The organism is Amnibacterium endophyticum, assembly GCF_042680685.1.
In the GTDB taxonomy this organism is placed as follows: Bacteria; Actinomycetota; Actinomycetes; order Actinomycetales; family Microbacteriaceae; genus Amnibacterium; species Amnibacterium endophyticum.
The window spans coordinates 114,926-158,307 of record NZ_JBHUEA010000005.1 but is presented as its reverse complement, the minus strand read 5'-3'; the positions used below and the strand labels follow the sequence as shown (position 1 = coordinate 158,307).

The window sequence follows — 43,382 nt, the reverse complement described above, 5'->3', positions numbered from 1 at the left end:
CCAAGACCGGTCCCACGATCCGCTGGGCCGACGACGGCACCGCCATCGACGAGGAGGACGACAACACCCCGTTCTGATGCCGGATGCCGCTCGAGGACGGGGCGCGAAGAGTGACAGACGCCGCCGAGAACGGTGTCAGCCGCGAAAACAGTGCACCGCCGCTCTCTCATGCGACGCCTCGACGGCGGCGGCAAGCGCGATCACGGCTCGGCGAGGACGGCTGGCTGAACTCGATGCTAAAGATGCCGGTCGCCCTGGCGAGTCGGCGAAATCGCATGAAGCGGTCTGGTCGGGGTGGCGGGATTCGAACCCGCTGAGGGCGTGTCAGGCCGCATCTGCTTCCTGTATGCGGCCCTCCAAGTATCCAAACGGCTACTCGTGTCGTTGAGAACGTGGCTGCGTACCACACTTCACGGCGCGGCTGACGGGTCTCGGTCGGATGGTCCGTACCGTTCGCCGGGTGCGAGCGACCCTCACCACGGCCACGAGCTACAGCAGGCCGTTCGACCATTTCCAGCGGACCCGCTACTTCCCGGCCCTCGACGGGCTTCGAGCGATCAGCATCCTGCTCGTCATCGGACTGCACTCGCAGGACGGCTTGTGGATGAAGCTGCACGGCACCATCGGTGTGACGGTCTTCTTCGTTATCAGTGGATGGCTCATCACCACCCTGCTGCTCCGCGAGGAGACCCGCGCCGGCCGCGTGCACCTCGGCAGGTTCTACCTGCGCCGCGGCTTCCGACTGCTGCCGGTCTACTTCGCCGTGCTCGCCATCTTCGTGCTGCTGATCGTGGTGCTGAACCTGCAGTGGGGCCATGACGCATTCATCGGCAGCCTGCCCTACTACCTGACCTACCAGAACGACTGGGCCCCGACCTCGCTCTTCGGCCACACCTGGTCGCTGGCGATCGAGGAAAAGTTCTACGTCGTTTGGCCGCTGCTTGCATTCGCGGTCGCTGCGGTCCGACGCGTCCGAATCCCGATGCTGATCGCGCTGCTCGCCTTCACGCTCGCCGCCGAGCAGTCGCAGGCCGTGCCGGTCTACTACCTCGCGACGTACACGCCCCTCGTGCTCGGCTGCCTGCTCGCGGTGCTCATGCACGACCGCCGCACCTACCGCTGGATCGCCGCGCTGACGCACCCGGCCTTCACCGGCACGGTCGTCACAGCCGCCGTAGTGCAGGCGCTGCTCTTCGAGGGCATCCACGGGCACGTGCACACGCTCTTCTCCTTCTTGACCGTGCTCGCTCTGCCCGGCGTACTCGTCGGAGCACAGCCCTTCGGCCGCGTGCTGAGCGTCCGACCGCTGGTCTACGTCGGTACGCGCTCCTACGCGCTGTACCTCGTGCACCCGCTCGTCGTCACCGTCGTCGGCTATGTCATCCCTGCCGGATCCTCGAACAAGCTCGTCGAAATGGCCCACCTCGCCGCCATCGTCGGTATCTCGCTGGCGATCGCCGAGGTCCTGTACCGGCTGGTGGAGCAGCCGCTGATCCGCGCCGGGCGCCGGCTGATGGCTCCACGCCAGGTCGCGCCCTCGATTGCGCCGACCGAGAGCGGCCGGCTCGTCAACGCCTGATCTGCGACGAGCAGCGGCCGCAGTGCGTTCGCACAGCGGCCGCTGCGTGGTCAGGCGGCGATGCCGAGGCGGCCGAACTGCTGCGCGATGCGCGTCAGGTCCGCCTCTGGCATGTCCCGGACGGTGGCACGGTCGCCGGCGCGGTGACGCGCACCTTCACTACGACCCGAGAGTGCGGCAGGGGGACAGGGGACTGGCCCCTCGGATCCCGCTACCCCTGCACGATCAGGGGGTTTCCGGCCGAACTGTTGTCGGGATAGCGGGATTCGAACCCACGACCTCCTCGTCCCGAACGAGGCGCGCTACCAAGCTGCGCTATATCCCGGTCGCCCGCGAACGGGCATGACAAGGATAGCGGACGCGCGGGCCGACTGCCGTTGGTCGGTGTTCGTGCTGCTCAGACGCGCTCGGAGCAGCACGAACGCCGACCGACGAGATCAGGAGGCGGCGGTGAGGGTGAGGAGGGACGCCTCGGGTCGGCAGGCGAAGCGCACCGGCGCCCAGATCGACGTGCCGAGGCCCGCGGAGACGTTGAGGCGGGCGGAGCGGCCGTCGTGCTCCCACGTCGACGGGCCTTTCACCTGCTCGCGCGGGATGTCGCAGTTCGTGACGAGCGCCCCGTAGCCGGGCACGCACACCTGCCCGCCGTGGGTGTGACCGGCGAGGACGACGTCGGCGCCCTGGTCGACGAGCGCGTCGAGCGTCCGTCGGTACGGCGCATGCGCGACCCCGATGGTCACGGCGGCCTTCTGCTTGCGGCGGCGCAGTCCGCGCAGGCCCGGCAGCGCCTGCTCCAGGCGGTCGTACTCCCGGTGCGGGTCGTCGACCCCGACGAGGTCGATCGGCACGTCGCGCACGACGATCCGCGCCGCGCGGTTGTTCAGGTCCGTCCAGCCGAGGTCGATCAGGTGCCGCCCGAGGGCGTCGGTGTCGAGCCGCTTCGGCTGCCGCTCGCCGCCGCCGCCCGAAGGCCCCTCGAAGTACTGGAACGGGTTCTTCGCCTGCGGCGCCCAGTAGTCGTTCGAGCCCCACACGAACGCGCCGGGGACGCCCCGCAGCGGCTCGAACGCGGCCCGCAGGCCGAGCAGCCCCAGCTCGTGGCCGAGGTTGTCGCCCGTGTCGATCACGAGGTCGGGCCGCAGGTCCGCGAGGCTCCGCACCCACTGCTGCTTGCGGTGCTGCCACGGCGCCATGTGCAGGTCGGACACGTGGAGCACCCGCAGGTCCGGGCTGCCCGCCGGCAGCACCGGGAAGGTCGTCCGCCGCAGCGTGAACAGGTTCCGCTCGACGAGGACGCCCCACGCCGCGGTCGCCGCGCCGGCGGCGAGGACGCCGCCGGCGACGCCGCGCACTACGGGCACTGCTGCGGGGTCCCGTCGACGGCCAGGCGCAGCTGGGTGGCCGCGGGGTCGACCTGCGTCGCGCCGTCCGCCGCCGGGTCCTGCAGCCCCACCTTGCACGACCCCGTGGTGCCGCCCGGCGGGTAGAACACGGTCGGCGACTGGAAGCCCTGTGTCGCCAGCGTGCTCCGAGCGTCCTGCAGCGTCATCCCGACCACGTTCGGCACGGTAGCCGCAGTCGGCTGGGCCTGCGGCTGCTCCTGCTCGGGGCCGGAGCTGAGCGTCAGCGTGACCAGCGTGCCCGCGGACGCCATGGTCCCGCTGCCCGGGTCGCTCGAGATCACCGCGCCCTCCGCGATGTCGTTCGAGGGGGTCTTCCCGCCCTTCTTCACGCGGAAGCCGGCCGCCTGCAGCGTCGTCTTCGCGTCCTCGTAGGAGCGGCCCGCGACGTCGGGCAGCGCGGTCCGCTGACCGTAGAGGTACTGGGCCTCGGGCTGCGGCCAGCTGGTGTCGCCCGGGTACTTCGCCTGCGCCGCGCGCATGACCCCGCTCCAGACGCAGTGCCGCGCGTCGGCGGCCGTCCTCTGGCACGGGGACCAGCCGAACACCTGGCGGAGATTCGTCGTCTGGGCGTTCACGTTCCCGACCCACACCGCGTTCACGACCTTGGTCGTGCCGCCGACGACCCAGGTCGACTTCGCGTCGTTCGTCGTCCCGGTCTTCGCGAAGCCCCAGGCGCCGCCCGTCGACGGCGCGTCGGCGGCAGCGGTGCCGCCGGTGAGCACGCCGTGCAGGGCGTACCCGGCGGCGACCGCGACCCCGGAGGGGATGGCCTGGTGGCAGTCCGCCTTCGGCAGGTCCACCTTCGAGCCGTCCGACGTCTCGATGCGGTCGATCGCGATCGGCGAGCAGACCTCGCCCTTGTTCGCGATGCCCGAGTACGCCGTCGCCATGGTGAGCGGGGCGACCTCGTTGGTGCCGAGGATCGACGACGGGTTGACCTGCAGCTCCTTCAGGTTCGCGCGGTGCACGAGCAGCTTCTGCGCCTGCGAGCGGATGTCGCAGAGGTTCAGCTTGGACGCCATCGAGGCGAAGACGCCGTTCACCGAGCGCGCCGTGCCGAGCATGACCGTCTGGTAGCCGCCCTCGCCGGCGGTGTCGTTCCCCGCGGGGAAGGGGCCGTCCGGGCTCGCGCAGGGGAAGGATCCCGCCGGCCACGTCTTGCCCGTGCCGTCGACGATCTCGTTCAACCCGTGGCCGTGCTCCAGCCAGTCGATCAGGGTGAAGGCCTTGTAGGTCGAGCCGGGCTGGAAGCCGTTGGACCCGCCGTAGTTCACGTCGGTGTTCCAGTTCACGGCGGTCGCCGTGTACCCGGCGCCCTTCGTGTCCTTGCCCTGCGACTCGTCGAACCGCTTGCTCTGGACCATCGAGAGGATGCGGCCGGTGCCGACCTGGACGCTCACCGCGGCGCCGCCGAGGTCGGTGCCCGCGGGCGACTTGGCCGGTACCGAGGCCGTCATCGCGTCCTTCGCCTCGGACTGCAGCCCGAGGTCGAGTGTCGTGTGGATCTTCCAGCCCGCGCTCTGCAGCTTCTGGTCCCGGACCGCCGGGGTGTCGCCGAAGATCTTGTTGTTCCGGATCGTGTTGACGACGTAGGAGCAGAAGTACGCGGCCGACTTCGCCTGCGCGCAGCCCGTCTGCGTCGGCGTGATCTTCGGCTTCACCTTGGAGGCGACCGCCTCCTGGTAGTCGGCCTTCGAGATCATCCCGTGCTCGAGCTCGGTCTTCAGGATGTAGTCCCGACGCACCGTGTTCTGCGCGATGTTCGCCTTCTCGTCGATGCGCAGAGAGTTCGGGGAGTTGACGATGGCCATGAGGCTCGCGGCCTGCGCCGCCGTCAGGTCCTCGACGTGGGTGCCGTAGTAGTACTGGGCCGCCGACTCGATGCCGTAGATGCGACCGCCGAAGCCGGCGATGTTCAGGTAGCCGAGCAGGATGTCGTTCTTGCTGTACTGCTTCTCCAGGTCGATCGCGAGGCGGGCCTCGCGCAGCTTGCGCTTGATGCCGCCGGTGCACTCCGCGTAGGCCGCGGACACCTGCTCCTGCGTGGGCAGCAGCTCCGCCTCCTGCACGCAGACGTTCTTCACGTACTGCTGCGTGATCGTCGAGGCGCCCTGCGAGCCGCCGCGCACCAGGTTCGCGCCGATCGCGCGGAGGATGCCCATCGGGTCGACGGCGCCGTGCTCGTAGAAGCGCGCGTCCTCGGCGGCGAGCGTCGCGTTCTTCACCGTGTCCGGGATCTTGTCCCAGGTGACGACCTCGCGGTCCTGGTTGAAGAAGCTCGCGAGCAGCACCTCCTTCTTGCCGCGCTTCGCGTAGATCTCCGTCTTCTGCTGCATCGCGGCGATCTTGTAGTCGTCGGGCAGCGAGTCGAACAGGCCGAGGCCGGAGGACTTGCCGCTGCCGGTCATCGCGACGGCGGGGGCGACGCCGGCGGTGATCATGAGGGCCGCGACGACGGCGATCCCGAGGACGCCGGCGAGCGCGGCCGCCGGACGGGGGCGTCGAGGGGTCTGAGACATAGGCTCGAGGGTAGGAACGGGCCGGGCGAACGCCTCGGCGCCCCGCCGCAACCCCCAGAAAGGAGGTCGCCGCGATGCCGAAGTGGGAGTACGCGACGACGCCGCTCTTGATCCACAACACCACCGCGATCCTCAACACCTGGGGCGCGCAGGGGTGGGAGCTGGTGCAGATCGTGACCGGCCCCGAGGGCGGGCTCGTCGCCTACCTGAAGCGCCCCGCGGGCGAGGGCTGATGGCCGTCGCGGACCGGCTCGCCGAGCTGGGCCTCGTGCTGCCGCAGGTCGCCGCGCCCGCCGGGTCGTACGTGCCCGCGCTCGCGACCGGGGAGCTCGTCTTCACCGCCGGCCAGCTGCCGTTCGTCGACGGGGCACTCGCCCGCACCGGGCTCGTGGGCGACGACGTGACCGTGGAGGAGGCCGCGGATCTCGCGGCCACCGCGGCCCTGAACGCGCTCGCCGCGGTGTCCGACCTGCTGCACGGTCTCGACCGCGTGGTGCGGATCGTCAAGGTGACGGGCTTCGTCGCCTCTGCCGCGGGGTTCACGCAGCAGCCCGCCGTGATCAACGGCGCCTCGGACCTGCTGACGGACGTCTTCGGCGAGCACGGGCGCCATGCCCGGTCGGCGGTCGGGGTCGCGGCGCTGCCGCTCGGGTCCCCGGTCGAGGTGGAGCTGATCGCGCAGTTCCGCTGACCGTCGGGCGGTGCGGCGATCGGCATGGGGGCGCGCGACACGCCGACGCGCTCGAGGCCGAGAACGCTTGCGCGACACCCCGAACTGGGTACACTCGCAGACGTCGAGTGAAGAGCTTGGCTTGCGGCGCTGTCCGATTCCCCCCAATCGAGCGCTGCTGAGGCGGCACCTGTTCCCCCCAATAGGTGCCGCCCCTTCTTTTTGTGCCGCCCGCTCCGCCTCCGCTCCTCCCCAGGGACTCGTGGGGCGTCGACTCGACGTCCGGCGTCGATCCGGACGACGCGCGTGCGGCCGCGCTCCTACCGTCCCGGCGTGCCTCCGTCCTTCGTCCCCGTCCGGCCCGGCCGACCCGCACCCCCGACGCTCGTCGAGACGCAGCGGGCGGTCGAGGAGACGCCGCCTCCGGCCGGCGTGCGGCTGCCCGCGCTCGGCGCCCTCGCGGAGTTCGCCGTCGACCCGGCGGTGACGGACCTGCTGCTCGACGGGCACGGGGTGCTCTGGCGCGACGCCGGCGGCGGGGTGCAGCCGGTGGCGGACCTGCCGCCGCTCGCGCCCGACGAGGCGAGGCGCCTCGCGGTCGCCCTGATCGCTGCGGGCGACCGGCACCTCGACGACGCGACGCCGTGCGCAGACGTGCGCCTGCCGGGCGGGATCCGGGTGCACGCCGTCCTGCCGCCCGTCAGCACGGGCGGCCCGCTCGTGTCGGTGCGGATCGCGGCCGCCGAGCCCTGGCGTGTCGACCGGCTGGTCGCCGCCGGGATGCTCGACGAGGCGGAGCGTGCGCTGCTCACCGCCGCGGTGCACGAGCGCCGCAACCTGCTGATCTGCGGACCCGCCGGCAGCGGCAAGACGTCCCTGCTCGCCGCGCTGCTCGCGGAGGCGCCCGGTCACGAGCGGATCGTGACGGTCGAGGACGTCGCCGAGCTGCGGATCGACCACCCGCACGTCGTCGGCCTCGAGACCCGCCAGCCCAACGCGGACGGGGCAGGCGGGATCGGGCTCGCGGCGCTGGTCCGCGAGACGCTGCGGATGCGACCCGACCGCGTGGTGGTGGGGGAGTGCCGGGGTGCGGAGGTCGTCGAGCTGCTGAGCGCGATGAACACGGGCCACGACGGCGGCGCGGGGACGATCCACTGCGCCGATCCCGCCGGGCTCGGCGCGCGGCTGGAGGCGCTGGGCGCCCTCGGCGGCCTGAGCCCGCACGCGCTGCGCGCCCAGGCGCTCGCCGCGATCGACCTCGTCGTGCAGCTCGAGCGCCGCGACGGGAAGCGGCGGGTCGCGGCGGTCGGGCGGCTCGCAGCCGGGTCGGACGGGTCGCTGTGCGTCGTCCCCGCCTGAGGGGGCGGCGTCGGAGGCCCGACCTCGACCTCGTCGCCGGCGAGGCCGACCGGCTGGCCGCGCTCGTGGGCGCAGGGGCGGTGCCCGCGGCGGCGTTCCGCCACCTCGCGCGCGCCGCGGAGGGGGAGCATCGTGCGCTCGTGCTGCGAGCGGCCGCTGCCGCAGGACGCGGTGAGCCGCTCGCGCCGGTGTTCGCCGAGGCGCACCCGCTCTGGCGGCGCATCGGCGCGACCGCAGGGCTCGCGACGTCGGTCGGTGCGCCGCTCGCGCCGGTGCTGCGGTCCGCGGCAGCCGGTGCACGAGCGGCGGTCGCGCTGGAGCGCGCGGTCGCAGAGTCGGTGGCCGGGCCCGCGGCGAGCGCTCGCCTCGTCCTGCTGCTGCCGCCCGCCGCACTGCTGCTCGGGGGCGCGTTCGGCTTCGACGTCGCGGGCGTGCTGCTCGGCGACCCGCTCGGGCTCCTCCTCCTCGCGGCCGGCGGCGCCCTGCTCGGCGCCGCGGCCCTATGGAGCCGGCGGCTGATCCGCGCCGCGTCGGCGATGTCGTGGACGGTCGGGCTGCGGCTCGAGCTCGTGGCGACCGGCGTGCGGGCCGGGCTCCCCGTGACCCGCGCGACGGGGCTCGCCGACCGCGCCGCTGCGGCCGCCGGGCTCGACTCGACAGCCGGCGACGAGGTCGAGGACGTCGTCGCCTTCGCCGCGGAGGCCGGCGTGCCCGTCGTCGCGCTGCTCGAGGCGGAGGCGGACCGCGTGCGGCTCGCCGCCGTCGCCGAGGCACGGCTGCGCGCGACGGTGCTCGCCGCGCGGCTCCTGCTGCCGCTCGGGCTGCTCGTGCTGCCGGCGTTCCTCGTGCTCGGAGCGGTGCCGATCGGCCTCGCCGTGCTGCGCGCGTCCCACCTCGCGTTCTGATCGCGGCATCCGCTCCTCCCCAGCCGGCGATCTCGACGATCCGGGGTCCGCCGCCAGAGGCGACCCGGGGGACCGTGCTCGCCGGCGCCACACTGGGCCTGCCCGTGCCGGGGAGGGAAGAGGGACCCATGGCATCGGTGAGCCGCCCGGCGGAGGGGCTGCGCCTGTCCGCGACGCTGGTGGAGGACGACGAGGGGGCGGTGACGGCGGAGTACGCGATCGCCACCATCGCTGCCGTTGCGCCCGAAAGGCGTACAAGCGATGCTCCTATACATGGCGCATCCGCGAGCCGCGATTTACGCAAGGCAGAGCATCGAGGAGGAGGCCGGCATCGACCGCCAGCTGCGCCAGTGTTCAGCGGAGATCAAGCGGCGCGGCTGGGGGACGCCGGTCGAGCGATACAAGGACAACAACACCTCGGCATCGCAGCAGCGCGGAGCCAGGACCGCGTGGTCTCAGATGCTCGCAGACCACGCAGAGGGTCGCTTCGACGTTCTCGTCGCGGTCAACGTCGACCGTGTGCTCCGGCGTATCGAGGACGTGATTTTGTTGAAGGAGCGCGGCGTTCGAGTCGTGACCGTGGACGGGGATCTCGACCTGTCGACCGAGTCGGGCGAGTTTTTCGCCACGATGCTTGCCGCGCTGGCCAGATTCGAGGTGCGCCGCAAGGCAGCCCGAGCCGCTCGTGCGGGCGCTGAGCGTCGCGCCGCCGGGCATCCCAAGAGCGGGCGCCCTCCGTACGGCTACGAGTGGGTCCCGGCGCACACCCGATCCAGCCGAGTCCGGGACGGCCTACCTTTCGGGGACGCGCGCTACGAGGTCGTCGAGGACGAAGCGGCGCACGTCCGATGGGCGTTCGAGCAGCTGACGAGCGGGGTCGTGACGATCGGAGCGATCCAGCGTGGACTTGCCGATCGCGGAGCTCGGACTCGACCATCGACGCAGCACCAGGACGGCACGGTGATCGGGGCGTCGACCGTGCGACGACTCCTACTCAATCCTGTCTATGCAGCATTGCTGCCGCCTTCGCAGGGGACAGCTGCTGGCGCATTCCGGCCCGAGAGAGTGAACGTCGAGCGCGTCACGCCTGGTGCGTGGCCGGCCATCGTGAGCGCAGACCAGTGGCGAGCCGCGCGATCGATCCTTCTCGCACCTGGCCGCAGGACCAATGGCGGCTTGACAGCTCGGAAGCACCTACTCAGCGGGATCGCGGTGTGCGCCGAATGTGGCGAGCCTGTTCGGTCGGCGGCTACCAGGCTGGGCGACCGCGCCTACAGGTGCCGATCAGAGCGCCACTTCAGCCGGAAGGCCCAATGGGTGGACCAGTGGGTCAACGACGTGGTCGTCGACCGTCTTCGTCATCCCGAACTCGTGCGCGCTCTAGTCAAGCCTTCGGATCACGCGAGCGTGCAGTCACTGGTCCAGGAGCGCGCGGCCCTGACCTCGAGTGTCAGTCGACTTGTGGAAGCAGTGGCAGCCGACGTCTTCACCGTTGCCGAGGCCAAGAACCAGAGGCAGCAGCTCGACGCTCGACTGAAGAGGGTCGACGAAGACATAGCGCAGGCGTCAAGGACCGACCCCTTGGCGAAGTTCGTCGGTGACAACCTGGCCAAGGAGAGCTCCGTGCTCGAGCGGTGGGAGCAGCTTGGGCTGCACCAGAAACGCGCGATCGTGACAGCTCTATTTGAGAAGATCGAGTTGAGATCTATCGGCCCCGGAGCCCGCGTCAGATCGGCCCGTGAGGCTGGCGAGACCATCATTCTGCGATGGCGCGACAAGGACATCATGCAGGGACGGGTCCGGCGCGCTGACGACCATCAACTTGTCGGCGCACCCACTCACGAGCAGATCGCGGTCATCACGGCCGCGAGCTGCTGAACGTCGGCGGCGCGGCTCGACCTCACAACGCCAGCCAATCTCCGTCCGAACGGGGCCTACCTCCTCTGTAGGGGTGCCCACGGCAGACCGCGCAGAGGGACCTGCTCACGGCCGGCACACAAGCCCTACGTGACCTTTGGCTGCGGCTGAGGGGGTGCTGGCGCTCCGTGAGTCACGTGTAGGGCGGAGACGCATCAGATCGTCTCCGGGGCGAGGCCGCCGCAGGCCGACGCCTCCGCCGTGCGCATTGCGTCCCCCGAAGTAGGGGCGAGAACGGATGGCCACCTCGTGCATGTCCCCCGTACCACCAGGCATGAGGGCAAGTTGCTCTCTGGTGAGGCTTCGGCCACACCCAGTGGAGGCGAGGCAGGCCAATGTCCACCATCAGTGAGCACCGTCGTGAACGACGAGTAGATCTCCTCGGAGAACGGGACAGTCTTGAATACAGGGAGAAGGACACTCCACACCACATGCGAGCCTCGGCAGCCTGTCCTGCAACGAACACGATCCGAGCGGCCCAGGATCTGATCTCAGTGGGAGACCTGGGGCTTCCGTACCGCTCTCCTTCTGCTCATCCCGGAGATCAAGCCTCATTCCAGAGGAAGTTCTCGCTCATCCCCGGTCGAGCACTCTGTGTGCCGTACTGGCTGGCTCCGACCAGTGGGCGTCGGCCGTGCAACGGTCGGCTCTGCACCTCGTGCGGACCTCGCATGTCCTACAACTGGCAGAAGCCCGTGCTGGACGGGTTGCGGAACAAGAAGTTGATCTTGTCCTTCACGGGGACCATCCAGAAGATGCCAGGGCGACCTCTCGAGGGGCAGCTCGACGACATCGAGCACATCAAGAGGATGTTCGTTGGCAGCAACTGGGCAGGACGCCATTTCGACGGGACGGCGTGGTTCCGTGAGGTGAAGGTGAGCAACCGCACGGACTGGCATCCGCACATCAACTTCGTGTTTGTGCCGAAGGCAGCCGTGGAGCGGGACGAGGCCGTGGGCCTGGGGCAGCGAGTCCTCGATCGGTGGAGCGAGAAAGCAGATCTGGCGGGTGCGATGTCCGTGCAGACCCAGAACGCGGAGGATCTTGTCCTTGAGGGACAGAGCGCCATCAGGGCAATTGTGCGCTACGCCTCGAAGACACCAGCGTGGGACCACTCGGGATTGAAGGCCAGTCAGTCGTGGACGTACGCGGACCTTCTGAACCACGCGCTGGCAGGCCATCAACTCGGGGTGCCCGACGCGCTGTGGGCGCTCGACTGCATGCACGAGATCGAGAGCGCCACTACCCGCCGGCCGGGCAGACCCTCGCCGTGGTGTGGGCGATCAGGAGTCCTTACCAAGAGAAAGAAGTGATGCATTAGCTGGGGCGGCGGGCGGCATCGGTAGCGCTCACACCCAGGCGGTTGTCATTTCAGTCTGCGATCGCAATACCGATAGTCCAGGGCAGGGGCCCCTTGGCGAAAGGCTGCAATCAGATGGTCAATACGGCGTCCAGTGCCCTCAACATTGGGCCGCGTGGGAAAATTACGAGCCTTGCGTTCACGCTTGCGTTGCAGAACCTCGAGGAGGTGTGCCAGCAGATCGCAGACCTGGACCTGCTCTACGCTCAGCGCAGGAGAGAACTACTAGATGAGCGGAATGAGATGATCCGCGACGCCGCCAACAACCGGGTTGCGATTCGTCACCTCCAACATGTTTCCGGACTTTCTCGAAACAGGATCTACCAGTTGAGAGCGGAGGGCTCCGATGAGTGACAGGACAATCTCAACACTGCTTCAGCGGATGCAGCGGGCCGCCGAGCGCGTGCGTATCGTCGATGGTGACTACAGGGTTCAACTCATGCGCGCGATGCGCCAGCGGGACGAGGCAATTGTTGCTGCTGCCCGAGCAGGCGTCCCAATCTCGGAGATCGCCGAAGCTGTGCAACTCTCCCGCCCCAGAACAAAGCAGATCATCATCGAGGACAAATGGAGATGATTCGTCAGGGGCGCGAGCCGATCGGCACCGACCAGTCACGTCTCGGACCTAATTAGCACTCTCGGCTGATCAGATCCATGACGAGGCCCCTAATTGCCTTCCGCCCATCGACACCGAACCCGACCGGAAGTCGTTCGACTCGGTCTGTCTGATGCAGCACGCCCGACTCGAAGTCGACGACGGCTACGTGCTTTCCGAAGTACGTCACGAGCCACCACCGATCAAGCGCGACATGGTCGCCGAAGTTGACGGAACTCCGAACCTGATCTCGCACTGCGTTTCGCAGTGATGGAAAGTCGGGAAGCGGAGCGAGGTAGGGGCGGGTGGGATCGTCCGTGTGCATGTAGCGGTTGTATACCTGCACGTTCTCACCCCAAAGGCTGGTGACGTTCAGGATTTCTCGGATGGCTATGGCGCCCGCTGCCTGTGCTGAAGTTGAGATTGGGATTGACGCCTGCGCCCATATCGCCGCGTCCATCACCGCCGCACAGAACGGCAATGGATCGGAGGTGACCACGTGAGCCCACGACCAGGTAGTCGTCACGCCTTCGCGTACCAGCCGCACGCCTCGGCGAGTAGTAAGGAAGAGCTCCGTTCTGGATTTGCCCGGCTTCCTCAGCACGACGCCCAGGTCGTTTGGCGCCGTTGAAGCCAACCTCACAACTACGTCGGGATCTGTAGCGGCGATCTCGGCCACTGCGCGCCAAATCTCGAGTTGAACTCGAGACGACGACAAGCGCGACGAGACGCGGCCGGCTGCTGGCCAGGTTGACACGTCATCTAGTATCGCTGACTCTCGGCACCTACGCAATCCGGAAGAACATTTGTGAGCGAGGGAAAGGCGAGCTCAACTCACTCTAAGGCTGGAACAGACGAACGCACGCCAGCCTTAGAGCCGCAAATATGAACGTCAACCCGGACGGGCCGTTTCAGCGATGGAGCACAATTCCTACGGAACCGGCCGCAGTTCAAGTGGCTGCTCGATCGTGCCGATCAACCAGTGGTGAGCCTTCAGCAGGGCAGCGACGCGAGCACTTTCAGTTGGCCGGGTAAGGCCGTACATGCCGTCGACCAATCGATCGGCTGCGAGATGTGCGGAGCGCAAGGTTTGTGGCATCGCCAGCGGGTTGTAGAGCGTGGCCAGGTTTTCCGCCGGGAACTCAGCTCGCGCCTCAAGAATCCTCTTTCCAGCCTGCTCGAATCGGGCTCTCTTGCTTCCCGGCTCCAGGAACGGGAAAACGCAGTAGGTCAAATCTGGGCTGATGCTGGGATCGGCCTTCAATCGGCCAGCGAAAGCCTTGACCCATGCCGTGAACGCTGCCGACTGAAGGTATGTGAATAGCCACAGTGGGCACTCGGGTACGAGGATCAGCTTGTTACCAGCGATCACGTCCGGCTCGAAATAGCGCATGGGGATGTAGTCGCGGCTCTCGCCGCTAACCTCGGGAAGTGCAAGATACGCTGTGTGCGGCTGACGGTCTTGAGTGAATCGGGCCGGCGAGGACGCGGCGGACCTGACCGATGCCGTCGGACTAGCAGCACGGGCCTCTCTAACGCCATTCAACCGCGACCGCAGCACTGGGGATGCCACCAGGTCGGACGGGGCGGCATCATCCAGCCACAGGCACCAGCGATCCAGCGCATAGAGCATCTCTTTTGACTGGCGGAACGGTCGGAGGTACTTCGTGGCGATGCTGTCGGCCGCCACCTCGTCATAGTTGTTGGGTGCGACTATGAGATGGCCGCCGTCCGTCGGCTGGCTACCCTTGGACATATCGGGTAACCCGGCCAGCAGTGGCTTTGATCGCTTGGCTGGTCCGGGCAGGTCTGAGTCAACGAGATAGAAGTTGATGTTGACGGCCTTAGTCTCGAGGGGCTGACCCGCGATGTCGGGGTAGTCGAAGAGCCGCTTGATGGCCGTTGTGCCCGTCCGTGAGAAGCCGATGATCACGCAGTACACGGCAGCGGCGTTCGTTGCCCCCGACGACCACTTGAAGGTGCGGTGGCCGAAGTCAATCGTCATTCCAGCCCGACGAAAGATGGGATCGAGCGCGCGTGCTTGGTCTCCCTGGCTGAGACTGTTCGTGGACACGAAGGCAAACCGCACGCGGCGGCCGCAAGCGTATCTTAGGGCTTTCGCATACCAGCACGCGACATAGTCCAATCGACCAGTACGCTCGCCGCGCGCCTCTTCCAGTCCTGCGAAAGCCAGTCGGTTGTCTTCCTGCTGACTCTCGCTCATCCATGCCATGCCGACGAAGGGAGGATTCCCGAAGACAAACGTCGTGTCAGTCGGAGCAACGACGGAGGACCAGTCCAGTCGGATTGCATTGCCGATGACAATCGTGGCCGCGTCTCTGATCGGTAGCCGATCGGGAGCCTCACCGAACTCCTGCGCCAACTCCATGTTGGCCTGATGGTCCACGAGAAACAGCGCAGTTCGCGCGATTGCAGCGGGCCATTCCTCGATCTCGATCCCGTAGAACTGATCGGGTCGAACCTGCAGTTCGTCCGCAACGTGATACCCGCCGAGCACCTCCGTGTTGGTCAACTGGCGTATACGGCGCATGATCTCAAGCTCAAATGCCCGCATCTCGCGGTACGCCACTACGAGAAAGTTGCCGCACCCACAAGCGGGATCAAGAAAGCGGTACAACCCAAGCGACTTCTGCAGCGCCCTCAACCGCGTTACTGAGGCGCCGGCCGCGCTGAGTTGCGAGCGAAGTCCGTCCATGAAGAGAGGGTCGATTGTTTTGGCGATGTTCTCGGGCGTCGTGTAGTGCTCGCCGTGGGCTCGCCTGTCCTCTTTCGACTTCACCGCCTGGAACATGCTGCCGAAGACGTCCGGACTGATTGATCCCCAGTCAAATCGGCAGCAGTCGAGGAGTGCCTCGCGCATGGCTGAATCGAACGGTGGCACTTCGATGTGCTCGTTGAACAACCCGCCATTCACGTAGGGGAAAGGAGCGATCGACGCGCTGAGCCGGCTCGACCGCTGATCCTCTGGACGATCGAGGGCGCGGAAGAGGCTCTCGAGTACTCCTGCGAGCGACTCACCATCCTCCGGCGTTCGATCCACAAGATCGTGAAATAGACCGCGTGCCCACAATCCGGTGTCGTCCCCGAACAGCAGGAACAAAACTCGCGTGATGAATACGGATGCCTCGTGGTCGGTGAAGTGATCGGCCACCACGGCGCGGTACAGCACGCTCAGCAGCTCGACAGCTCGGGCGTTGACTGCTTCCTCGTGCGCCGCAGAGAAATCGCGCTGGACGTAACCCGCGAGGAACGTGAAGCGGTCGATTTCCTTGGCAAGGTCTCGAGTCTCGAACAAAGTGGTCTCGGGCCCGTTCTCCCCAAAGCGCGTCAGGCGAATCCGGGCGAAATCTGAAACGACGACGGCGATCGGAAAATCCCTAGGTGACAGCCGGTCGAGGTAGTCGAATGCCTGCGCATCTGCGACCTCGAGGTCTTTTCCAAGACTCTTTTGCTCGACGAGCAGCATCCCTGGCCAAAAGAGGTCGATGAACCCTCCTCGGCCCGTGGAGAAGCGGTCGGCCCGCTTCTCGAAGTAGGCGACACGCTTGCGGTCAATTCCAAAGATGGCCAAGAACTCGTTCCAGAACGACTGAGACTCGCCCCTCTCATAGTGATCCCCTGACCACCGGGCCGCGAATGCTCCGGCCCGATTTCGGATCTCGCGCATGGAAAGGTTCGGCGCCACCACACGGGGACCGTACCCGCCGCGCCTCCTGACGGGCCGCGACGACATGGCCAAGTCCAGCCGTGTCAGGAGCATCAACCGCGCCCTTCACTCACGAAGTTGAGATCCCTTCTCGTTGCCGCGCCTCGTGCGCGGTGATGGCTGGCTGGATCGCGGCGCAGCTGAAGCAGATGACCGCTTCGACGCCCGCGTGCCCCGGAATCAGAGCGGCCGCGAGCATCCTCTCTTCACAATCGTCACGTGGCGTGGGTCGTGGGTCCGTCTGGACCACGGTCCCTGACCACACCCGGACCTCGTGACGCTGATCCTGGGAGTCGACCCACAGCACCAGGACCGCCTTCTGTGGCCAGGCGAGCGCATGCCCCATGACCTGCACAGGGATGTTCCCGAAGCCGAATCAGTCCCTGACTGGACCCGGCTGGCCACGTGAACGGCATCATCGCCGAGCCCGATGTCGGACAGGGATTTTGGCGTGAGCGCGACGGCTTCGGCCTCGCGGTCGAAGCGTCTACGCGCCGCGCGGAGCCGAGGACGCCTGTCGTGCGCAGCCTAGGTATCGCTCCTTCTGGGACTACTCGGGTTGTCACGCTCGTCCTTAGATTCGGAGCATGGCCGATTCGGCCACCATCGTGGCTCTCGCTGGGGTACCCGCCGCAATCCTGGCAGCGGCTGGCCCAATCGCGCGCGAGAAATCCCGCCTTCGAACTCTCGAGCGTCTCGTGAAAGTAGTGCGCAGCGCAACAAGTCCTTCCGCCGAAGCGCCCGCCGCATCCTTCTCAACGGCCACGGACTCCTCACTGGATCGGCTGGTTCGATTCGCGGCCGACGAGCTCTACTACCGCGAGCGGTTCCCGTTCCCGCTTGTCCTATTGAGTGCGGGAGTTGTTCTGTTCTTGCTCGGAGCCGCAGCCGCCGTCGCCAGTGTCCCGCTCGCTTACCCCCTGCTCGCCACGACCGGGCTGTGGGCCTACCTGCTCGCACTGGCCGTCTTCGTCGTCACGGTGGCCACGGGCGTCGTTCAACTTGTTCAAGCCTCACGCCAGCGTCGGTCGGACGCCGGCGTCAAGACAAGTTCGGGCGACAACCGGGGGCGAGTCGCGGTCGCGCTCTGGCTCTACGCGAGAGTTGCTGGCCGCCCCAAGGTCACCGAGAAGCCCGAGCCCGCTCCGGAGCTTCTGACCACCGAGCAACAAGACGCGGCGGAGGAGGAGAGGGCTGCGGGTGAACTGTCCGCAGCCAACTAGCAGAATCGCAAGCACTCGTCCGTGAGGCTGAGTGCGCCCGCTCGAGGGGGAGTCGGAGAACTCAAGCGATTCGTCCCGCCCTGCCTCGTCAGACTCGACCTCAAGAGAGTCGACCGAGCGAGCCGGGGAACTCAACCTCACTTGGCCTGGCAGGCACAATCCATGCCGATCGGTGGTCTGTCTGACAGTCCATGCATCGACGGACGAAGTGCGTGTCGTCGTGGCCGACGTACTTGGCCTCGGTCTGGGTTTCGCAGATTGGGCAGTACTCGATGGCGAATGGGTGAGCGGGGTGAACCATGGGATCTCCTTCGGGTGGCGGAGTGCGATGCCGTTCGTTGGGGTCGGTCATCTAAAAACCGGAGAACGCGCTTCGGCGCTACGCAAGGTGCCGCAGTGCGCGGGCAGCGGGCGCTCAGTCCTCCCCCTGCTCCCAGTCGTGTTCATCCTCGAGGTCTTCATCCGCCCCGGATCGGAGGAGGCCGTACGCCGCCGCGAAGACGGCTCGGAGTTCTATTGGCATTTCAAACCCGAGTGCGACCTTGGACCGCACGCCGTCACGCTCATAGACGGGCGCCATGGGGTCGGCGGCATCGTCCGCTATGGCGCCATCAATCTTGAGTGACTTCACGGTGTTGTTGAGCGCGCGGGTGAAACCGCGTAGTTGCCGCTCTGGGTTGTAGCTGCCGAGCTGGTAGACGAGGTCGCGGCTGACGAAGCCGTCATCCGCGAGCGTCTCGGCGTGGAGGACCGCCTCCTGCACGGTCTTACCGTTGGCCCGCAGGTCGAGGATCGCGCTCGCGGCGGCTGTGCGGGTCCATCCGTGTACCGACTCCTCGTCCTCCTGCGTCGGTATGACGAAGAGAGTGCTGATGAAGTGCTTCAGCGCCTCGACCTGAGCTGGCGACATGCGTGTGATGTCGACTACCAGTTGCTGGCGGAATCTGACCACGGCGCGTCCGATCATTCGTTTGAGATGTAGAGATTGTTAGGTCGGGCCAAGCGTGCCGCTTGCACCCCCCAGTTGTCAACAACCGTTCAAAATTGTTGATTGCTCCTCTGGCGAGGCACGGCTGGCGCCGGACTGCGGCGAGCGCAGCTCTCCTGACTTGGGTGTCACAAACGATCGGATGACGGAGCACCTGCCCTACGGCCAGGATGTTGTTCCAGAACTCACGTGTCTATTGGTGTAGTATTGAAACATGGCGATTGGGACATCATCACCTCCGGGCCGCCGGTTCGGGTATGTGCGCGTGAGCAAGGCATCCCAAGACGAGGCCGGACAGATCAAGGTCCTGATGGAGCGGGGATCGGTGCAGCGCAAGGGGGATCTCTTCATCGACAGAGGCGTGAGCGGCGCGAAGGCCAGCCGGCCAGAGCTGGACCGAATGCTTGCCACGGTCGAGCCCAACGACACGGTCGTGTTGTTCAAGCTCGATCGTCTTGGCCGAAGTTCCGGGCACACGATCCTTCTGATCGAGGATCTCGTGAAGCGCAACATCCACGTCGAGTCCGTCGTGGACGGTCTGAACACGCGCACCACAACCGGGATGGCGATGCTGTCGCTGCTAGCGATCTTCGCTTCTATGGAGCGGTCGTTCCTGATCGAGCGAACACGCGCCGGTCTCGACGCCGCCGCGCAGAGCGGAAGGCGCGGGGGGCGCCCCGCCGCACTGACTGCCGAGCAGATCGATCACGCCCAGGAGATGCACGACAAAGGCAAGTCCGCCTCTGCCATCGCGTCCTACTTCAAGGTGAGCCGCTCCAGCGTGTACCGCGCACTGGGACGGAGCAGCGCGTGAACCGCGCCCTCTACCGACGAGCAGGGTCACTCCTACAGGGCGCAGCGCGCCACCTGGTCACCCCGATACCCTCATCCTCGTGACGGAGTGGTACAACCGCGACGCTCAGCCGCAGTTCGAGCGCCCACCAGTCGCCGAAGCGGCACTGAGCCTCGAGTACCCCCCCGTTCCGAGCCTCGGGTCCTACCAGTTGAGCCGTCTGCAGGCCAAGTGGGAGCAGGACTACTCCCACATCCAGGACGTGCCAGCCGTCCCGCCCTCTCAGCTCGTGCAGCTCCAACTTGAGCCGAGCTTCCAGTTTCAGCTCAACGCCAGCCAGCCCGTCCGGATCTGGGCAGTCAACCCGAGCAACGGAATGCTCATCCAGACGCAGGCTGATCGCCTGGTGTTGAACTGGCGCGATGAGGGTGTCGGTCGCAAGTACCCCGGATACGACGCCCTCCGCACCGAATACGTTCGCCTGTGGGGCCTGCTCGTCGAGTTCCTGACCGAGTTCAACTTGCCCGTTCCGGCGCCTGTGTTCGGCGAGTACACCTACGTCAACTTTGTGCCGCTCGAGCCGTCGGACACGATGGCGGACGTCGTCTCGATCGTGCGTGCCCCGGCTCCCGAGCGAGCCCTGCCCGGCCGTGAGCTGCTGACCAGGTTTCAGTTCGTCCGCGACATCGAGAAGAGCGACGAGCACCCTATGGCTGCGCAGGTCGTCGTCACTGGCGAGCCGCAGGGCGGCGGAGATGCACGGCGCGTGCTTCTGAATGTGGATACCCGAGCGATCTTCGATGGCACCCAGACCGACGTGTTCGAGGGGTTGGACGTTGCGCACGCCCTCTCCTCGTTTACGTTCGACCGCATCATCGCGGACAAGAAGCGCGAGGCGTGGGGGCAGGAGTCAGGGAGCGCAAAGTGACCAATGCCACCTGGGCGCTCGAACCGTCGCTGGTCTTCGCGGGGATTGGGATCTTCAAGAAAGATCCTGTGAATGCTGCCGTCCGCGACTTCGAGAAGCAGTTGACGAAGCAGGTCGCTAGACGATCTGCCTCAATCAGCACGATGCCGGCTCTGTACACGGCCTACTCGGAGTCCTCAGCCGTTGGCGCGCCTCTGATCGACAGTTGGATCAGTGCATTTGACCTGCAGCTGCAGGCGCAGTTCGTCGTCTCCCGACTCGGTTCCGAGTTCGGGCGTCCCACGCCGTCAGCGATGGCTCGCTTTGGGGCGATCCTCAACACGCTTGTCACTGACGGCGGACCGACCCCTCAGCCCACCCTGACGCTCGACGGTGGCATCGAGGTGCGTTGGCGCGTGAACGACGCGAAGGTGGTGGCCGTGGCCGAGTCGGACGGCTCGGCCTACCTCTCAGGGGTCGAGGCCGACGGCCACGAGGCATTCGACATTGAACTCGCATCTAACGAGGTGCTCTCGGTGGAGGTCGTCGAGGCAGCGCGGGCGATGCTGTCCGCGATGAGTGGCGGAATCAGCAGCCGCGTGGCCGCTCGCTCCTAGCGATGGAGAGCGGCGATCCGGTCGAGGACGAGCACCTTCTGCTCCGTCGTTTCGACCCCGAGCACGCCATCGAGAGTTACCGCGACGAGGGCACTGGGGTCTCGTACCCGACCGCCAATGCTTTCACCTTCGACACAGAAGTAGACGCGAGACGCGGGGTGTCGGTCTACGACGATGCCCTTCTCGGACAGAGCGGACTAGAGCGTCGTGCGATCCTGGACCAGAGATGGTCGGCGGTAGCGGGCGCAGCGGCTGCGACTCTGCGCGCGATTGTCCGGCCAGGGGATGCCACCGACGAGCCCGGGCCGTACGACCCACGCCACGATCCCTTTCCAGACGGGGACACGAGGCCGGTCCAAGAGGCGCACTGCCTCGTGTGGCGACCGGAACCGATTGGAGCCAATCGGCGGAAACTGCAGGAGCAGTTCGTGGCCGCGTTCTTGCCGTTGCCACTCACGCGCGACATATAGGACCGTTGGCGTCATGGACGACAGTCTCGACTCCGACGCGCTTGGCATCGTGCGGTGTCCTATGTGCGGACTACGTGATCTCGAGCCGATGCAGGACGACGCACGTGTGCTGGGCTGCCCCGACTGCGGTCTCTCTAGGGCCTGAGGTATTGCCTACGAAGCTCGCAGGTGCGGAGTACCCGGCGCACGCTTGAGCCGCACCCGCCGGAGAGTCAAGGCGGGGCGCTACTGGAATTTCGGGTCCCATGCATGGGTCCCCCGGCGGGAGTCACGTTCCAGTCGCGCCCGTAGCACCGCAATGGGCAGAGGGTCCTGTTCAAAGTGCGCCATCGAGGCGCGACGGTCGCGGCAGTCGGCTTCGCCGCGCTGCTCGTGGTCGTGCTGCGCAGCGACGAGGTGCGGGGCCTGCTGGCCTCGCTGATCCGGCATGCGCTGGCGCTGCCGGGCTGAGCGGCAGGCGGGCACGGTGACCGCGGAGCTCGCGATCGCCGTGCCCGCGGTGCTGGTCGTGCTCGCGGCGTGCCTCGGCGGCCTGCGGCTCGGCGTCGAGCGGATCCGCCTGACCGACGCCGCGGCGCAGGTCGCGCGCGCCGCCGCTCGGGAGGAGCCGGCCGGAGCCGGCGCGGCCGAGCGCATGGGCGCGGCCGTCACCGGCATCCGCCGCGAGGGCGACCTCGTGTGCGCCTCCGTGCGGGTCTCGGTGCCGCTGCTCGGCGTCGCGGTCCCGCTCACGGCGTCGTCCTGCGCGCTCGCGGCGGTCGTGCCGTGAAGGAGGAGGGGGCGGGCAGCGTCCTCGGGGTCGCGGTCACCGGCGCGGTCGTCGCCGCCTTCGTGCTGGTGGCGCCGCTCGCGGTGCTGCTCGTCGCGGCGCACCGGGCGGCCGCCGCGGCCGATGCGGCCGCGCTGGCCGCCGGGGCCACCGCGCTCGGCCTCGCCGTCGGGGTGCCCTGCGAGCGGGCCGCCGAGGTCGCCCGGTCGAGCGGAGCCGAGCTCGCGTCGTGCCGTCAGCACGGCGACCTCGTCCGCGTCCGAGCGGTCGTGGAGGCGCTCGGGCTGCCGCTCGGCGCGGACGCGGTCGCGGGCCCGAGCACGGGGTGAGGCCGGCGCAGCGGGCGTGCCCGACGCGCCGGCACTCCCTCGGCGAACCCCCAGCAGCGGTGGTGCTCGCGCCGCCGGCGGGCTTCGACGCGCTGTGTATGGTGTGCGGGAACCGCCCCTGGAGGGCCCCGCTGCGGCGCGGTTCGGGGGATCGCGCTCGAACGGAAGCGAAGGAGGCGGCCGTGCCCGGAACGAAGCTGGTGATCGTCGAGTCGCCCGCGAAGGCGAAGACCATCGCCAAGTACCTCGGCCCGGGGTACGAGGTGCAGGCGTCCGTCGGCCACATCCGCGACCTGATCGAGCCGAAGAACCTGCCGCCCGAGCTGAAGAAGGGGTCGATGGGCAAGTTCTCCGTCGACGTCGACAACGGCTTCGAGCCCTACTACGTCGTCAGCGACCAGAAGAAGAAGACGGTCGCCGACCTGAAGCGGGCGCTGAAGGGCGCCGACGAGCTCTACCTCGCCACTGATGAGGACCGCGAGGGCGAGGCCATCGCGTGGCACCTGCTCGAGGTGCTGAAGCCGAAGGTGCCCGTCAAGCGCATGGTCTTCCACGAGATCACCAAGGACGCGATCACCAAGGCGCGCGACAACACCCGCGAGCTCGACACCGCCCTCGTGGACGCGCAGGAGACGCGCCGCATCCTCGACCGCCTCTACGGCTACGAGGTGTCGCCGGTGCTCTGGCGCAAGGTCGGCCCCGGCCTGTCCGCGGGGCGGGTGCAGTCGGCCGCCACCCGGCTCGTCGTCGAGCGGGAGCGCGAGCGGCTCGCCTTCGTGCCCGCCGGGTACTGGGACGTCTCCGCGCGGTTCGCACCCGTCGAGGGCCCGGCGTTCGCGGCACGGCTCGTGCGCATCGACGGCAAGCGGGTCGCGACCGGTCGCGACTTCGACGACCGCGGCCAGCTGAAGAGCGGAGCCGTCGCGCTCGACGAGGCCGCTGCCCGCGCGCTCGTCGCGTCGATCGAGACCGATGCGCCGGAGGCGACGGTGCGGTCCCTCGAGACCAAGCCCTACCGCCGTCGGCCCGCCGCGCCCTTCACGACGAGCACGCTGCAGCAGGAGGCGGCCCGCAAGCTGCGCTTCAGCGCCCGGCAGACGATGTCCGTCGCGCAGAGCCTGTACGAGAACGGGCACATCACCTACATGCGCACCGACTCGCCGTCGCTGTCGCAGCAGGCGGTGCAGGCCGCGCGCACGCAGGCGCGCTCCCTCTACGGGGCGGGCTCGGTGCCCGAGCAGCCCCGCCAGTACGCCGGCAAGTCGAAGAACGCCCAGGAGGCCCACGAGGCGATCCGCCCGTCGGGCGAGGTGTTCCCGAAGCCCGACGAGCTGCGCGGCAGCCTCTCGCCGACCGAGGCCCGGCTCTACGACCTGATCTGGCGGCGCACCGTCGCCTCCCAGATGATCGACGCAACCGGCTCGACCGCGACCGTCGTCGTCGGGCTCGCCGCCGACGGCCGCGAGGCGGAGTTCTCCGCCAGCGGCACGGTGATCACGGAGCGCGGCTTCCTCGCCGCCTACGAGGAGGGCCGCGACGAGGACCGGGACGCCGCCGACGCGGACGAGCGCCTCCCGCAGCTGACCGAGGGCCAGACGCTCACGCCGGCAGAGCCGGCGGCGAACGGCCACGAGACCTCGCCGCCGCCCCGCTACACCGAGGCGAGCCTCGTGAAGAAGCTCGAGGAGCTCGGCATCGGCCGGCCCTCGACGTACGCCTCGATCCTCTCGACGATCGTCGACCGCAAGTACGTCACGCCGCGCGGCACCGCGCTCGTCCCCAACTGGATCGCCTTCTCCGTCGTCCGGCTGCTCGAGGACTTCTTCTCCGAGCTGGTGCAGTACCAGTTCACGGCCGACATGGAGAGCGACCTCGACCGGATCGCCGACGGCGACGCCGAGCGGGTCGACTGGCTGCGCGACTTCTACTTCGGGCACACGGGGCACCCGGGGCTGCGGCAGGTCGTCGACAACCTCGGCGAGATCGACGCGCGCAGCATCAACTCCATCCCGATCACGCACGACATCACGCTGCGGATCGGGCGGTACGGGCCCTACCTCGAGGTCGCCGAAGCGAGCGAGCCGCAGGTCGACGCCGGCAGCGGCGAGCTGGCCGAGGGCGAGCCGACCGTGCGTCGCGTCAACCTGCCGCCCGAGCTGGCGCCCGACGAGCTGACGCCGGCCAAGGCGCGCGAGCTCGCCGACGCGCCCCCGCAGGAGGACCGCGTACTCGGGGTGCACCCCGAGTGGGGCCGTACCATCGTGGCGAAGGACGGCCGGTTCGGGCCGTACGTGACCGAGATCGTGCCCGAGGACGAGGCCGCCAAGCGCGGCGCTCCGAAGCCGCGCACCGCAAGCCTCTTCAAGTCGATGTCGCCGGACTCGGTGGACCTCGACACGGCGGTGCAGCTCCTGGCGCTGCCCCGCGTCGTCGGCGCGGACCCGGAGAGCGGCGACGAGATCACGGCGCAGAACGGGCGCTACGGCCCGTACCTGAAGAAGGGGACCGACACCCGCACGCTGCCCGACGAGGACAGCATCTTCGGGATCGACCTGCCGGGCGCCCTCGAGCTGTTCGCGCAGCCGAAGTACGGCGGTCGCCGCGCGTCCAGCGCGCTCAAGGAGTTCGACGCCGATCCGGTCAGCGGCAAGCCCGTGAAGATCAAGGACGGCCGCTTCGGCGCCTACGTCACCGACGGCGAGACCAACGCGACGATCCCGCGGGGCGAGGACGTGGACGCGGTCGACTTCGAGCGGGCCGTGCAGCTGCTCGCGGACAAGCGCGCGAAGGGCCCGGCGCCGAAGAAGACGGGCACGCGGACGGCGACCAAGCGGACGACGACCGCGAAGACGACGACCGCGAAGACGACCGGGGCGAAGGCGACCGGGGCGAAGACGGCAGCCGCGAAGACGGGCACGACGAAGGGCACGGCGCGCGCCTCCAAGAAGGCGTGAGCCGTCGGGGATGGGCGCCTTCATCACGCTCGAGGGCGGCGACGCGGTGGGCAAGTCCACGCAGGCCGCCGCCCTCGAGGCGTGGCTGACCGGTCGTGGCGAGACCGTCCTGCGGACCCGCGAGCCGGGCGGCACCGACCTCGGCGTCGCCGTCCGGGAGCTGGTGCTGCACCGGCGGGGGCCCGTCGCGGCCCGCGCCGAGGCGCTGCTCTACGCCGCGGACCGGGCCCAGCACGTCGCCGAGGTCGTGCGCCCGGCGCTCGCCCGGGGCGACGTGGTCGTGCAGGACCGCTACCTCGACTCCTCGGTCGCCTACCAGGGGGCCGGGCGCGTGCTCGACGCGGACGAGGTACGCCGCCTGTCGCTCTGGGCGGTCGAGGGGCTGCTGCCCGACCTGACCGTGCTGCTCGACCTCGACCCGCGCATCGGCCGCGCCCGCCGGGCCGACCGCGAGGCCTACGACCGCCTGGAGGCGGAGGCGGACGACTTCCACGACCGCGTCCGCGCGGCGTTCCTGGCCCTCGCCGAGGCGGAGCCGGCCCGCTTCCTCGTCGTCGACGCGTCGCTGCCGCAGGAGGCCGTGCAGGAGGCGGTGCGCGCGGCGGTCGCGCCGCTGCTGACGCGATGAGCGACACGGCCTACGCGGAGCTCGTCGGACAGGCGGCGGCCGTCGACGCGGTGCGGGCCGCGGCGCGGGACGCGCACCGACCGGGCGGCGGGGTCGGCGTGATGACGCACGCGTGGCTGATCACCGGCCCGCCCGGCTCGGGCCGCTCCAACCTCGCCTACGCGTTCGCCGCGGCCCTGCTGTCCGAGCACGGGGAGACGGACCCCGGCGTCCGCGCCCAGGTGGACGCCCGCACGCACCCGGACCTCGCGGTGCTCGCCAGCGAGCGGGTCACCATCACCATCGAGGAGGTCCGCCGGCTCGTCGGCGCCTCGCAGTACTCCCCGTCGGTCGCCCGCTACCGGGTGATGGTCGTCGAGGACGCCGACCGCATGACGGAGCGCACGAGCAACGTGCTGCTGAAGGCGCTCGAGGAGCCCCCGGAGCGGACCGTCTGGATCCTCTGCGCACCGAGCGAGGCCGACCTGCTGCCGACGATCCGGTCCCGCGTCCGGGTCGTGCGGCTGCGGGTGCCCGAGCCGCAGGAGGTCGCCCGGCTGCTCGTGCAGCGCGACGGCGTCGAGGAGGGCGTCGCGCTGCGTGCCGCCGAGGAGGCCCAGAGCCACATCGGCATGGCGCACCGCCTCGCCACCGACACCGAGGCGCGCGAGCGCCGCGAGGACACGATCCGCATCGCGCTCGGCGCCGACACCGTGCCGAAGGCGGTGCGCGGCGCCCAGCGGCTGCTCGACGTGGCGAAGGCCGACTCCACCGCGCTGAACCAGGAGCGCGACGCCGCCGAACGCGCACGGGCGCTCGCCTCCATGGGCGTGCCGGAGGGCGGGGCGGTGCCGCCGCAGCTGCGCCACGTGCTGAAGCAGATGGAGGAGGACCAGAAGCGGCGCGCGACGCGGGGCCTCCGCGACGGCGTCGATCGCGTGCTGGTCGACCTGCTGTCCGTCTGGCGCGACGTGCTGCTCGCCCAGCTGGACGCCGGTCTCGCGCCGGTGAACGCCGCGCGGTCCGACGAGATCCGCGCGCTCGCCGCCGCCACCCGGCCGCAGGCGACGCTCGAGGTGCTCGACGCGATCGCGGAGGCCCGCCGGCGACTGCCCGCCAACGTCCCTCCGCTGCTCGCCCTCGAGGCGATGCTCGTGACCGCCGCGCTCTCCCGGAGCCCCCGATGAGACGCCCGCTCGCCGCGGCGGTCGCGCTCGTGACCGCCTTCCTGCTCGTCGGCTGCTCGCTGGTGCCGGCGCCCGACGTCACGTCGAGCCCGGACGTCCGCGGCGTCCCGGCCGCGCTGCGCGACTTCTACGGCCAGCGGATCGTCTGGAAGGCGTGCGACGGCGGCTTCCGGTGCGCCACCGCCGAGGCGCCGCTGGACTGGGCGGAGCCGGCGGGGAAGCGGATCGAGCTCGCGCTCACTGTGCACCCCGCCGCCGGGAAGCGGATCGGCACGCTCTTCACCAATCCGGGCGGGCCGGGCGCCTCCGGCGTCGAGTTCCTGCAGCGGAGCCTCTCGCTCTTCGGGCGGAGCCTGCAGCAGCAGTACGACATCGTGTCCTGGGACCCCCGCGGCGTCGGGGCGTCCACCGCCGTCGAGTGCTACGGCACGCGCGCGCTCGACCGCTTCCTGTTCAGCGACCCCGACCTGCCGGAGGGCAGCCCGGCGCTGCGGCAGGAGGTGGAGGCGTCCGCGAAGGCCTTCGCGGACGCCTGCGCGGAGCGCTCGGGGCCGCTCATCGCGCACGTCGGCACCGCGGACACCGTCCGCGACCTGGACATGCTGCGCGCCGCCGTCGGGTCCCCGAAGCTCGACTACCTCGGCTTCTCCTACGGCACCACGATCGGCGCCCAGTACGCGAACCGGTATCCGACGACGGTCGGACGGATGGTCCTCGACGGCGCCACCGACCCCGCGATCTCGACGTTCCAGGAGTCGCTCGCGAACGCGCAGGCCTTCGGGAACGCGCTCCGCACCTACCTCGCCGACTGCCTGCGGCAGCAGGACTGCCCGTTCCGCGGGCAGACCGTGACGCAGGCGACCGGCACGATCACCGACCTGCTGCTGTCGCTGCGCGCCTCCCCGATCCGCACGACCTCCGGGCGCGTGGTGAACAGCTCCGTGCTGCGCACCGCGATCGACGCCGCGCTCTACGACCGCTCCAGCTGGCAGTACCTGACGCAGGCGTTCACCGAGCTCCGCAACGGGGACGGGACGACGGCGCTCGCGCTCGCCGACAACTACGTCGAGCGGGGACCGAACGGGTACACGGGCAACCTGTTCGAGGCGATCTACGCGGTGAACTGCCTCGATGCCCCCGTCGCGACCGATCCGGCCGTGCTGGCCCGGCAGGGCGACGCGATCGACGCCGTGGACCCGCTGAGCGGCGCGAACAACACCGAGGACCTCGGCAACCCGGTGTGCGCGAACTGGACCGTGCCGCCGCAGTCGAAGCCCGCGCCGGTGCAGGCCGTCGGCTCGCCGCCGATCGTCGTGCTCGGCAGCACCGGCGACCCCGCGACCCCGTACCGGTGGGCGCAGGCGCTCGCCGAGCAGCTGCCGAAGGGGGTGCTGCTCACCCGCGTGGGCCAGGGGCACACCGCCTACGGTCGGGGGGTCGCCTGCATCGACGACCGCGTCGACGCCTACCTGACCCGGGGCGCCGTGCCGGCGGCGGTCCGCTGCGCCTGATCGCGCCGCCGGGACGACGAAGGGCCCGCCCCTGTCGGGGTCGGGCCCTTCCGCGCTGGAGCCGCCTTGGGGAATCGAACCCCAGACCTATTCATTACGAGTGAATCGCTCTGCCGACTGAGCTAAGGCGGCGCGGTGCCCGTCGAGTGTAAGCCATCCGCAGGCTGCGGATCGGGACCCCGGCGTCCGGCGGCCGTTCTCGCGGCCCCGCGGAGCGCCGCCGGCAGCGTCGCCGGCAGCGTCTGCAGCCGGGCCTCCGCGGACGGCGGGCTTCACGCGGCACCGGCGGGGTGCCCCGGACGGGGGCCGTGCGCCGCCTACCCTGTCGCGCATGCGCAAGCGGCCCGCGATCGCCCTGTCCGGTGGACTCGTCCTCGCCGGCCTGATCGGGGCCGGAGCGGCTGCGGGCTACGCGCTCGGCGAGCCGCGGACCGTCGCCGTCGCGACGTCCTCCGCAGCGCCCGTGCCCTCCGGCGCGTCCTCCACGGTCGCACCGGCGGCGCGGCTGACCCCGACCCCGTCGCCGACGCCCACGAAGAAGCCGGTGCGGCGCACCTGCTCCGTGGAGGACGCGGCCGGCGACGCGCGCCTCGCGAGCTTCCAGGGCCGGGTGATGAACGCCCGCACCGGCGAGGTGCTCTTCGACCGGCGGGGGAAGAAGGCGTCCCGGGCGGCGAGCGTGATGAAGGTGCTGACCTCCGCCGCCGCGCTGAAGGTGCTCGGGCCGGACCACCGGATGACCACGAGGGTCGTGGAGGGGTCCAGGAAGGGCGAGATCGTCCTCGTCGGCGGCGGCGACGTCACGCTGTCGCGGACGCCCGCGGGCACGCTCACCGCCTACGCCGGCGCGCCCCACCTGTCGACGCTCGTGAAGAAGACGAAGAAGGCGTGGGCGAAGGCGCACCCGGACGAGAAGATCACGCGGATCGTGCTCGACAGCAGCTACTTCGGCGGCCCCGCGTGGCAGCCGACGTGGAAGACCAAGGAGCGCACCGAGGGCTGGATGCCGAAGATGACGGCCCTGATGGTCGACGGCGACCGGGACGCGCCGGGCTCGAACGGATCGCGCCGCAGCACCGACCCCGTCGGCCGGGCGGGCGCCGCCTTCGCCGCCTCGTTCCCCGGCGCCTCCGTGTCCCGCGGGAAGGCGCCCGCGGGCGCCGACGTGCTCGGCACGGTGCGCTCGCAGCCGGTGAGCACGCTCGTGCAGCAGACGCTGATCGTCAGCGACAACGCGATCGCGGAGATGCTCGCGAGGGTCGTCGCGATCGAGTCGGGCACCGGGAACCGTTTCGCGGACGAGGACGCCGCCGTGCGCGCGGCGCTCCGGCAGTACGGGATCGAGCCGACCGGGGTCCGCGTCGTCGACGGCTCCGGGCTCAGCGACGACAACCGGATCCCGCCCTCGTACCTGACGAAGCTGTTCGTGAAGGTCCTGCACCGGGAGGACGGGCTCGGGCCGATCCGGGACGGGCTCCCCGTCGCCGGCCGCACCGGGTCGCTCTCGTACGCGGACCGCTTCGCCGGCGCGGCGTCCAAGGCGGACGGCAAGGTCTTCGCGAAGACCGGCTGGATCGACACCGGTTACACGCTGGCCGGGATCATCCGGGCGAAGGACGGGACACCGCTGACCTTCGCGTTCTACGCGCTGAACACGTCCAGCCCGTCCGCGAAGACCGCGCTCGACACCCTCGCCGCCGACGTCTGGTCCTGCGGCAAGCGCCTCCAGGACTCGTAGCCCCTTTCATCTTGTAGGCAGATCTCGGCCCTTCGGGCAGATCTGCCTACAAGATGGAGCGCATGAGTCGCGGGCTGCTGATCGTCGACGTGCAGAACGACTTCACCGAGGGCGGTGCGCTCGGGGTGGAGGGCGGTGCCGCCGTCGCCGAGCGCATCACCGAGCACCTGCACGCGCACCGGGACGAGTACGCCCTCGTCATCGCCTCCCGCGACTGGCACGACGGCGAGGGCGACAACGGCGGCCACTTCGCGGTCGGCGCCGAGCCCGACTACGTCGTCACCTGGCCGGCGCACTGCGTCGCGGGCAGCCCCGGCGCGGACTACCACCCGGCGCTCGACACGACCGGGATCGACGTCCACGTGCGGAAGGGGCAGGGCGAGCCGGCCTACTCCGCGTTCGAGGGCACGACCGACGACGGGCGGGTGCTGGCGGAGGTGCTGCAGGAGCGCGGGATCGCCGACCTCGACGTCGTCGGCATCGCCACCGACCACTGCGTGCGCGCCTCCGCGCTCGACGCCCTCGAGGCGGGCGCGCGGGTGCGGGTGCTCACCGGCCTCGTCGCGGGCGTCGCGCCCGAGCCGAGCGCCGCGGCGCTGGACGAGCTGCGCGCGGCGGGGGCCGAGGTCGTCCACGGCTGACGCCGTGCCGCGCCTGCCTAGGCTGCGACGGTGACGGCGAGCGACGAGGCGAGGGTGCTGGAGCAGGTCCCGACGGGGCTGTTCATCGCGGGGGAGTGGCGCGACGCCTCGGGCGGCGCCCGGTTCGACGTCGAGGACCCGGCGACCGGGGCCGTGCTCGCTTCCGTGGCGGACGCGACGCCCGAGGACGGCCTCGCCGCCCTCGACGCCGCCGTGGCCGCGCAGGACGAGTGGGCCGCGACGCCGCCGCGCCGACGGGGCGAGATCCTCCGCCGCGCCTGGGAGCTGATGCAGCAGCGGAAGGGCGACCTCGCGCTGCTGATGACGCTGGAGATGGGCAAGCCGCTCGCCGAGTCGGCGGGCGAGGTCGTCTACGGGTCCGAGTTCTTCCGCTGGTTCTCGGAGGAGGCGGTCCGGATCACCGGCCGGTACGGCGTCAACCCGGAGGGGACGGGGCGCACGATCGTGTCCCACCTGCCGGTCGGGCCCTGCTACCTGATCACGCCGTGGAACTTCCCGCTGGCGATGGCGACGCGCAAGATCGGGCCGGCGCTCGCCGCGGGCTGCACGGTGGTCGTCAAGCCGGCCGAGCTGACGCCGCTCACGACCCTGATGACGGCGTCGGTCCTCGCCGAGGCGGGGCTCCCGGCGGGTGTGCTGAACGTCGTGCCGACGACGGCCGCGGGGGCGATCACCGAGCCGCTGCTGCAGGACCGGCGCCTCCGCAAGCTGTCCTTCACGGGCTCGACGCCGGTCGGCGTGCGCCTGCTGCAGCAGGCGGCGGGCAACGTGCTCCGCACCTCCATGGAGCTCGGCGGGAACGCGCCGTTCGTCGTGTTCGACGACGCGGACCTCGATGCGGCGGTCGACGGGGCGATGCTCGCGAAGTTCCGCAACGTCGGCGAGGCCTGCACCGCCGCGAACCGCTTCATCGTCCACGAGGCCGTCGCGGACGAGTTCGCGGCTCGGATCACGGAGCGCGTCGAGGCGCTGCGGGTGGGCCGGGGCACGGAGGACGGGGTCGGGATCGGACCGCTGATCAACGCGGCCGCGGTCGACAAGGCCGAGACCCTGGTGCAGGACGCGGTCGAGCGCGGCGCGGAGGTCCGGATCGGCGGCGGCCGGGTGGACGGCCCGGGCACCTTCTACGCGCCGACGGTGCTCGACCGGGTGGACGCCGCATCCGACATCCTCCGCACCGAGATCTTCGGGCCGGTCGTCTCCATCGTCCGCTTCACGGACGAGGCGGAGGCGGTGCGGATCGCGAACGACACCGAGTTCGGGCTGGTGTCCTACGTCTTCACCCGCGACCTCGCCCGCGGGCAGCGGATGATCGAGCGTCTCCAGACCGGGATGATGGGGCTGAACGTCGGCGTGATCTCCAACGCGTCGGCGCCGTTCGGCGGCGTGAAGCAGTCGGGCGTGGGGCGCGAGGGCGGCTTCGAGGGCATCCACGAGTACCTGAGCCCGAAGTACACGATGACCCCCACCCCCTGACCCCTTCATCTTGTAGGCAGGTCTGCCGGGCGGGCCGGGATCTGCCTACAAGATGAAAGGCCTACTCGGCGGCCAGGGCGGCCAGGGCGGCCTGGATCTGGTCGAGCACCTGGTCCAACCGGTCCACCACGTCGGAGTAGGTGAAGCGCAGCACGCGGTACCCCAGCCCGCGGAAGCGCGCGTCTCGCAGCGCGTCCTGCTGCGGGTCGTGGAACGCCTCCCCGTCGACCTCCACGATCAGCTTGCCGGGCAGCAGGAAGTCGACGAACTCGTTCGCGGTCGGCGAGAACTGCAGCACGAACGGGCCGATCCCGCGGCGGATCAACCCGAGGCGCAGCAGCGTCTCGATGCAGCTGCCGGACAGCGCGTCGACGAGTCCGAGATGCTCCACGAGTCGGCCCGGCACCAGCGCCCGGAGGCGTCGGAAGGCTTGCGCGTCGAGCAGCGCGGGTCGGTCCCGCGGGCGGTGACGCGCTGCGTCGATCGCGGCGATCCACCAGTCGAGCGGGACGCAGGCCGACATCGCCACGAGCGTCTCGACCAGCGACGTGCGCCAGCCCGGCAGCATCCCGTCGTCAGGGGACCAGTGGAGCTCGACCTCGAGATCCTCGTCGGGGGCGACGTACCGCCGCTTGTCGCGGTTGTGCCGCCGGCGAGGAGCGTTGTGCGGCACGAGCACGTGGATGCGCCGCCACGCCTCCGGCGGCACCGGAAGTCCGTAGCTCGCAGCGGCCGAGAGACAGGCGAGGATCCCGCCGACCCGGATCGCGTGCTTCGCCTGCCATGGAAGCGCCGGGTCGACGAACCAGGCGTTCCGTGGCCGGTCCAGGACTCCTCGGCGGAAGATCGCGGCGACCTGGTGCCGTGTGAGGCCGGCGGCGAGGAACGCGTCGATCCGCGCGACGCCGCCGTTGCGTTCGAGGACACCGAGGGCGATGGCGTCCGCTCGCGACCAGTCGTCGTTCTGCACGCCGGCATGGTGCAGATCCGCCGGCGCGAGCGCCCCCGGTTGTCCCCAGAAGCCGCTGGGGAGGACCGGTCCTGTTTCATCTTGTAGGCAGATCGCGGCCGAAGGCCGGCGATCTGCCTACAAGATGAAACAGGGTCAGACGAGGAGCTGGGTGGCGGCGAGCTCGCGGTAGAGCGGGGACGCGTCGAGGAGCTCGGCGTGCGGGCCGGCGGCGACCACGCGGCCGCCGTCGACCACGACGATCTGGTCCGCGTCGACCACCGTCGACAGGCGGTGCGCGATGACCACCGTCGTGCGGCCCTCCGCGGCCGCGGCCAGGGAGTCCCGCAGCAGCTGCTCGTTGCGGCCGTCGAGGTTCGACGTCGACTCGTCGAGCAGCAGGATCGGCGCGTCCGCGAGCAGCGCGCGCGCGATCGCGAGGCGCTGCCGCTCGCCGCCCGAGAGCAGCACGCCCTCCTCGCCGACCTGCGCGTCGAGGCCCTCCCGGTGCTTCAGCACCGCCGACCGCAGGTTCACCGCGTCGAGCGCGCGCAGGCAGTCCTCCTCGGTCGCGAGCGGCGCGGCGAGGGTGAGGTTGTCGCGGATGGTGCCGGCGAGCGCGGGCGCGTCCTGCTCCACATACCCGAACTGCGCGCGCAGGACCTCGCGCGGCAGGCGCTTGAGGTCGATCCCGCCGATGCGGATCTCGCCGCCGTCCACGTCGTAGAAGCGCTCCAGCAGCGACAGCATCGTGCTCTTGCCCGCGCCCGACGGGCCGACGAGCGCCGTCCGCGTGCCGCGCGGCACCTCGAAGGACACGTCGTGCAGCACCTCGACGACCGCGCCGTCGGCACCGCGGTAGGAGAACGACACCGAGTCGAACGCGATCGCCGGGGCGGGGGAGGAGGTCGGCACGGCGTCGGCCGCGTCGTCCGCGGTCTCCTGGGGCAGCTCGAGCACCTCGGTGATCCGCCCGAGGGCGCCGAGCGCGCTCGCGACCGAGCTGGCGGCGCCGAACGCCTGGCCGAGCGGCATCACCATCAGGAAGAGGAAGAGGAGGAAGGCGACGAGGCTGCCGATCGTGATCGCGCCGGCGGCGACCCGGAACCCCCCGACGCCGATCACGACGAGGAAGGCGAGGTTCAGCGTCAGCGAGGCGATCGGGACCACGGGCGCGGAGGCGCGGGCGACGTCGACGCCGGCGCTCCACGCCTTGCGCGCCACGCCCAGCACCGCGTCCGTCTCGCGATCCGTCGCCCCCGCCGCGCGGATCGTGCGGACCGCGGAGATGGAGCGCTCGACCTCGGCGGTGAGCGTGCCGACCGCGTCCTGCTGCCGCCGCGAGGCGGTGCGGATGCGCCGGGTCAGCCCGCCGACCACGACGATCGCGAACAGCACGATGAGCACCGTCAGCCCGAGCAGGACGGGGTCGAGGATCGCCATCCCGATGATGGCGCCGAAGAAGGTGAGCGAGCCGCCGACCGCGTCCACGAGCCCCTGCGTCAGCACCGCGTAGAGCAGGGTCGTGTCCGTGCCGACGCGCGCCACCAGGTCGCCGGTGCGCCGACGGTCGAAGTCCGCGACCGGGAGTCGCAGCAGGTGCCGGATCAGCCGCGTCCGCGCCGAGAGCACGACGGAGGTCCCGGTGCGCTGGAGCAGGTAGTGCTGGACCCCCGACAGCACGGCGCCGACCGCGACCACCACGGCGACGGCGGCGACGATGGTGCCGATGCCGGTTCCCGCCTGCACGCGGGTGACCACCTGCTCGACGAGCAGCGGCTGCGCGAGGGAGAGGCCGGCGCCGATGACGCCGAGGACGATCACCCCCACCAGCACGGGCCGGTGCTCGGCGAGGTACGGGAGGAGGTCGCGGAAGCGCGCGCGCGGACCGGCGTCCCGGCCTCGGCGGCGCGCGCCGGGAAGTGCTGCGGTCATGTCCCCACGATCTTCCTCCTCCTGGAGGGGGATCGTGCGTCGGGGCCTGCGGCAGCCCGCGGTCGCCGGGGCCTCAGGCGCTGCGGCGGCGCCCGGGCAGCTCGATGAGGGCGACGACGCCGAGCGCGATCAGCAGGATCGCGCCGACGGTCACGAGGCTCTGCAGCCCGAACACCGGCAGGATCAGCATCACGACCCCGGCGACGACCGAGACGAGCGCGCTCGCGAGGACGAGCCAGCGCGAGCGGCCCGTGAGCGAGGAGAAGGCGACGAGCCCGGCGGCGCCCTCGACGAGCCAGCCGAGGCCGATGAAGATCGCGAGGGTCTCGAGGCTGGCGAAGGGGTTCGACAGCGCGAGCACCCCGGCGACGACGATCAGGCCGCCGAGCACCCCGGTGAGCAGCCGCGTGCCGCGCGTGTAGCGGTGGTCGGTGACTGCGGCGGTTATCCGGTAGATGCCGCTCGCGACGAGGTAGAGGCCGAAGACGATCGCGATCGTCAGCAGGGTCGCGCCGGGGAAGAAGAGGGCGACGACGCCGAGCAGGATGGCGACGATCCCGAACCCGATCACCCAGCCCCGCAGCAGCTGCACGCGGTCGATCGCGTCCGTCTCAGGTGCGGTCATGAGCTCCTCCTCGATCGCTTCACCCAGAGTACGCACGGGGAGCCGTGAGGTCGCTCCGAGTGCTCCCACAGCCTCGCGCCCGTGACGGCGCAGAGCGACGTGCTGCCACGATGGTCCGGTGGTGGACGTCTGGGTGCTCGGGTCGCTGAACGTGGACGTGGTCGTGCGGGTCCCGCGGCACCCGAGGCCGGGGGAGACGCTGCTCGGCGGCGATCCCGAGACGGGCTTCGGCGGCAAGGGGGCGAACCAGGCGGTCGCGGCGGCGGTCGCCGGCGCCCGGGTCCGCATGATCGGCGCCGTGGGCGACGACCCGGAGGGGCGGGCCTACCGCGAGCGCCTCACGGCCTTCGGCGTCGACGTCGCCGGCCTGCGGACCGCGCCTTCGCCCACCGGGCGGGCCTTCATCGCGGTGTCCGACGACGGGGAGAACACGATCATCGTCTCGCCCGGCGCGAACGCCGCCGTCGGGCGCCAGGAGATCGAGGCGCTCGCGCCGGCGGAGGGCGACGTCGTGCTGCTGCAGCTCGAGGTGGGCCTCGACGTCGTCGCGGAGGCGGCGCGCAGAGCGCGGGAGGCGGGCGCGCGGGTCGTGCTGAACGTCGCGCCCTACGCGGACCTGCCGGCCGACGTGCTCGCGCTCGCGGACCCCGTGGTCGCCAACGCCTCGGAGGCGGCGCAGCTGGCCGCCTCCGGGCTCCGGTCGCCGCGGCTGCTCGTCACCCGCGGCGAGCAGGGCTCGAGCTGGGGCGACGTGCTCGTCCCTGCGGGGCGGGTCGAGGCGGTGGTCGACACCACCGGGGCCGGCGACACCTACTGCGGTGCGCTCGCCGCCGCCCTGGCGGAGGGCGCCGATCAGGAGGCCGCGATGCGCTCGGCGTCCGAGGCCGCCGCCGTCGCGGTCGGTCGGCGCGGCGCCCAGCCCTAGGTCCTCGACCGCCGTTCAGCGCGCCGGACCGCCCGAAGGGGCCCATGGCTCAGCCGGCGACGGCCGCGAGCGCCGCGAGCACCGCGTCCGGGCGCTCGACCGCGGCGAAGTGGCCGGCGTCCGGCAGCACCTCCTCGGCGAAGTCGGGCAGCAGCCGCCGCAGCGCCGCCGCGTCCCGCGACCCGGCGAAGACGTCCCGCGCGCCGCGGACCGCGCGCACGCGGCACCGCACCGCCTGGAAGGCGCCGAGGTCCACGAGCGTCGACGCGCGTGCGGCGGCGACGAAGGCGAGGGGCCGGATCTCGCTCGCGAGCGCGGCGGTCACCGAGGGGTGGATCGTGCCGGGATCGTGGAAGAGGGGAGCCGCGAGCCGCGGCAGGACCCCGAGCCGGTCGAGTGCCGTGAGCACGCCGCGCCCCTGCCCGGGAAGCGCGGCGAGGGCCCGCATCGCCACGAGCATCCCGGCGAACCACGGCAGCCGCGCGCCGCCGCGCACGGGGTGCCGCACCGCGTCGCCCACCGCGGGCCCGGTCGGCGAGACGAGGACGACGCCGGTCGTGCGCTCCGGCTCGAGCGCCGCCAGCCGGAGCGCGAGGAAGCCGCCGAGCGAGTGGCCGACGACCCGCCAGCGCTCGTGGCCGCAAGCCCGAGCGACCTCGGCCACCGCGTGCGCCGCCGAGGCGGCGGTGAGCGGTGCGCCGGGCGACGGGCTGCCGCCCCAGCCGGGCAGGTCGAGGGCGACGACGCCCGGCAGCGGGTCGCCGGCCTCCGCGGCGTGCCGCAGCAGCGGCGTCCAGGTCGTCCAGGACCCGGCGGCCCCGTGGAGGAGGACGACGCCGGGTCCGTCTCCCGTGCCCGCGTGCACGACGACGGGACCGGCGCCCGTGCGCACGACCCGTCGCGTCAGCCCGAGCGCCGCTGCGTCGTCGGAGAGCGCGGTCGTCACCGCAGGGCGGCGCGCCCCGGGCCGACGGCGTCCAGCACCTCCGCGTGCTCGTGCGGGTCGCCGAGCAGGTCGCCGGCGACCACGGCGGCGAGCGCGGCCGAGGTCTGGATGCCGAACCCGGCCTGGCCGGCCAGCCAGTAGAGGCCGTCGACCTGCTCGTCCCGGCCCACCACCGGCAGCCCGTCGACCGCGACGGTCCGCAGCCCGGTCCACGCGTCCTCCGCCTCGCCCAGTGCCAGGTCCGTCGCCGCGTTCACCCGGTCGACCGCGGTCGCGACGACGTCGGCGCGCGGGCGGGCGTCCTCCGGCGCGCTCGGCTCGTCCTCGAGCGCGCAGCAGAGCATCGTGCCGCCGCGGGGGCGGAAGTAGAAGCGGTCGGCGACGTCGGCGGCCATCGGCCAGCCCGGCTCGATCGAGCGGGCGGTGGCGCGCGCGACGGCCACGGTCCGCCGCTTCGGCACGAGGCCCAGCGGCCGGGCGCCGAGGAGCGCCGCGACCTCGTCCGCCCAGGCTCCCGCCGCGTCGACGACGACCGGGGCCTCGACGTCGCCAGCGGTCGTGCCGAGCCGCCACACGTCCCCGAGGCGCTCCGCCGCCGTCGCCCGGGCGCTCGGCAGCACCCGGGCGCCGCCGGGGGTCGCCGTGGCCCGGTAGGCCGCGAGCAGGGCGGGCACGTCGACCTCCACCGCCGAGCGGTCGACGGCGGTGTGCACCAGCAGGTCCCGCCGAAGGGCGGGCAGCATCCGCACCGCCTCGTCCGGGTCGACCTCCTCGAGCCCGGGGACGGTCGCGAGCAGCGTCTCGAAGGCGGGGCGGTCGTCCTCGCCGTGCAGCCAGAGCAGCGGGCGGGGGGTGAAGATCGGCCGCCCCACCTGCTGCGCGATCCGCTGCACCATCGGGATGGAGGCCGCGGTGAGCCGTCGCACGGGCGCCGGCCCGTACGTCGGCTGCATCTGCTGGGCGGAGCGGCTGGACGTGTGGTGGAACAGCTCGGGCTCGGTCTCGAGCACCACGACCGATGCCCGGTCCCGGAGGGCCGCGGCGAGCGACATCCCCGCCACGCCGCCGCCGATGATCGCGATGTCCGCGCGCGTGCTCACGCTCCGATCATCGCGGACGCCCGTGTCGTCCGTGTTGCGCACCGCATCTCGACCGCGTGTTCCATCGTGTAGGCGGATCGCGGCCCAGCGCGGAGATCTGCCTACGAAACGGGACTAGAGGGAGGGGTAGAGGCCGACGCGCTCCTGGACCTGCGCCAGCTTCGCGGTCGCGAGGCCGTGCGCCCGCTCGGCGCTCGTCCGCAGGATCCGGTCGACCTCGGCCGGGTCCGCCTGGAACTCGAGGGTGCGCTCGCGGATCGGGCCGAGCGTCGCGACGACGAGGTCCGCCACGTCCTTCTTGAAGTCGCCGTAGCCGCGGCCCGCGTACTCGTCCTCCAGCTGCGCCACCGGCACGCCGCGCAGCGCGGACGCGATCACGAGCAGGTTCGAGATCCCCGGCTTCTCGTCGCGGTCGAACCGCACGTCGCGGCCCGTGTCGGTCACGGCGGAGCGGATCTTCTTCGCGAGCGCGGTGTCGGAGTCGAGCATCCACACGGTCCCGGCGGCGCTCTCGGCGGACTTCGACATCTTCGCCGTCGGGTTCTGCAGGTCGTAGACCCGGGCCGCGCCGGTGCGGATCTGCGGCTGCGGCACCACGAAGGTGCGGCCGAACCGGCTGTTGAAGCGCTCCGCCAGGTCGCGGGCGAGCTCGACGTGCTGCTTCTGGTCGTCGCCGACCGGCACCAGCTCCGTGTCGTAGAGCAGGATGTCCGACGCCATCAGGATCGGGTAGGTGAAGAGGCCGACGCTGGACGCCTCCTGGCCGCCGCGCGCGGACTTGTCCTTGAACTGGGTCATCCGGCTCGCCTCGCCGAAGCCCGTGATGCCGTTCAGCACCCAGGCCAGCTGCGCGTGCGCGGGCACCTGCGACTGCACGAACATCGTGGAGCGGGCGGGGTCGATCCCGGCGCCGAGGTAGAGGGCGGCGAGCGCGCGCGTCGCCTCGCGGAGCGCTTTCGGGTCCTGCGGGACCGTGATCGCGTGCAGGTCGACGATGCAGAAGATCGCGTCGGACGAGTCCTGCATCCCGAGCCACTGGTTCACGGCGCCGATGTAGTTGCCGATGTGCAGGGACTCGGCGGACGGCTGGATGCCGGAGAAGACGCGGGGCTTGTCGGTCATGGGGATGCTCTCAGGGGTCGGAGGGGTTCAGGCGCCGACGCGGTAGTCGACGACCACGGGGGTGTGGTCGGACCACCGCTCGTCGCGGGTGTCGGCGCGGTCGACCGCGCAGGCCGCGACGCGCTCGCCGAGGGCGGGGGAGGCGAGGTGGTAGTCGATGCGCCAGCCGGCGTCGTTCGCGAACGTCTGCCCCCGCCAGGACCACCAGGTGTAGGGACCCGCGACCTCGCCGGCGGCGCGGCGCCCAACGTCGATCCAGCCCATGCCGCCGCCCGCGTTGTAGTCGGGCGCGTCCTCCGCGCCGACGAAGCGGTCCCAGTGCGCGCGCTCCTCGGGCAGGAAGCCGGAGTTCTTGAGGTTGCCCTTCCAGTTCTTGATGTCAAGGCTGCGGTGCGCGACGTTCAGGTCGCCGACGACGACGGCGAGCGGGTTGTGCTCCACCAGCTGCGGCAGCCGGGACTCCATCGCCGCGAGGAAGCGCATCTTGTCGTCCTGCTTCGGCGTCCCGACGCCGCCGGAGTGCACGTAGGCGCTGACCACGGTCAGCACCTCGTCGTCGATCGCGTAGTCGGCCTCGAGCCACCGGCCGGCCGTGTCGAAGTCCTCGTCGCCGATCGCCACCCGGTGGATCTGCGCCTTCCCGCGGCTCGCGATGGCGACACCGGCGCGGCCCTTCGCCGTGGCGGCGTCGTGGAGCACGTTCCACTCGGGTCCGAGCAGAGCCTCGAGGTCCGCGGTCTCGGCGCGCACCTCCTGCAGCGCCAGCACGTCGACGCCGCGACCGTCCAGCCAGGCGCCCATGCCCTTCCGGAAGGCGGCGCGGACGCCGTTCACGTTCACCGTCGCGACCCGGACCGTCCCACCCATCAGACGGCAAGCCTATGCGGGGCGCGCCCGAGCCGCCCGGCCCGGCGGCTAGCGGTCCCCGGACCCGTCCCGGCGGCCGTCCTGCACGGGGATCGCCCCGGTCCGGGCCTCGGTGAACTCCGAGACGGTCGGCACCCGCTCGCGGCGCCGCGCCTCGGCCCGCACCTCCCGCTGCAGCTCGCGGGTCAGCCGCCAGCGCCGCAGGCCGCGCGCCTCCCGAGCCCGCTGCTCGAGCGCCTCCTGGTTGGCTCGCGCGACGAGCCGCCGGGCGTCCTCGATCTCGCGCGCCCGGTCCTCCGCCTTCTCGACCGGCGAGAGCGAGCGGGCGTCGATGCCGGCGTCGAGCATGCCGACCGCCACCCACGCCGAGGCGATCAGGATCACCTGGCAGATGAAGTTGAAGTAGAGCAGCACACCGGCGGTGGTGGCGAAGACCGTGACGACGGGGTTGCTCGTCGCGCCGCCGAGCAGGGAGGTGCCCACGGTCTGCAGCACGGCCATGCCGAACCCGCCGATGGCGCCGCCCGCGAGCAGGCGCCGGACCGGCACGGGGATGCCCGACAGGATGCGCATCGCCCCCATCAGGATCGCCGCGTCGACGATCGCGAGCACGAGGAAGGCCGTGGCCGTCGTCCCGAACTGCGCCGCGGGCGAGGCGTCGCCGAGGCCGAGCAGCGAGGTGACGAAGCCGAGCGCGGTGTTGCTGACGAAGCTGAGCACCGCGGTGAAGACGACGACGGCGCCGAAGGCGACGGCGAGGCCGAGGTCCTTCAGCTTGCGCAGGGCGAAGTTCTCGGCGACGTTCGGCAGCCCGAACATGATCCGGATCGCCGTGCGGAGCGTCGCGAGGAAGCCGATCGCGGTGAAGAGCACGCCGACGAGGGAGATCGCCCCGCCGATCCCGAGCGTGGTGCCCTTCAGCAGCGCATCGGAACTGATCGTGCCGGGGGGCGCGGACTTGCCCGGGTAGTCGATGAGGTTCGGGATGAACCCGTTGATGGTGCTGAAGATGCGGGCCTGCGCGCCCGGGTTGTCGGCGATGACGAAGCCCGCGACGGAGAACGTGAACCAGAGGGCCGCGAACAGCGCGAACACCGCCTGGTAGGTCATGCCGGAGGCGATCAGCGGGCCGTTGTCGTTGCTGTAGTGCAGGAGGACCCGCACGGGCCGGAACGCCATGACGCGCTGGATCAGCGCCGCGATCCCGGTCGCCTCGGGGACCGGGTCCGGCTTCGCGCCGCTGACGTCGGACGGCAGGACGGCGTCGCGGACGCCCTGCTTCCCGCGGTCGATCGTCATGCCGGGACGATAGCGGGCGCCCCCGCGGGGGCGCAGGGAGAAGCCCCTGGTGCGTCCCGCGATTCCTCCACCCGAGGTCCTCGGACGCGGGCTCACTATGCTCTGGCGTGCTGTCGGGCAGAGAGGCGGACACGATGCGGGTGAACGGGATCGGCGTGGGCAGGGCCGTGGCGGTCGGGCCGGTGAAGCGGATGCCGGATCCGCTGCCGGAGCCGTCGGAGACGGCGACGCACGACGGCGAGGACGCCGAGATCGCGCGGACCCGCTCCGCGCTGCAGCAGGTGTCCGCCGAGCTGACGGACCGCGGCAACCGTGCCGGCGGCGATGCGAAGAACGTCCTGGACGCGCAGGCCCTCATGGCCGAGGACCCGACGCTCGTCGACGACGTGATCGCCCGCATCAAGGCGGGCCGCACCGGCCAGCGGGCCGTGCACGAGGCGTTCCTCGAGTTCCAGGTGATGCTCGTCGGCCTCGGCGGCTACATGGCGGAGCGCGCGGCCGACCTCGGCGACGTCTCGCAGCGCGTGATCGCCCGGCTCACCGGGGTCCCCGCGCCCGGCGTCCCGGAGTCGGACAAGCCGTTCATCCTCGTCGCGCGCGACCTCGCGCCCGCCGACACCGCCCTGCTCGACCTCGACAAGGTGCAGGCGCTGATCACCCGCGACGGCGGCCCGACGAGCCACACGGCGATCCTCGCCCGCGCGCGCTCCATCCCCGCGATCGTCGGCGTCGGGAGCACCGACGAGCTGACGAACGACCGCATGGTGATCGCGGACGCGTCGGACGGCTCGATCCTGCTCGACCCGTCGGACGACGAGGTCGCGGACGCGAAGCGGCGCATCGAGGAGCGGCGCGCCGCCGCGAACGCCCCGATCACGCCGGGCGCGCTCGCGGACGGGACCCCGGTCCAGCTGCTCGCGAACCTCGGCTCGCCGAAGGACGCGGCGAAGGCGGCGGAGCTCGGTGCCGAGGGCGTCGGCCTGTTCCGCACCGAGTTCCTCTTCCTCGACTCGTCCTCCGCGCCGACCGTGCAGCAGCAGAAGGAGCAGTACGTCGCGCTGCTGAAGGCGTTCCCCGGCAAGAAGGTCGTCGTCCGGGCCCTCGACGCCGGCGCCGACAAGCCGCTCGCGTTCCTGAACGACAGCGAGGAGGAGAACCCGGCGCTCGGGCTCCGCGGCCTCCGCGTGCTGCGCGCCAAGGAGGACATCCTGCGCGAGCAGCTGACCGCGCTGGTCGAGGCGGCGAAGGAGACCGAGGCCAAGCTCTGGGTGATGGCGCCCATGGTGTCCGAGCCGGAGGAGTCGGAGTACTTCACGTCGCTGGCCCACGAGCTGGGCGTCGAGGTCGCG

The 43,382-nt window shown here is 70.7% G+C and carries 38 protein-coding genes and 2 tRNA genes (1 of these 40 cut by a window edge); 25 read left to right on the top strand and 15 right to left on the bottom strand.

The window, feature by feature from the left end; translation table 11 throughout:
* Nucleotides 1–460: 460 nt before the first annotated feature.
* Entirely contained in the window at nt 461–1,579 is a 1,119-nt protein-coding gene (locus ACFSBI_RS05225) for an acyltransferase family protein (RefSeq protein WP_377932726.1), read from the top strand.
* 251 nt (nt 1,580–1,830) lie between these two features.
* Here ACFSBI_RS05225 and ACFSBI_RS05220 read toward each other — a convergent pair.
* The 3 genes from ACFSBI_RS05220 to ACFSBI_RS05210 all read right to left on the bottom strand — a co-directional run bounded on the left by ACFSBI_RS05220 (nt 1,831) and on the right by ACFSBI_RS05210 (nt 5,501).
* Nucleotides 1,831–1,904, bottom strand: a tRNA-Pro gene (locus tag ACFSBI_RS05220).
* A gap of 112 nt (nt 1,905–2,016) precedes the next feature.
* A complete protein-coding gene (locus tag ACFSBI_RS05215) occupies nt 2,017–2,931 on the bottom strand; it encodes a metallophosphoesterase (RefSeq protein WP_377932725.1) in 915 nt (304 codons plus the stop codon).
* A complete protein-coding gene (locus ACFSBI_RS05210; RefSeq protein WP_377932723.1) occupies nt 2,931–5,501 on the bottom strand; it encodes a transglycosylase domain-containing protein in 2,571 nt (856 codons plus the stop codon). Before ACFSBI_RS05210 ends, ACFSBI_RS05215 begins: the two co-directional genes overlap by 1 nt.
* 74 nt (nt 5,502–5,575) lie before the next feature.
* On the opposite strand from ACFSBI_RS05210, the gene ACFSBI_RS05205 reads away from it, so the two are divergent.
* The 8 genes from ACFSBI_RS05205 (at nt 5,576) to ACFSBI_RS05170 (ending at nt 12,289) form a co-directional block, all read left to right on the top strand.
* On the top strand, nt 5,576–5,734 hold the full coding sequence (locus ACFSBI_RS05205; RefSeq protein ID WP_377932721.1) for a DUF4177 domain-containing protein: 159 nt from the start codon (nt 5,576–5,578) through the stop codon (nt 5,732–5,734).
* Entirely contained in the window at nt 5,734–6,192 is a 459-nt protein-coding gene (locus tag ACFSBI_RS05200; protein WP_377932719.1) for a RidA family protein, read from the top strand. Before ACFSBI_RS05205 ends, ACFSBI_RS05200 begins: the two co-directional genes overlap by 1 nt.
* Before the next feature lie 312 nt (nt 6,193–6,504).
* Nucleotides 6,505–7,530, top strand: a complete 1,026-nt coding sequence (locus ACFSBI_RS05195) for a CpaF family protein (RefSeq protein WP_377932717.1) — start codon at nt 6,505–6,507, stop codon at nt 7,528–7,530.
* A complete protein-coding gene (locus tag ACFSBI_RS05190; RefSeq protein ID WP_377932715.1) occupies nt 7,512–8,435 on the top strand; it encodes a type II secretion system F family protein in 924 nt (307 codons plus the stop codon). The genes ACFSBI_RS05195 and ACFSBI_RS05190 overlap by 19 nt, the downstream gene beginning before the upstream one ends.
* 273 nt (nt 8,436–8,708) lie before the next feature.
* The gene (locus tag ACFSBI_RS05185; protein ID WP_377932713.1) at nt 8,709–10,313 is read left to right on the top strand and encodes a recombinase family protein; all 1,605 of its coding nucleotides are present in this window, start codon (nt 8,709–8,711) and stop codon (nt 10,311–10,313) included.
* Nucleotides 10,314–11,023: 710 nt separating this feature from the next.
* Nucleotides 11,024–11,665 carry a hypothetical protein gene (locus ACFSBI_RS05180; protein ID WP_377932711.1) on the top strand — a complete coding sequence of 214 codons (642 nt, stop codon included), beginning with the start codon at nt 11,024–11,026 and terminating at the stop codon, nt 11,663–11,665.
* Between the two features lie 122 nt (nt 11,666–11,787).
* Complete coding sequence (locus ACFSBI_RS05175; protein ID WP_377932709.1) at nt 11,788–12,066, top strand: hypothetical protein; 279 nt, start codon at nt 11,788–11,790, stop codon at nt 12,064–12,066.
* Entirely contained in the window at nt 12,059–12,289 is a 231-nt protein-coding gene (locus tag ACFSBI_RS05170; protein ID WP_377932707.1) for a hypothetical protein, read from the top strand. The genes ACFSBI_RS05175 and ACFSBI_RS05170 overlap by 8 nt, the downstream gene beginning before the upstream one ends.
* A gap of 52 nt (nt 12,290–12,341) precedes the next feature.
* Here the strand turns inward: ACFSBI_RS05170 and ACFSBI_RS05165 are convergent, their stop codons facing one another.
* On the bottom strand, nt 12,342–12,986 hold the full coding sequence (locus tag ACFSBI_RS05165) for a hypothetical protein (protein WP_377932705.1): 645 nt from the start codon (nt 12,984–12,986) through the stop codon (nt 12,342–12,344).
* 252 nt (nt 12,987–13,238) lie between these two features.
* A complete protein-coding gene (locus ACFSBI_RS05160) occupies nt 13,239–16,016 on the bottom strand; it encodes a class I SAM-dependent DNA methyltransferase (RefSeq protein ID WP_377932703.1) in 2,778 nt (925 codons plus the stop codon).
* 605 nt (nt 16,017–16,621) lie between these two features.
* Here ACFSBI_RS05160 and ACFSBI_RS05155 point away from each other — a divergent pair.
* Nucleotides 16,622–17,257, top strand: a complete 636-nt coding sequence (locus tag ACFSBI_RS05155) for a hypothetical protein (protein WP_377932701.1) — start codon at nt 16,622–16,624, stop codon at nt 17,255–17,257.
* Nucleotides 17,258–17,672: 415 nt separating this feature from the next.
* Here the strand turns inward: ACFSBI_RS05155 and ACFSBI_RS05150 are convergent, their stop codons facing one another.
* Complete coding sequence (locus tag ACFSBI_RS05150; RefSeq protein ID WP_377932699.1) at nt 17,673–18,209, bottom strand: hypothetical protein; 537 nt, start codon at nt 18,207–18,209, stop codon at nt 17,673–17,675.
* 250 nt (nt 18,210–18,459) lie between these two features.
* Between ACFSBI_RS05150 and ACFSBI_RS05145 the strand changes: the two genes are divergently transcribed.
* From ACFSBI_RS05145 to ACFSBI_RS05100, 10 genes are all read left to right on the top strand, one after another.
* A complete protein-coding gene (locus tag ACFSBI_RS05145) occupies nt 18,460–19,059 on the top strand; it encodes a recombinase family protein (protein WP_377932697.1) in 600 nt (199 codons plus the stop codon).
* A 79-nt stretch (nt 19,060–19,138) separates the two neighbouring features.
* Complete coding sequence (locus tag ACFSBI_RS05140) at nt 19,139–19,966, top strand: TIGR04255 family protein (protein WP_377932695.1); 828 nt, start codon at nt 19,139–19,141, stop codon at nt 19,964–19,966.
* Nucleotides 19,963–20,562, top strand: coding sequence for a hypothetical protein (locus ACFSBI_RS05135; protein WP_377932694.1), 600 nt, complete (start codon nt 19,963–19,965; stop codon nt 20,560–20,562). The genes ACFSBI_RS05140 and ACFSBI_RS05135 overlap by 4 nt, the downstream gene beginning before the upstream one ends.
* Before the next feature lie 791 nt (nt 20,563–21,353).
* A complete protein-coding gene (locus tag ACFSBI_RS05130; protein ID WP_377932692.1) occupies nt 21,354–21,482 on the top strand; it encodes a DUF4244 domain-containing protein in 129 nt (42 codons plus the stop codon).
* A 16-nt stretch (nt 21,483–21,498) separates the two neighbouring features.
* Nucleotides 21,499–21,801 carry a TadE family type IV pilus minor pilin gene (locus ACFSBI_RS05125; RefSeq protein ID WP_377932690.1) on the top strand — a complete coding sequence of 101 codons (303 nt, stop codon included), beginning with the start codon at nt 21,499–21,501 and terminating at the stop codon, nt 21,799–21,801.
* Nucleotides 21,798–22,130, top strand: coding sequence for an Rv3654c family TadE-like protein (locus ACFSBI_RS05120; protein ID WP_377932688.1), 333 nt, complete (start codon nt 21,798–21,800; stop codon nt 22,128–22,130). The genes ACFSBI_RS05125 and ACFSBI_RS05120 overlap by 4 nt, the downstream gene beginning before the upstream one ends.
* Nucleotides 22,131–22,312: 182 nt before the next feature.
* On the top strand, nt 22,313–25,084 hold the full coding sequence (gene topA, locus ACFSBI_RS05115) for a type I DNA topoisomerase (protein WP_377932686.1): 2,772 nt from the start codon (nt 22,313–22,315) through the stop codon (nt 25,082–25,084).
* 10 nt (nt 25,085–25,094) lie between these two features.
* Nucleotides 25,095–25,712, top strand: a complete 618-nt coding sequence (gene tmk / locus ACFSBI_RS05110) for a dTMP kinase (RefSeq protein ID WP_377932684.1) — start codon at nt 25,095–25,097, stop codon at nt 25,710–25,712.
* Nucleotides 25,709–26,878: a DNA polymerase III subunit delta' gene (locus tag ACFSBI_RS05105; RefSeq protein WP_377932682.1), complete on the top strand. Its 1,170-nt coding sequence runs from the start codon at nt 25,709–25,711 to the stop codon at nt 26,876–26,878. The genes tmk and ACFSBI_RS05105 overlap by 4 nt, the downstream gene beginning before the upstream one ends.
* Entirely contained in the window at nt 26,875–28,389 is a 1,515-nt protein-coding gene (locus tag ACFSBI_RS05100) for an alpha/beta hydrolase (protein WP_377932680.1), read from the top strand. The genes ACFSBI_RS05105 and ACFSBI_RS05100 overlap by 4 nt, the downstream gene beginning before the upstream one ends.
* A gap of 56 nt (nt 28,390–28,445) precedes the next feature.
* Here ACFSBI_RS05100 and ACFSBI_RS05095 read toward each other — a convergent pair.
* Nucleotides 28,446–28,521 (bottom strand) — tRNA-Thr (locus ACFSBI_RS05095).
* Between the two features lie 199 nt (nt 28,522–28,720).
* On the opposite strand from ACFSBI_RS05095, the gene dacB reads away from it, so the two are divergent.
* The 3 genes from dacB to ACFSBI_RS05080 all read left to right on the top strand — a co-directional run bounded on the left by dacB (nt 28,721) and on the right by ACFSBI_RS05080 (nt 32,265).
* Entirely contained in the window at nt 28,721–30,127 is a 1,407-nt protein-coding gene (gene dacB, locus ACFSBI_RS05090; RefSeq protein WP_377932678.1) for a D-alanyl-D-alanine carboxypeptidase/D-alanyl-D-alanine endopeptidase, read from the top strand.
* Nucleotides 30,128–30,189: 62 nt separating this feature from the next.
* Nucleotides 30,190–30,768 carry an isochorismatase family protein gene (locus ACFSBI_RS05085; RefSeq protein WP_377932676.1) on the top strand — a complete coding sequence of 193 codons (579 nt, stop codon included), beginning with the start codon at nt 30,190–30,192 and terminating at the stop codon, nt 30,766–30,768.
* 30 nt (nt 30,769–30,798) lie between these two features.
* Complete coding sequence (locus ACFSBI_RS05080; RefSeq protein WP_377932674.1) at nt 30,799–32,265, top strand: NAD-dependent succinate-semialdehyde dehydrogenase; 1,467 nt, start codon at nt 30,799–30,801, stop codon at nt 32,263–32,265.
* Between the two features lie 61 nt (nt 32,266–32,326).
* On the opposite strand, the gene ACFSBI_RS05075 is transcribed toward ACFSBI_RS05080, so the two are convergent.
* The 3 genes from ACFSBI_RS05075 to ACFSBI_RS05065 form a co-directional block, all read right to left on the bottom strand.
* The gene (locus ACFSBI_RS05075; RefSeq protein ID WP_377932672.1) at nt 32,327–33,235 is read right to left on the bottom strand and encodes an endonuclease domain-containing protein; all 909 of its coding nucleotides are present in this window, start codon (nt 33,233–33,235) and stop codon (nt 32,327–32,329) included.
* Nucleotides 33,236–33,370: 135 nt separating this feature from the next.
* Complete coding sequence (locus tag ACFSBI_RS05070; protein WP_377932670.1) at nt 33,371–35,149, bottom strand: ABC transporter ATP-binding protein; 1,779 nt, start codon at nt 35,147–35,149, stop codon at nt 33,371–33,373.
* 73 nt (nt 35,150–35,222) lie between these two features.
* Nucleotides 35,223–35,774, bottom strand: coding sequence for an HdeD family acid-resistance protein (locus ACFSBI_RS05065; protein ID WP_377932668.1), 552 nt, complete (start codon nt 35,772–35,774; stop codon nt 35,223–35,225).
* A 118-nt stretch (nt 35,775–35,892) separates the two neighbouring features.
* On the opposite strand from ACFSBI_RS05065, the gene ACFSBI_RS05060 reads away from it, so the two are divergent.
* A complete protein-coding gene (locus tag ACFSBI_RS05060; RefSeq protein ID WP_377932666.1) occupies nt 35,893–36,699 on the top strand; it encodes a PfkB family carbohydrate kinase in 807 nt (268 codons plus the stop codon).
* Nucleotides 36,700–36,748: 49 nt separating this feature from the next.
* Here ACFSBI_RS05060 and ACFSBI_RS05055 read toward each other — a convergent pair whose 3' ends face one another.
* From ACFSBI_RS05055 to ACFSBI_RS05035, 5 genes are all read right to left on the bottom strand, one after another.
* Nucleotides 36,749–37,645: an alpha/beta fold hydrolase gene (locus tag ACFSBI_RS05055; protein WP_377932664.1), complete on the bottom strand. Its 897-nt coding sequence runs from the start codon at nt 37,643–37,645 to the stop codon at nt 36,749–36,751.
* A complete protein-coding gene (locus ACFSBI_RS05050) occupies nt 37,642–38,745 on the bottom strand; it encodes an NAD(P)/FAD-dependent oxidoreductase (protein ID WP_377932662.1) in 1,104 nt (367 codons plus the stop codon). Before ACFSBI_RS05050 ends, ACFSBI_RS05055 begins: the two co-directional genes overlap by 4 nt.
* Nucleotides 38,746–38,859: 114 nt before the next feature.
* Nucleotides 38,860–39,867, bottom strand: coding sequence for a tryptophan--tRNA ligase (gene trpS / locus ACFSBI_RS05045; protein WP_377932660.1), 1,008 nt, complete (start codon nt 39,865–39,867; stop codon nt 38,860–38,862).
* 27 nt (nt 39,868–39,894) lie between these two features.
* Nucleotides 39,895–40,734, bottom strand: a complete 840-nt coding sequence (locus ACFSBI_RS05040; RefSeq protein ID WP_377932658.1) for an exodeoxyribonuclease III — start codon at nt 40,732–40,734, stop codon at nt 39,895–39,897.
* A gap of 48 nt (nt 40,735–40,782) precedes the next feature.
* Nucleotides 40,783–42,033, bottom strand: coding sequence for a YihY/virulence factor BrkB family protein (locus tag ACFSBI_RS05035; RefSeq protein ID WP_377932656.1), 1,251 nt, complete (start codon nt 42,031–42,033; stop codon nt 40,783–40,785).
* 134 nt (nt 42,034–42,167) lie between these two features.
* Here ACFSBI_RS05035 and ptsP point away from each other — a divergent pair, with 134 nt between their 5' ends.
* On the top strand, nt 42,168–43,382 hold the 5' portion of the coding sequence (ptsP, locus tag ACFSBI_RS05030; protein WP_377932744.1) for a phosphoenolpyruvate--protein phosphotransferase. The gene runs 447 nt beyond the window's last position; only the first 1,215 of its 1,662 coding nucleotides appear in the window; its start codon is at nt 42,168–42,170; its stop codon lies beyond the right edge, outside the window.

Bases quoted from the DNA above. Each gene is read 5' to 3' on its own strand.
- ACFSBI_RS05210 (WP_377932723.1), bottom strand. From the start codon at position 5,501: ATGTCTCAGACCCCTCGACGCCCCCGTCCGGCGGCCGCGCTCGCCGGC.
- ACFSBI_RS05205 (WP_377932721.1), top strand. From the start codon at position 5,576: ATGCCGAAGTGGGAGTACGCGACGACGCCGCTCTTGATCCACAACACC.
- ACFSBI_RS05200 (WP_377932719.1), top strand. From the start codon at position 5,734: ATGGCCGTCGCGGACCGGCTCGCCGAGCTGGGCCTCGTGCTGCCGCAG.
- ACFSBI_RS05185 (WP_377932713.1), top strand. From the start codon at position 8,709: ATGGCGCATCCGCGAGCCGCGATTTACGCAAGGCAGAGCATCGAGGAG.
- ACFSBI_RS05180 (WP_377932711.1), top strand. From the start codon at position 11,024: ATGTCCTACAACTGGCAGAAGCCCGTGCTGGACGGGTTGCGGAACAAG.
- ACFSBI_RS05175 (WP_377932709.1), top strand. From the start codon at position 11,788: ATGGTCAATACGGCGTCCAGTGCCCTCAACATTGGGCCGCGTGGGAAA.
- ACFSBI_RS05170 (WP_377932707.1), top strand. From the start codon at position 12,059: ATGAGTGACAGGACAATCTCAACACTGCTTCAGCGGATGCAGCGGGCC.
- ACFSBI_RS05155 (WP_377932701.1), top strand. From the start codon at position 16,622: ATGGCCGATTCGGCCACCATCGTGGCTCTCGCTGGGGTACCCGCCGCA.
- ACFSBI_RS05145 (WP_377932697.1), top strand. From the start codon at position 18,460: ATGGCGATTGGGACATCATCACCTCCGGGCCGCCGGTTCGGGTATGTG.
- tmk (WP_377932684.1), top strand. From the start codon at position 25,095: ATGGGCGCCTTCATCACGCTCGAGGGCGGCGACGCGGTGGGCAAGTCC.
- ACFSBI_RS05105 (WP_377932682.1), top strand. From the start codon at position 25,709: ATGAGCGACACGGCCTACGCGGAGCTCGTCGGACAGGCGGCGGCCGTC.
- ACFSBI_RS05100 (WP_377932680.1), top strand. From the start codon at position 26,875: ATGAGACGCCCGCTCGCCGCGGCGGTCGCGCTCGTGACCGCCTTCCTG.
- dacB (WP_377932678.1), top strand. From the start codon at position 28,721: ATGCGCAAGCGGCCCGCGATCGCCCTGTCCGGTGGACTCGTCCTCGCC.
- ACFSBI_RS05085 (WP_377932676.1), top strand. From the start codon at position 30,190: ATGAGTCGCGGGCTGCTGATCGTCGACGTGCAGAACGACTTCACCGAG.
- ACFSBI_RS05070 (WP_377932670.1), bottom strand. From the start codon at position 35,149: ATGACCGCAGCACTTCCCGGCGCGCGCCGCCGAGGCCGGGACGCCGGT.
- ACFSBI_RS05065 (WP_377932668.1), bottom strand. From the start codon at position 35,774: ATGACCGCACCTGAGACGGACGCGATCGACCGCGTGCAGCTGCTGCGG.
- trpS (WP_377932660.1), bottom strand. From the start codon at position 39,867: ATGACCGACAAGCCCCGCGTCTTCTCCGGCATCCAGCCGTCCGCCGAG.
- ACFSBI_RS05040 (WP_377932658.1), bottom strand. From the start codon at position 40,734: ATGGGTGGGACGGTCCGGGTCGCGACGGTGAACGTGAACGGCGTCCGC.
- ACFSBI_RS05035 (WP_377932656.1), bottom strand. From the start codon at position 42,033: ATGACGATCGACCGCGGGAAGCAGGGCGTCCGCGACGCCGTCCTGCCG.